Genomic DNA, 56,578 nt, shown 5'->3' on the forward strand with positions numbered 1-56,578 from the left:
GATACTAATAGATCGAGGACTTAACCACATTTGATTGCTTTGTAATTCTTCTTCTGCATTATCTAGTTTTGAGGGAACAAAAACCTCATCTAAATAGTCTGGTGGCGATAGCGAGAAGGTCACACCCGTTCCCATACCGAACACGGAAGTTAAGCTTCTCAGCGCCGATGGTAGTTGGGGGCTCTCCCCCTGTGAGAGTAGGACGCTGCCGGGCGAAACGAAGAACAGTCTGCATGACTGTTCTTTTTTTATGCTTTTTTAGTGAAATGGAGAGATTTTTAATAAGAAATGTGCTCTTAAGCGGAAATGAGTGCCGGGTAGGCGAATGAGAAGGGTTTTTGAAGGGGAGAATAGACGATTCAATCGCGAATTTAATTAATTCTCCCAATAATCTACCAAATTTATTATTTATTTACCAAATAGGCTGAGTAATTTACCGAATTCCAATCGTAATTTACCATTTGTCCAAAAAACATCAATTCACCTTCACCATTTATTTCACCAACCGCACTTAACCCGCCCAACTCAGCCAAAGCCCCAGCAAAGCCCCAATAAAGCCGCCCGCCGGCTAACCCTCCGGCTTACTTAATAACCGAAACCATCCTGCAGTCCCTGACTTCTAATCCCCCGGAAAAAACTCTGCGTCCTTCTTCCAGCTTCCCTCCATTTCCCTGCCCACGCTATCCGCAGCAGCGTTTTATCATGAGCCAAATAGGTTAACATAACAAAAAGATCCTTTTATTTTTTTCTAAGTGGTTCGCAAATGCAGATTTCTCTTGTACAATAGGGATTTACGTTGAATTAAGGCAGAGGCTTGGAGGAGGTTTATTTTTTGCTTGAAAATAGTTTAGTGATGGTTGCCATCATACTTGTCATTAATATTGTATACGTCTCCTTTTTTACGATCAGGATGATCCTTACGCTGAAAGGGCAGCGTTATTTGGCGGCTTTTATTAGTATGATCGAAGTGGTCATTTATGTAATCGGACTGGGGCTTGTACTCGATAATCTGGATCAGATTCAGAATTTGATTGCATATGCTGTGGGCTACGGAATCGGCGTTGTTGTCGGTATGAAAATCGAGGAGAAGCTTGCTCTTGGATATATAACGGTTAATGTAATAACAAAAGAATATGATAAAGATGTTCCCAGGGTATTGAGGGAAAAAGGGTATGGCGTAACGAACTGGGCTGCCAATGGGCTGGAGGGCGACCGGATGGCTATGCAGATCCTGACGCCGAGGAAATATGAGCTTAAGCTTTACCAGACGATCAAGGAGCTTGATCCTAAAGCATTCATTATTGCCTATGAGCCTAAGACGATCCATGGCGGCTTCTGGGTGAAATCTGTCAGGAAAGGAAAATTGTATTCATGAGCAAGGAAAAGAAAAAGAAGCAGTTTGAAGTCCTTGAAAATGAGACGATTGGCCAATGCCTGGACCGTATAGCAAAGGAAGGCTATGTTCCGGTAAGAAGGACGGAGAAGCCGATATTTAAAGAAGTCAAGACCGGGGGCTCGGTCACTTATGAGCCGGCAGGACGGCAAATAGTCTTTGAAGCAAAAAAGGAAGAGTGAAACACGAACATTATTCTATTCTCAATCCTTATTGTTCGAATAGTGGTTGACACCCCCATAGGATAGTTGGTAAGATGTTGTTAGATAAGATTACAATTAAAATTATATTTATATAAAGATTTACCCTTATATAATAATGGGGATATGGCCCATAAGTTTCTACCTGGCTGCCGTAAATGGCCGGACTATAAGGGAAAGATGATATGACCGGTTCAAGGGTCTGCTTTCTTGTGTGTATGAGGAGCTTTCCTTTATTATCCGAGCCCGGACAGATTACTTTCTCTATTAGTGAAAAGTAACTGTCCGGGCTTTTTATTTTGAGGAAGATTAAATTTTCTGTTGGGGGAGAGGCATATGCAAGTGGCTGTTATTATGGGAAGCAAATCTGACTGGGATACAATGAAGCACACATGCGGCATGTTGGATAAGCTTGAGATTTCTTATGAAAAGCAGGTCGTTTCTGCCCATCGAACCCCGGATTTGATGTTCCGGTTTGCAGAAGAAGCAAGGGACCGCGGGATAAAAGTGATCATTGCGGGAGCTGGAGGGGCAGCTCACTTGCCAGGGATGGTGGCAGCGAAAACGACATTGCCGGTCATTGGCGTGCCAGTCCAATCCAAGGCGCTTAATGGACTCGATTCGCTGCTGTCCATTGTTCAAATGCCAGGAGGTGTTCCTGTAGCTACAGTGGCTATCGGAAAGGCAGGTGCAGTCAATGCGGCCCTCCTTGCTGCACAGATGCTGGGAGCTTTTGACCAAAACATTGCAGGCAGGATAGAGGACTTGAGGCTGCACACAAAACAGGAAGTAATGGAGAGCAGTGATGAACTTGTCTAAACAAACCATTTTGCCTGGACAGACGATAGGAATCATCGGAGGCGGACAGCTGGGGAGAATGATGGCATTGGCGGCAAAGGCTCAGGGATTCAGGATTGCCGTTCTTGATCCGGCACCGGATTCTCCCTGCGGCCAGGTGGCGGACCGGCAGATAGTCGGCGGCTACGATAACCTGCTGTGTATAAAGGAGCTTGCTGAGGCGAGCGATGTGATCACTTATGAATTTGAAAATATCAATGCTGAGGCGCTTGACTGGCTGACCAGCCATGCCTATGTTCCACAGGGGTCTGAACTGCTCCGCATAACGCAGGACCGCCTGACGGAGAAAGAAGCGATCGAACGGGCAGGGGCAAAGGTTGCGCCTTACGCCCGCATCGAAAAGACGGCCGATATTTATGATAATATAGAGAAGCTTGATTTTCCTGCGGTACTAAAGACGGCACGCGGCGGCTATGATGGCAAAGGGCAATATGTGATCCGGTCAAAAGACGATATTCCTGAGGCTGCAGAGCTGCTTGAAAAAGGAATCTGTGTCCTGGAAAAGTGGATCTCTTTTCAAAAGGAAATCTCTGTGATCATTGCTAGAAACCCTGATGGGGAGACAGCTGTTTTTCCAGTAGGAGAGAATATTCATAAGGATAATATCCTGCATGAAACCATTGTACCGGCCGATATCAGCGAGAGTGCTGCACGCAAGGCTGAGGACTTGGCCAAAAAAATCGGCAAAGCGCTTGGGCTGGTTGGTACGCTTGCAGTGGAGATGTTTCTCTCTGACGGAGATGAGATTTACATAAATGAATTGGCCCCAAGGCCGCATAACTCAGGCCATTATACAATCGAGGCCTGTGAAACGTCGCAGTTTGAGCAGCATATCAGGGCAGTGTGCAATTGGCCGCTTGGAAGCACAAGGCTATTAAATCCGGCAGTTATGGTCAACATATTAGGAGAGCACCAGTCAGATGTGATCAGGGCGATACCGGGCCTGAAGGATTGGAAGATCCATCTGTATGGGAAGGATGAACCTAAGCATAAGCGGAAAATGGGGCATGCAACCCTTTTACGGGCGACAGCGGCAGAATCGCTTGCCGAGATAGACCGCAGCGGAATATGGAGCAAAGCAAAAGAAGGTATGGAGGTTTTACGATGATTGGACGTTATACAAGACCTGAAATGGGAGCGATATGGACAGAGGAAAATCGCTTTAAGGCCTGGCTGGAAGTAGAGATCCTTGCTTGTGAAGCATGGGCGGAGCTCGGGGATATCCCAAAAGAAGATGTGCAGAAAATCCGTGAGAATGCTTCATTCGATATCGAACGCATCAATGAAATTGAGCAGGAGACGCGCCATGACGTAGTGGCATTCACCCGTGCGGTTTCAGAAACGCTCGGTGAAGAGCGGAAATGGGTGCATTATGGCCTTACTTCCACTGATGTAGTGGACACAGCTCTTTCCTACCTGATCAAGCAGGCTAACAGCATCCTTCTTCAGGACCTGGAGAACTTCGTTGAAATTTTAAAGAATAAAGCAAAAGAACATAAATACACAGTCATGATGGGACGCACGCACGGTGTTCATGCAGAGCCGACAACTTTCGGGCTGAAGCTGGCTTTATGGTATGAGGAAATGAAGCGGAACCTGGAGCGCTTCAAGCAGGCCGCTTCCGGCGTTGAATTCGGGAAGATGTCCGGTGCTGTAGGAACTTACGCCAATATTAACCCCTTTGTGGAAAGCTATGTATGCGAAAAACTTGGCCTCCAGCCGGCTCCGATTTCGACACAGACACTTCAGCGTGACCGCCATGCCCACTATATGGCCGCCATCTCGCTGATTGCGACTTCCATCGAGAAGTTTGCTGTTGAAATCCGCGGACTGCAAAAGAGTGAAACACGTGAAGTGGAGGAGTTCTTTGCGAAAGGGCAGAAAGGGTCTTCTGCCATGCCGCATAAGCGCAATCCAATCGGATCTGAGAATATGACAGGCCTTGCACGCGTAATCCGCGGCCATATGCTGACTGCCTATGAAAATGTGCCGTTATGGCATGAGCGTGATATTTCACACTCTTCGGCAGAGCGGATTATTCTTCCGGATGCAACGATTGCCCTGAATTATATGCTGAACCGATTTGGGAATATTGTTAAGAATCTCACTGTGTTCCCGGAGAACATGAAGAGAAATATGGACCGAACCCTTGGCCTCATCTATTCTCAGCGCGTGCTGCTTGCTCTAATTGATAAAGGCATGGCCCGCGAAGAGGCATATGACGTTGTCCAGCCGAGGGCGATGGAGGCATGGGAGAAGCAGTTAGCGTTCAAATCGCTGGTGGAAGCTGATGAAACGATTTCTTCCAGGCTGTCTGCTGAGGAAATTGAAGACTGCTTTGATTACAACTATCACATCAAGCATGTGGACACTATTTTTGACCGTCTAGGCTTATAAAATCCGGGGGCTTCGGTCCCCTTTTATCAGGAAGATTCCCAATATTCTTACCAAGGAGGCTCTGCCATGGAAAAGAGAGCGCAACTATATGAAGGCAAGGCGAAAAAGGTATATCTGACCGATGATGAAAATATTGTCTGGCTTGAATATAAAGATTCTGCAACTGCATTCAACGGGGAGAAAAAAGCAGAGATTGCCGGTAAAGGCCGTTTGAATAACGAGATTACAAGTCTGCTGTTTTCAGAGCTTCATAAAAAGGGCATCAGTTCTCATTTTATTGAGAAGGTTTCAGCAACTGAGCAGCTTGTACAAAAAGTCGAGATTATTCCTATTGAAGTGGTTGTAAGGAATGTGGCTGCTGGAAGCATGGCAAAAAGGCTCGGAATGGAAGAAGGGGCTCTTCTGAAAAAAACGCTTGTGGAGTTTTATTTGAAGGATGACAGTCTGGGCGATCCGATCATGACTGATGATCATGTGTTTGAGCTTGAGCTTGCTTCTCCTGAAGAAGCTGCCCTGCTGAAGAGAAAAGCGCTTGAGGTTAATGCATTTTTATCAAGCTTCTTTAAGGAAATGGGCATTCGTCTCATTGACTTTAAGCTTGAGTTCGGAAAAAATGCTGCCGGCGATATTCTGCTGGCAGATGAAATCTCTCCTGATACTTGCCGCCTTTGGGATATGGAGACAAATGCGAAGCTTGATAAGGATGTATTCCGCCGTGATCTGGGAAGCTTAACAGATGCCTATGAAAATATTTTAACGAGATTGGGAGGACGCCAGCATGTATAAAGTAAAGGTGTATATCACATTAAGAGAAAGTGTATTGGATCCACAGGGGACGGTTGTAAAAGGGTCGCTCCATTCTTTGGACTTCAATGAAGTTCAGGACGTCCGGATTGGGAAATATATGGAGCTGACGATCGATAAGACTGATCGTGACATCGATGCGGCTGTAAAAGAAATGTGTGAGCGCCTGCTGGCCAATATAGTGATTGAGGATTACCGCTACGAGATCGAGGAGTGTGTTGCACTGTGAGGTTTGCAGTCATCGTTTTTCCAGGCTCCAATTGTGATATTGATATGTTCCATGCGATCCAGGATGAGCTCGGGGAGCAGGCAGAATACGTATGGCATGATACAGAAAGCCTTGATGACTATGATGCGATCCTTCTGCCTGGAGGTTTCTCTTATGGAGATTATCTCCGTTCCGGCGCGATCGCCCGCTTCAGCAAGGTGATGAAGGCCGTGATCAAAGCAGCAGAGGAAGGAAAACCGGTCCTTGGTGTCTGCAATGGATTCCAGATACTCCTTGAAACCGGCCTGCTGCCAGGAGCGATGCGCAGGAATGAAAGCCTGAATTTTATGTGCCGGCCCGTTCAACTGCAGGTAGCGAATAATCAAACGATCTTCTCTTCCGCCTATCAACAGGGCGAAGAAATCACTATCCCAATCGCACATGGAGAAGGCAATTATTACTGCGATGAAGCCACACTAAAATCACTTAAAGATAATAATAGGATCGTATTCACATACAGCGGCGAGAATCCGAATGGAAGCCTTGGGGACATCGCCGGAATCATCAATGAAAAAGGTAATGTCCTTGGCATGATGCCGCACCCTGAAAGGGCCGTCGACCAGCTATTGGGCGGTGCCGATGGACTGAAGCTTTTCCAATCAATCGTCAAACAATGGAGGGAATCTTATGCCGTTAATGCTTGAGCCAAGCCCGCAGCAGATTGTAACAGAGAAAGTCTACAAAGAGATGGGATTGACGGATCAGGAATTTGCAATGGTTGAGGACATCCTTGGCAGATTGCCGAATTACACAGAGCTCGGATTGTTTTCCGTCATGTGGTCAGAGCATTGCAGTTACAAAAATTCCAAGCCGGTCCTGAAAAAATTCCCGGTCAAAGGCGAGCGCGTCCTGCAGGGCCCTGGGGAAGGAGCTGGCATCGTTGACATCGGAGACGGCCAGGCAGTTGTATTTAAAATTGAAAGCCATAACCACCCATCTGCAATCGAGCCTTACCAGGGAGCGGCAACGGGTGTGGGCGGCATTATCCGGGATGTATTTTCAATGGGAGCAAGACCGATCGCTCTCCTTAACTCTCTTCGCTTTGGAGAGCTGGATTCTCCTCGCGTTCGGTACCTTTTTAAAGAAGTAGTGGCAGGCATTGCCGGCTACGGAAACTGCATCGGCATTCCGACTGTCGGGGGCGAAGTGCAGTTTGATGCTTCCTATGAAGGCAACCCTCTTGTCAATGCCATGTGCGTCGGGCTGATCGATCATAAAGATATAAAAAAAGGCCAGGCGCATGGAGTCGGAAATACGGTTATGTATGTTGGTGCAAAGACAGGCCGCGATGGTATCCACGGCGCGACCTTTGCTTCAGAGGAACTGACAGAGCAGTCTGAAGAAAAGCGCCCTGCCGTCCAGGTCGGCGATCCGTTCATGGAGAAGCTGCTGCTTGAGGCATGCCTTGAGCTGGTTAAGAACGACGCGCTTGTAGGCATCCAGGACATGGGGGCAGCCGGGCTGACAAGCTCTTCTGCCGAAATGGCCAGCAAAGCAGGCTCCGGCATCGAGATGAATCTTGATCTTGTCCCGCAGAGGGAAACGGGCATGACTGCCTATGAAATGATGCTGTCTGAATCACAGGAGCGTATGCTGATTGTCGTCCAAAAAGGGCGTGAGCAGGAAATCGTTGATCTTTTTTCAAAATATGAACTTGAAGCCGTGGCGATCGGCCGGGTGACAGATGATAAAATGCTGCGCCTCCTACATAAAGGGGAAGTGGTGGCAGACGTTCCGGCTGATGCACTTGCCGAGGAAGCGCCTGTATACCACAAGCCTTCACGCGAGCCTGAGTATTTCCGTGAATTCCAGGCTATGGAGACGGAAATTCCGGCAGCAGGGAATGCAGGGGAAACTCTGATGCGCCTGCTGCAGCAGCCTACCATTGCAAGCAAGGAATGGGTCTATGACCAATATGACTATATGGTTCGCACGAGCACAGTTGTTTCTCCAGGTTCTGATGCGGCGGTCGTAAGAATCCGCGGAACGCGCAAGGCGCTTGCCATGACAACCGACTGCAATTCGCGTTATCTGTATTTGGATCCTGAAACAGGCGGAAAGATTGCCGTGGCTGAAGCAGCAAGGAATATTATTGCATCCGGTGCCGAACCGCTTGCCATTACAGACTGCCTGAACTTCGGCAATCCGGAAAAGCCTGAGATCTTCTGGCAGCTGGAAAAAGCAGCAGACGGCATGAGCAGTGCCTGCCTTGCCCTGAATACGCCGGTTATCGGCGGAAACGTGTCACTATATAACGAAACCAACGGTACAGCCGTCTATCCAACACCAGTAGTCGGGATGGTCGGACTTGTAGAAGATGTTGACCATATTACAACCCAGAGCTTCAAGCAGGCTGGCGATCTAATTTATCTTCTCGGAGAAACAAAGGCCGAGTTTGGCGGCAGCGAGCTGCAAAAGCTTGTTCACGGCGAGATATTCGGAAAAGCACCGGAGCTTGACCTGGAAAAAGAAGCACGGAATCAGGAGCAGGTGCTAAAAGCCATCCGTGCGGGGCTTGTCTCTTCCGCTCATGACCTGGCAGAAGGCGGACTTGCAGTTGCAGCTGCTGAGAGCGTGATAGGCTCTGAGGGACTTGGCGCTTCCATCCGCATTTCAGGAGACGAGACCAGCGCACTATTCAGTGAATCACAGTCCCGCTTCCTCCTCACTGTTAAAAAGGAAGATCAGCAGGCATTTGAAAGCATGACTGATGCGATTCTGGTCGGCGAGGTGACAGACGAGCCTGTACTTGAAGTCCACTCTGACAGCGGTCTGGTTATGAAAGAACAAACTGAAGTTCTGAAATCAGCCTGGAAAGGAGCAATCCCATGCTTGCTGAAATAAGAGGCCTGAACGAAGAATGCGGCATCTTTGGTGTCTGGGGGCATGAAAATGCCGCCCAGATCACCTATTACGGCCTTCACAGCCTGCAGCACCGCGGCCAGGAAGGTACAGGGATGGTCGTGACAGACGGGAAAAAGCTGAAGGGTCTGAAAGGTGAAGGACTTGTTGCGGAAATATTCACCGAGGATGCCATGGAGGCAATGGACGGAAAGTCGGCCATCGGTCATGTCCGCTATGCAACAGCAGGCGGCGGCGGATATGAAAATGTCCAGCCTCTTCTGTTTAACTCACAAAACGGCGGCCTGGCACTTGCTCATAATGGCAATCTGGTAAATGCCACTGCATTGAAAAATCAGCTTGAAGGACAGGGAAGCATCTTCCAGACCAGCTCAGATACAGAGGTGCTGGCCCATCTGATCAAGCGCGGCGGTTTTTCAGCCTTAAAGGACCGGGTTAAAACGGCCCTTTCCATGGTAAAGGGCGCATATGCATTTCTGATCATGACAGAAACCGAATTGATGGTGGCGCTTGACCCGAATGGCATGCGGCCGCTATCGCTCGCCAAGCTTGGCGATGCCTATGTGGTAGCTTCCGAGACCTGTGCATTTGATGTGGTCGGGGCAGAATTCATCAGGGATGTTCTTCCTGGCGAGCTCTTGATCATTGATGATGAAGGCTTCCGTTCCGAGATGTTTGCGGTTGCCTCAACGACAGCCATGTGCACGATGGAATATGTTTATTTTTCAAGGCCTGACAGCAATATCAACGGCATCAATGTCCATACGGCCCGTAAAAACCTTGGGAAGAAGCTGGCTGAAGAGTTTCCTTTTGAAGCAGATGTGGTGACAGGCGTGCCTGATTCAAGCATTTCAGCTGCCATCGGCTATGCAGAAGCATCCGGGATTCCTTATGAAATGGGGCTGATCAAGAATAGATATGTCGGCAGGACATTCATCCAGCCGTCCCAATCATTGAGGGAGCAGGGCGTCAAGATGAAGCTCTCCCCTGTGCGCGGCGTTGTCGAGGGCAAAAGGGTCATCATGGTCGATGATTCCATTGTCCGCGGCACAACAAGCAGAAGGATCGTCACCATGCTCCGCGAAGCAGGCGCGACTGAGGTTCATGTCGTGATCAGTTCACCGCCGATCAAGAACCCTTGCTTCTACGGGATCGATACATCGACACGGGAGGAATTGATTGCCTCCGAGCATTCTGTTGAAGAGATTCGGGAAATCATCGGGGCAGACACCCTTTCCTTTTTAAGCGCGGAAGGGATGATCGAAGCAATCGGCAGGACAGATTCGGGAGCATTGAAAGGCCAGTGCCTGGCATGCTTTACCGGGAACTATCCGACTGAAATCTATCCTTCTACCATTCATCCTTACGAAAAAGTCTAAGAAGCGGCATTCAGCAATGCTGCTTTTCTTTTCAAATAATCATGATAGAGGGGGAACTGTAATGGCTAATGCCTATAAGCAGGCTGGCGTCGATATAGAAGCAGGATATGAGGCGGTATCCAGGATGAAAAAGCATGTGCAGAGGACGCAGAGGGCTGGCGTAATGGGAGGCCTGGGCGGATTCGGCGGCATGTTTGATCTGTCAGTCCTGAACCTGAAGGAGCCGGTGCTGGTTTCAGGGACAGACGGGGTCGGCACAAAGCTTATGCTCGCGTTCATGATGGACCGGCATGATACAATCGGAGTGGATGCTGTTGCCATGTGCGTGAATGATATTGTCGTACAGGGCGCTGAACCGCTGTATTTCCTTGATTATATCGCATGCGGAAAAGCGGATCCGGCAAGGATTGAAGCAATCGTCAAAGGCATTGCAGACGGCTGCGAGCAGGCCGGCTGTGCGCTTGTTGGCGGAGAAACAGCCGAAATGCCCGGCATGTACAAAGAGGAAGAATATGATCTGGCCGGTTTTGCAGCAGGGGCATGTGAGAAGTCAGCGCTGATTGACGGGAGCACGATCAAGGAAGGCGATGTACTTGTCGGCCTTGCATCGAACGGGATCCACAGCAATGGGTATTCTCTTGTCAGAAAGATCCTGCTGGAGGATGCCGGCCTGATGCTGGACAGTTATCAGGAGGAACTTGGCTGCACATTGGGCGAGGAGCTTCTGAAGCCGACGCGGATTTATGTGAAGCCGGTGCTTGATGCGATGAAAAAATTCGACATCAAGGGATTGGCCCATATCACAGGCGGCGGATTCATTGAAAATCTTCCAAGAATGCTTCCAGAGGGGCTTGGAGCTGAAATTGATGAAAGCGGAAGGGAAATCCCGCCGGTATTCGCTCTTATGGAAAAGCTGGGCAATCTGGATCGCATGGAAATGTATAATATTTTTAATATGGGCACGGGAATGGCCGCGGCTGTCAGCCCGGAGCAGGCTGACATGCTCATCAGCCACCTGAATGCTTCAGGAGAAAAAGCCTACAGACTCGGGACGGTTAATAGGAAAGAAGGAATTCAAATTACCGTGTAAAACGGATTTCGGAGGTTCCCATGAAAAAGATAGCAGTATTTGCTTCCGGAAGCGGAACCAACTTTCAGGCTATAATAGATGCTGTAAAAAGCGGCGGACTGGATGCGGATATCCGGCTTTTGGTTTCTGACAGGCCGGGAGCTTATTGCCTGGAGAGGGCAGAAGCAAGTGGAGTGCCGAGCTTTTCCTTCCGTGCAAAAGAGTTTGAAAGCAAGCAGGCATATGAAGAGGAAATTCTCGTCAGGCTCAGGGAGTGCGGAGCTGAATTCATCATTCTGGCAGGATATATGAGGCTGATCGGTGAGGTTCTCCTTGCCGAATATGAGGGAAGGATTGTCAATATCCATCCTTCGCTTCTGCCCTCCTTTCCGGGAAAAGATGCCATCGGACAGGCACTCGCAGCCAGGGTGCCGATGAGCGGTGTAACGGTTCATTATGTGGATGCCGGAATGGACACAGGGCCGATCATTGCCCAGCAGTCTGTGAAGCTTGATGAAGCCGAGACGAGGGAGAGCCTGCAGGAAAAAATTCACCGGATCGAACACAGATTGTATCCTGCTACTTTGAAAAAGATATTTGCAGAAGATGCAGCAAGGATCAGCAGCAGTAAATAAGGACAGTCAACAGGAGGAATTCAAATTGAAAAAGCGAGCGTTAATCAGTGTGTCAGACAAAAACGGAATTGTCGATTTTGCCAAGGAGCTCGCCAGTCTTGGCTATGAGATCATATCAACGGGCGGCACAAAGAAAGCACTCCAGGAAAGCGGCGTTGATGTAATCGGGGTAAGCGACGTCACCGGATTCCCGGAAATTCTTGAAGGCCGCGTTAAGACTTTGAATCCGATGATTCATGGGGGCCTTTTGGCAAAATTCGATCAGCCCGGGCATCATGCCCAGATGGAGGAGCATGGAATTGATCCGATCAGCATCGTCTGTGTTAATCTGTATCCTTTCCAGCAGACTATCGCCAAGAGCGATGCATCAGTCGAGGATGCGATTGAAAACATTGATATCGGCGGACCTGCCATGCTGCGCGCATCTGCAAAAAATCACCAATATGTCACAGTGGTCATCGATCCCTCAGACTATGGAACCGTCCTTTCGGAACTCAATGAAAACGGTGAAACCCAGCCCGCAACACGCCGCAGGCTTGCAGCGAAGGTCTTCCGCCATACAGCTTCCTATGACAGTCTGATTGCTGAATATATGACTAAGCTTGCAGGTGAAGAGAATCCGGAAAAAATGACTGTTACATACGAATTGAAACAAACGCTGCGCTATGGCGAGAATCCTCATCAGAAGGCTGCTTTTTACCGGAAGCCCCTCGGCTCTGAATTTTCAATTGCCAATGCAGAGCAGCTTCATGGGAAAGAGCTTTCCTACAACAATATCAATGATGCAGAAGCTGCACTGCAGATCGTCAGGGAATTCAAGGATCCGGCTGCTGTTGCTGTGAAGCATATGAATCCTTGCGGCGTCGGAACGGGCAAAGATACTTATGATGCATTTACAAAAGCATTTGAAGCAGATCCTGTTTCCATCTTTGGGGGTATCATTGCGCTGAACCGGGAAGTGGATGCTGAAACTGCAAAGAAGCTCCATGAAATTTTCCTTGAAATTGTCATTGCTCCGTCTTATTCGGAAGAGGCGCTAGAAATATTGACAGGCAAAAAGAATATCCGCCTCCTGACCATTCCCTTTGACGTGGAAAAGAAGGAAGAGGCAAGACTGACCAGCATAGAAGGGGGACTTCTCGTTCAGGAATATGACCGCTATTCCCTGGAGGATGCCACCGTTACTGTTGCAACCAGGAGAGAGCCGACAGAGGAAGAATGGGCGGCGTTAAAGCTTGGCTGGAAGGTTGTTAAGCATGTGAAGTCCAATGCGATTGTCGTGAATAACAAAGAGATGACTTTAGGCGTCGGAGCTGGACAGATGAATCGTGTCGGAGCGGCCAAAATCGCTCTGGAGCAGGCAGGTCACCGTGCAGAAGGAGCAGTGCTCGCTTCTGATGCGTTTTTCCCTATGGATGATACTGTTGAAGCGGCAGCCAAGGCAGGCATCACTGCCATCATCCAGCCTGGCGGCTCTATCAAGGATCAGGATTCTGTGAAAAAGGCAGACGAATATGGGATTGCGATGGTATTAACAGGAGTAAGGCATTTCAAACATTAATCAGGGAGCTGATGGATGGTGAACGTATTAGTCATCGGGCGCGGCGGCAGGGAGCACAGCATCTGCCGGAAAATGAGCGAAAGCCCGTCTGTGGATCAAGTGTATGCAGCACCAGGGAATCACGGAATGGCAGATTGTGCCATTCAGGTTCCGATAGATGAAATGAATTTTCCGGAGATAGCAGCCTTTGCAAAGGAAAATGAAATCGGACTGACAGTCATCGGCCCGGAGGCACCGCTTCAGGCAGGGCTGGCAGACTTCCTTGGCAGTCTGGGAATGAAGGTATTCGGCCCGAAAAAAGAGGCAGCTGTCATTGAAGGAAGCAAGTCCTTCGCCAAAGAGCTGATGGAGAAATACGATATCCCTACTGCAGAATATCGGGCATTCACTGATTATGAAAAAGCAAGGAGCTATCTTAATGAAAAAGGGGCTCCCATCGTGATTAAAGCAGATGGGCTTGCGGCAGGCAAAGGAGTCACGGTCGCCATGACCCTCGATGAAGCCCAGCAGGCGCTGGAAGAAATGATGGTAGGTGCCCGGTTCGGGGAAGCCTCTGCGAAGGTAGTCATTGAAGAATTCCTTGAAGGGGAGGAATTCTCCCTGATGGCTTTTGTCAACGGAAGCACGGTGGTGCCGCTTGAAATTGCCCAGGACCATAAGCGGGCATATGATGGTGACCTTGGGCCGAACACAGGCGGGATGGGTGCCTATTCACCAGTCCCTCACATTGGCGATGCTGTGGTGGAGGAGGCCGTACGGACAATCCTTGAGCCGGCGGCAAAGGCGATGGAGCTCGAAGGCCGAAGCTTCTGCGGCGTGCTGTATGCAGGCCTGATCAATACAGGGCAGGGCCCGAAGGTCATCGAATTCAACGCGCGCTTCGGTGATCCGGAAACCCAGGCAGTGCTTCCCAGGATGAAGTCGGACCTGGCTGAAGCCATGCTGGCTGTGATTGATGGCGGGAAGCCGGAAATAGATTGGGATTCCCAATTTGTGCTTGGTGTCGTCGCTGCTTCCAAAGGCTATCCGGAGTCTTACGGAAAGGGAGACGTGCTGAAAGGGCTCAGTGAGCTGGATTCTTCCTTGTTTGTCTTCCATGCCGGCACAAAACAGAATGAAGACGGTGAGTTTGTGACTGATGGAGGACGGGTGCTTCTCGCCGGCGCCAGGGCCGAAAGCCTTTCAGAGGCGCAGGAAAAAGTCTATGCCGGGCTTGAAAAGCTTCAGTGCGACGGTGTTTTCTACCGCAGGGATATAGGCGGCAGGGCTATCGCGCGCCTTTCTTCCCGGACTTCCTTATAAAAGCGTAAAGAATTGCGACGATGCTGCCGATCAGGATGATCAGCACAAACGACATATCGGTAACATACTCAAGAAACATTCATATCATCTCCTTAAGATTCAAAAGCGGCAGGCACCTTTATACAGGTGTCCGCCGCTTTCTTTTTTCTCATTTAAGCGTGTTATTCTGCATCAGGGTCTTTTCAAGCATGGCCAGATCCTGATCGTTCAGGTCCTGTTTGCTCCCGCCAGCCTGGTGTTCATGATGCTTCTGTTCAGAATGATCTTTCCGGCTGCCGCTTTCATTCATCATATCCTGTCCGCGGTCAAGCATGGCTGTCACCGGACAATAGCGGACAATCCCTTCTGCTACCTTCATGGCCCCAAGCATAGCCATTACCAAATAAGAATCACGCCAAGGCATTTTTACCAGCTTCGCGGTGCTCCAGGAAAGGACGGTAAGACCGATGGTGATGCGGATAAGAGCATTCAAGATGCCGATGTTCTGCTTGATCTTCATGACTTTTGCACTCCTTCACAAAATTTTCAATTTCTTTACAATTCTTTAATGCGTTAAACAGTGAAATATGTTAGTATAGATAGAACAGCTCTGAAAGGGCTTTCTTTTTTAGAATCTGATCTTTTAAGATCTTTTTAAAATATAACTAAGCCGTCTCAGCGGCATCGTAAACGGAGGGGACATTGTTGCTCGAACAGCGGTATCGGTGGAAAAACAAACAAATTAGGGAACAGGTCTCCGTTCTGGATGGAAAGCTTGCCCCGACTATGCTTTTGAAAAATGCCACATACTTAAACCAAGTACTGAATAAATGGATTACCGCCAATATCTGGATCTATGACGACCGGATTGTCTATGTCGGAGAGAAGCTTCCCGCACGGACAGACGGCTGTGAAATCAGGGACTGTCATGGCGAATGGCTTGTTCCAGGCTATATTGAGCCCCATGCCCATCCATTTCAACTTTATAATCCCCATTCTCTGGCGGCCTATGCATCACAACTCGGCACAACGACACTCATCAATGATAATATGTCGCTTGTTTTGCAGATGGATAAAAAGAAAGCGTTTTCTTTTTTGAGGGAGATGCGCAATATTCCTTCTACGATGTATTGGTGGTGCCGGTTTGATGCTCAGACAGAGATTCAAAATGAAGAACAGGCCTTCTCCCATGGAAACATCAAATCCTGGCTTGAACATGACGCCGTCCTGCAGGGCGGGGAACTCACAGGGTGGCCGCGGCTTTTGGACGGCGATGATATGATGCTTCACTGGATACAGGAAGCTAAACGGATGCGCAAGCAGATTGAAGGGCATTTCCCGGGTGCATCGGAAAAAACACTGGCGAAGATGATGCTCTTTGGCGCAGACTGCGACCATGAAGCGATGACAGGAAAAGAGGCTTATGACCGGCTCATGCATGGATATACGGTATCCCTTCGCCATTCCTCCATCAGGCCGGACCTGCCTAAGCTGCTGGAAGAAATTCATGAGCTGGGAATCGATATGTATGACCGGTTTATTTTTACGACGGATGGTTCGTCCGCTTCCTTTTACGAGCAAGGCATGATTGATCATATGATCAGGATTGCCATCGAAAAAGGGGTGCCTGTAATAGACGCTTATAATATGGGGACGATCAATCCCGCCCGCCATTATAACATCGACTATCTTCATGGCAATATCACGACAGGCAGAATTGCCAACATCAACTTCCTTGAAGATGAAAGAAACCCCACACCGGTTTCTGTCCTGGCGAAAGGCAAATGGGTCAAAAAGGACGGCAAAGAAGTGGAAGGTGCTTACGGCTGGAATACCTGGGAGGAACATGGCTTTGAAAAGCTGGACATTGACTGGAGCCTGACGGGTGATGATATGCAATTCTCCATGCCGTTTGGGATCAAAATGGAAAACGCAGTGATTACAAAACCGTATTCCATCTCCATTGATGTTTCCTATGAAGAGCTGTCAGAAGATCATGATGAATGCTTCTTCATGCTTGTTGACAGGAAGGGCAAATGGCGGATCAACACCATGCTGAAGGGCTTTGCCAGCAGGATTGGGGGCATGGCGAGCTCGTTCTCCAATACCGGGGATATCATCCTGATCGGGAAGAACAAACAGGATATGCTGACAGCCTTTGAACGGATCAAAATGCTCGGCGGAGGGATTGCGATTGCCGGAAATGGAACGATTGAATGCGAGGTCGAGCTTCCGCTGAATGGAGGGATGTCCGCAAAGGCCGTTCCAGACTTGATAGAGGATGAAAAGAAGCTGCTGAGGCTGCTCGAAGAAAAAGGGTACAGATTCGAGGACCCGATCTATTCGCTCCTCTTTTTCTCATCGACCCATCTTCCGTACATCCGGATCACTCAGCATGGAATGTATGATGTCATGAATAAAACGGTACTCTTTCCAACGATAATGCGTTAAAATATAAAAGAATAGACTATAAAGATAGATAGGGATCAACAGGGGTGAAAAAGATAAAGAAGTGGATGATGCTTTCAGCAGCAGTGCTGATGCTTATTTCAGGGTGCAGCAAGTCAAATGATGAGGCAGAGCCTGGAAAAGGGAATAATCAGGCTCCGGTTGAACAACCTTCCAAGGAAGACGAAGGACAGGAAACAGTGGCAGAATCGCCGTATGCCTTTCCGCTGACAGGGATTGGCACAGAGAAGGAAGCCGCTGGCCGTGCCGTCGCAGTGATGATCAATAACCATCCGGCTGCAAGACCGCAATCCGGACTTCCGGAAGCTGATATTGTTTATGAGCTTTTAGCGGAAGGGGATGTGACCAGGTTCCTGGCCATCTACCAAAGTGAACAGCCGGAGAAGATCGGTCCGGTCAGGAGTGCCCGTGATTATTACATCGAGCTTGCCAAAGCATATGATGGGCTTTATGTCTGCCACGGAAACAGCCCGGACGCGAAGGAGCTTATGGACAACGGCTATATCGACCATCTGAATGGTCTTTATTATGACGGGACCCTTTTTCAAAGGGCCGGTTTCCGCAAGGCGCCGCATAACTCGTATACCTCTTATGAAAATATTCTGAAGGGGGCAGCGGAAAAGGACTATGAAATGGAAGAAGCCCCCGGTCCCCTCAGCTTCATGACAGCTGAAGAAGCAGGGCAGCTCACAGGCGAAGAAGCAGAGAGTGCAACAGTTTCGTACCTTTCAAACGAAACATTCTCGAGCACCTATGAATACGACAGGAATCTAGATAAATACAAAAGATATTCCAATGGCGAACTGACCGCTGATTATGACAGCGGCGCCCCCGTCCTGATTGACAATATATTCATCATAGAAGCCTCCCACAAAATTGTTGACAGTGCAGGCAGGCGTGAGATTAACTTAACATCTGGGGGAAGAGGCTATCTTCTTCAGAAAGGCCTCCTCAGGGAAGTTGAGTGGAAAAATGAAAAAGGAAGGCTGCTGCCTTATATTGATGGAAAGGAAGCACCGCTGGTCCGCGGAAAGACATGGATCAATGTTGTTCCATCAGACCCTGGCCTCGGCCAGGCAGTCAGCTTGAATGAATCTAATTAAATCTTAAAAAATATGGTTTAAATAAAGGAGACCCCATATGCAAATTGAAAAACTTAGAGGCAAAGAACTGGATCAATTGTTCAAATCGGTCCTGTCCCTAAAAGACCTGGAAGAATGCTATCGATTCTTCGACGATCTTTGCACGGTAAATGAAATCCAATCTCTTGCCCAGCGCCTTGAGGTTGCCCGGATGCTGCGCGAAGGAAAGACCTATCATAAGATCGAAACAGAAACAGGAGCAAGCACGGCAACGATTTCCCGTGTAAAACGCTGCCTGAATTATGGCAATGACGCCTATGAAATGGCCCTTGAGCGCATCAAGGACGAAGAAGCACAGGCCGCTGCAGAATAATTGATGAAAAGCCGCAGGATGAAGATCCCGCGGCTTTTTCTTTAGGAAAAGCCAGCATTCCGGTCTGCGCTTTTTGTTTTCGCTGCCGCCCCGCATCCTGCAGGCATGACTTGCCTTCTTCCATCAATATGCAGGAAAAGTCCTCCCTGCTTTCCTTTTTGATTCCAGTGTCTAATGCTATAATGTTGTAATGGAATGATAGAATGGAGGCAAGTATGCATGTATGATGTTCGCGAGTGGCGCCACGCCTTTAAACTCGATCCCAATAAAGAAATTTCTGACCGGGACCTGGAGCGGATCTGCGAATCAGGGACGGATGCTGTAATAGTCGGAGGAACAGACGGCATTACACTTGAAAAGGTGCTGGACCTCATGGCAAGAATACGCCGCTATACGGTGCCCTGCGTGCTCGAAGTTTCGACGATTGAGTCTGTTACTCCGGGCTTTGATTTGTATTTTATCCCGTCTGTCCTGAACAGCGGGGACAGCAAATGGATCACCGGGCTTCATCATCAGGCGGTCAAGGAATACGGCGAGATCATGAGCTGGGAGGAAATCCTTGTCCAGGGCTATTGCATCCTGAACAGCGAATGCAAGGCGGCAAAGCTGACAGGGGCGAAGACGGATCTGGATGCAGAGGATGTTGTTGCATACGCCATGATGGCAGAGAAGATGTTCCATCTCCCAATCTTCTATCTCGAATACAGCGGGACATATGGCGATCCCGGGCTTGCGGCTGAAGTCAAGCGCACACTGGAGGAAACAACCTTTTTCTACGGCGGAGGAATCTCGTCTGAAGCACAGGCAAGGGAAATGGCTGAAGCAGCGGACGTCATTGTTGTCGGCAATATAATATATGAAAATCTAGATGAAGCTCTAAAGACAGTTTTGCCTAAATAAAGTTGCTTGCAGAGGGACTTAAGGATACACTAACTATAAAGAACATATGTTTGTTTGGCGGTGAATAAAAAGATGCAATATTTAACGGATAAACTATTAAACGGATTGAATGCCCAGCAGCAGAATGCTGTAAAGGCAACGGACGGGCCGCTGCTTATCATGGCCGGTGCGGGAAGCGGAAAGACGAGGGTGCTGACCCACAGGATTGGATACCTGATGGTTGAAAAAGGGGTAAACCCGTATAACATCCTTGCCATCACCTTCACTAACAAGGCGGCAAGGGAAATGCGCGAGAGGATCCAGAACATGATGGGGGGAGCAGCCGATGATATTTGGATTTCAACGTTCCACTCAATGTGTGTGCGGATTCTCAGGAGAGATATAGACAGAATCGGCTTTAACCGTAATTTCACAATCCTTGATACAACAGACCAGCAGTCTGTCATCAAGGCGATCCTCAAGGAAAAGAATCTGGATCCCAAAAAATACGACCCGCGTGCGATTCTGGGCAGCATCAGCTCGGCGAAGAACGAACTGATCGACCCGGAGGAATATGCAAAGGCGGCCGGCGGCTACTTCGAGCAGATCGCAAGCGACGTATACACAGAATATCAAAGACGCCTCCGCAAAAATCAGGCGCTAGACTTTGATGACCTGATCATGACAACGATCCAGCTATTCCAGCGGGTGCCTGAGGTGCTGGAATATTATCAGCGCAAATTCCAATATATCCATGTTGATGAGTATCAGGATACAAACAGAGCACAATATATGCTTGTAAAGCTGATGGCAGACAGATTCAAGAATCTTTGCGTGGTCGGGGACTCCGACCAGTCAATCTATCGCTGGCGCGGAGCTGACATTGCCAATATCCTGTCATTTGAAAAAGATTACCAAAATGCCCGCACAATCCTCCTGGAGCAGAATTACCGTTCAACAAAGCGGATCCTGCTGGCTGCCAATGAGGTGATTGCCAAGAATCTCAACAGGAAGGCCAAGAATCTCTGGACAGAAAATGCAGAAGGCAATAAACTGTTCCATTACCGCGCCGACAGCGAGCAGGGTGAAGGGCAGTTTGTCGCAGGGAAAATCAAAGAAATGGTCGACAGCGGCAAACGGAAGTATTCCGAGATCGCCATCCTTTACCGGACCAATGCCCAGTCACGTGTAATGGAGGAAGTGCTGCTTAAATCAAACATCGAGTACTCCATTGTCGGCGGCATCAAGTTCTATGACAGAAAAGAAATCAAGGATATCCTTGCCTATCTGAGGCTGATTGCCAATCCTGATGATGACATCAGCCTGCAGCGCGTGATCAACGTGCCAAAACGCGGCATAGGCTCAGGGTCCGTGGACAAAATCGCCAATTTTGCGCAGATGCATGATATGACGATGTACCAGGCACTCGATGCCCTTGACCTGATTGGCCTGAGCCCGAAAATCACGAAGGCGGCAACCGAGTTCCGCGATCTGATCAGAAGCTACGAACAGATGCAGGAATATTTGTCTGTAACTGAGCTTGTAGAGGAAGTGCTGGAGAAGTCCGGCTACAGGGACATGCTGAAGGCAGAGAAGTCAATTGAAGCCCAAAGCCGTCTGGAGAACATCGACGAGTTCCTGTCTGTAACGAAAAACTTCGAGGACGGCAGCGAAGATAAAACACTCGTCGCTTTCCTGACAGACCTGGCCCTTGTTGCAGACATTGACAAGCTGGAAGACGATGGCACAAAGACCGATAGTGTCGTCCTTATGACGCTTCACTCCGCAAAGGGGCTGGAATTCCCCGTTGTATTCCTGATCGGGCTTGAGGAAGGCGTCTTCCCTCACAGCCGCTCCCTCATGGAAGAGGCGGAAATGGAAGAAGAACGCCGCCTCGCCTATGTGGGAATCACCCGTGCAGAGGAAGAATTATATATAACCAATGCCCAGATGAGGACATTATTCGGACGGACGAATATGAATCCTCCATCACGCTTCATCCAGGAAATCCCGGCAGACCTTATCGAAGGGATCGAGCCGAAGAAGGCATCACCTTCTCCATTTGGCAGCCCGGCAGCAGGAGGACGGCAACCATCATCCTCAGCACCGCGGCAGGCTATGCGCAAGGCCATGGTCAAGCCGGCTGTTGCCTCGACCGGCGGGGATGCCCTTGGCTGGCAGGTCGGAGACAAAGCCGTCCATGGAAAATGGGGCACCGGAACAGTTGTCAGCGTAAAAGGCCAGGGAGAAGGAACAGAGCTCGATATCGCCTTCCCGAGCCCGACCGGCATCAAACGCCTGCTGGCAAAATTCGCTCCGATTACAAAAGGATGATACAGTACAGAAATATAGGATAAAAAGCATAATTGCTGCGGAGCTGCCAGGCCTAATTGGAGGCGGGCAGCGGCCGAGTTTTTCTAAAGGTAAATAAGTTTATTTTTTATCTTCGATTACTGTCTAGCTCCAGTGCCTACCCCCTCGAGGTCACAAGCCAATCCTCCCAAAAAGGCAAAGAACGCCTTTTAGGGAGGATCGTCTTGAGGCCCCCAGGATGGGGGTCATGCAGACGTTGCCACAGGACGTGGCGTTCTTAGTCTGCGTTCCTTTAGGGAGCAAGGCGCTTGCGCTTTTCTAATGAAAGGGCTGGAAAATATGGACCTTCAAAATGCCGAAGCAAGAGTAAAAGAACTGCATAATCTGCTGAATCAATATGGCTATGAATATTATGTCCTTGATAAGCCGTCAGTGCCGGATTCTGAGTATGACCGGCTTCTGAAAGAGCTGATGGAGCTTGAAAATGAACATCCTCAGCTGAAAACCGCTGATTCCCCTACCCAGCGGGTCGGCGGCGAAATACTCGATATGTTCGAAAAGGTCGAGCACCAAACACCTATGCTGAGCCTTGGCAATGCCTTCAACGAAGAAGATCTGCGCAGCTTTGACCGCCGGGTGCGGCAGACTGCAGGAGAAAATCTTTCTTATGTGTGCGAGCTGAAAATTGATGGCCTGGCCGTCGCCCTGAAATATGAGGATGGGCTGTTCATCCAGGGTGCGACAAGGGGGGACGGGACGATCGGAGAGGATATCACCGTAAACCTGCGGACAATCCGCTCCATTCCCCTCCGCCTTTCAGAGCCTGTATCCATCGAGGTGCGCGGGGAAGCATTCATGCCTGGCCGTTCCTTTGAAGCATTGAATAAAGGGAAAGAAGAGCGGGGCGAGGAGCCGTTTGCAAATCCGCGCAATGCGGCTGCAGGCTCCCTTCGCCAGCTCGATCCCCGCATCGCCGCTTCCCGAAATCTTGATATCTTTTTATACGGGATATCAAACACTGGCGATACAGGTGTAGAATCCCACAGTGCCGGACTGGATTATCTGGAAACACTCGGATTCAAGACGAACAAAGAGCGCAGAAAATGCGCCAGCATAGAAGAAGTTATTGAATATGTCAGCAGCTGGACCGAGAAGCGGCCTAACCTTGATTACGATATAGACGGAATCGTCATCAAGGTTGACTCGCTTGCACTTCAGGAAGAGCTGGGTGCAACAGCGAAAAGCCCGCGCTGGGCGATTGCTTATAAATTCCCTGCTGAAGAAGTGGTCACCACTTTAAGGGATATTGAGCTGAGCGTCGGACGTACCGGCGTTGTCACTCCTACAGCCCTGCTTGAACCGGTCCGTGTCGCCGGGACAACTGTCCAGCGTGCATCACTTCATAACGAAGACCTGATCCGTGAAAAAGACATCAAGATCGGTGACAAGGTCGTCGTCAAGAAAGCTGGAGATATCATCCCGGAGGTTGTCAATGTGCTGGCTGAGCAGAGGACAGGAGAAGAGCGAGAATTTATAATGCCGACACATTGTCCGGAGTGCGGAAGCGAGCTGGTCCGCCTTGAGGGTGAAGTGGCCCTGCGCTGCATCAATCCGAAATGCCCGGCTCAGATCCGTGAGGGGCTGATCCATTTTGTCTCCCGGAATGCGATGAATATTGACGGACTTGGCGAAAAAGTGGTCAGCCAGCTGTTTGCAAAAGAGCTGATCAAGGATGTCGCTGACCTTTATAAGCTCACTCATGAAGCTTTGATCGGAATGGAGCGCATGGGCGAAAAATCAGTCAATAATCTGGTGCAGGCCATTGAGGCATCAAAGCAGAACTCCCTTGAAAAGCTGCTGTTTGGATTAGGAATCAGGCATGTAGGCGCCAAGGCAGCCAAAACGCTTGCCCAGCATTTCAGCAGCATGGATAACCTGATGGCCGCCTCTGAAGATGATCTGACGGCGATCAATGAAATCGGCGGTAAAATGGCTGGCGCAATTGTCGCATTCTTTGAGCAGGAAGAAGCGAAGGAGCTTATCCGCGAATTAAAAGAATCAGGCGTCAACATGGAATATAAAGGACCGAAGCCGGTTGCGGCAGAGGACTCCGACTCGTTTTTTGCAGGAAAGACGATCGTGTTGACAGGCAAGCTTTCCATATTGAGCCGAAATGAAGCAAAAGAAAAGATCGAAGCACTGGGCGGAAATGTTTCCGGAAGCGTCAGCAAGAAAACGGACCTCCTGATTGCAGGCGAGGATGCCGGCTCCAAGCTGGCGAAAGCCCAGGACCTGGGAATTGATATTTGGAATGAGGAGCAGCTGGTTGAAGAATTAAATAATTAAGAGGTGTAAAAGCAGTGAGAAGAACATCAATAATCGCCTTGTCCCTTGTCCTTTTGCTGACAGGCTGCGCCCCTAACTTCCAGAAGCAGGAGGAAGTGGTGCAGGAGCAGGATGACTCAAAGGAAAATGCGATTATTCCAAACTATAAGATCTCGGATCAGTACTATCGTACGATCCTGCCTTTTAAGCCCGGGGAAGCACGCGGATTGGTCGTCAATAATATCAATACGAGATATGACCTGAATGAATTTGAGACAGGCCTCATGAGAGTGGCCCAAAACTCATTCGATCCTGATAAGTTCTTTTTCCAGGAAGGCCAGTATCTGAAAAGAGATATGGTCAGCAAATGGCTGAGCCGCAAATATACGGCCGCGCAGCTGAAGGAAAAGAATCTCGAGGAAGAAGACAATCTTGGCCTGAATCCGGTGGATGATGAGAAAGGCGACATCAAATCGAGGGAAGAAAGAAACCCGATTTACCTTGCCCATATCCTTGAGCATAACTACCTCCTGAAAAATGAAGATGGCAAAGCCTATCTCGGAGGAGTCGTCATCGGTCTCGCCATGAACTCTGTACACTATTACAGAACAGTGGAGTATGGAGACGTTTTTGAGAAAAAAATCGATCATGCCACCCTTGAAAAAGAAGGAAAGCAGATTGCCGATCAGGTATTAAGCAGACTCCGCAGCATGGACGAGCTTAAAAATGTACCGATCACCATCGCCCTTTTCGAGCAGGAAAGCAATAAATCAGTCGTGCCTGGCACTTTCTTTGCCTATGCCCAGGCGGACAAAGGAAGCAGCAAGCTAGGCGGCTGGGAAAACGTAGATGAAGAATATGTGCTATTCCCATCCCCTGGAGCCACCGAAGATCACAGGGAAGACGTCACCTCATTCCTTAACTTCAAGCAGGACGTCGAAAAATACTTCCCGAACTTCAACGGGGTCATCGGGAAAGCCTTCTATGCTCAGGATCAGCTCCAGGAGCTGAACATTGAAATCCCGATTCAATTCTACGGGAAAGCAGAAGGCATAGGCTTTACCCAATATGTGACCGGACTCGTCATGAAGCATTTCCCTGACTATATATCCGTCCAGGTCAGCGTCACCTCCGTCAACGGCCCGGAAGCACTCATCGTCCGGAAAGCCGGAGACCAGGAACCATTTGTGCATATTTATCAGCAGTAGAAGAGACAAGCAGCCGGTTGGGGGGCTGCTTGTTTTTTTTGTGGGGCGGGAGCGGTAAAAACTCCTGTTCGATAATATATTTGTTAAATCGATAATAAATCCTCAATTTCGATAATATAAATGGAGTTTCGATAATATATCCACAAATTTGATAGGATACCACTCTTATTAGAATTAGCTTCCATTTTTACAGTCTAAAATAAAGGAATTTTTTGCTTGCGTGGAGTATTCTTACGATACTAAGACAGAAGGGAGCTATTATGATTATAAAAAATAAAGAAATGCCAATTTCTTTGGAGAAACTGCAGGCACTTTATAAGAGAACTCCATTTACCCATCATAAATACAAGCTAATAAAAGAAAACCTTGCAAAGCAGTCTGCTGGCTATAAAGGTGAGCTTTCTCTGGCTTATCCGCTTAGCTTACTTTCTGATAAGAAATATTATATATTTCATGACATCCGATTATTGGCAGGTATTCATAATTTTCAGCTGGATGCCCTGCTGCTATCGCGTAAATTCATAGTTTTATTGGAAGTGAAGAATATAACAGGAACCCTATATTTTGATCAATATTTTCACCAGTTGATACGCACTCAGGAAGATAAAGAAGAAGCATTTCCGGATCCGCTTACCCAAATAAGCAGACACACATTTTTAATGAAAAAATGGTTGAAGTCTCAAGGGTTTCCGGATATACCAATAGAATCATTCGTTGTTATCAGCAGCCCCTATACCCTCATTAAAACTTCTCCCGAAAACCAGTTAATCTCCCGCAAAATACTTCGAAGCGATTATATACCGATTAAGTTTATCCAACTGGATTTACATTATAAAACAGATACTTTAAGCCAAAAGGAGCTTGAAAAATTATCCGGAATAATATTAAAGAATGATAATCCCGGAACTATCGACATCCTGAAACAATATGGAGTGGCAAGAGGAGAATTGATCAAAGGGGTAGAATGTCCATTATGCAAAAGGATGCCTATGGACAGGACACATGGCAATTGGCAGTGTCCAGCATGTGGGATAAAAAACCCCGACCTTCATCTATCAGCATTAAAGGATTATAGTCTCCTTATTTCATCGTCTATCACAAGCCGTGAAGCCAGGGATTTCCTGCTTTTCAGTTCAAAACCGCTTGCTACAAGACTATTGCGCCCTTTTTCCAGTTCTGGCAGCAACAAAGGAAAGATATATCATCTTGACATTAAAACACACTGAAAGAAAGAACTTTTGGAAAAATAAACATTTCTCAGAATGTTGGAGATAAATAGAAAGTCATGTTAAAATGGAACCTGGATGTAAACGTTTTAGTACATAGGAGGCGTTATAAATGGTACAACCTTACAAGCATGAACCTTTTACTAATTTTTCTGTTGAAGAAGAGCGCGAGGGCTACCTGCAGGGATTAAAGACTGTTGAGGGCTATCTTGGCCAGGATTATGATCTGCTGATTGGCGGAGAGCGCGTGTCGACTGAAGATAAAATAGTTTCCTATAATCCTTCTAATAAAGAAGAAGTGATCGGCCGTGTATCAAAGGCGACGCAGGAGCATGCCGAGCAGGCAATGCAGGCCGCTGTTGAAGCTTTTAAGACTTGGAGAAAAGTGAAGCCTGAGACGCGTGCTGATGTGCTTTTTAAGGCAGCAGCGATTATCCGCCGCCGCAAGCATGAGTTCTCTGCTTTGCTGACAAAGGAAGCGGGCAAGCCTTGGAATGAGGCTGATGCAGATACAGCGGAAGCAATTGACTTCCTTGAGTACTATGCACGTCAAGCTCTGAAAGTGAAAGACGGCATGCCAGTGAACAGCCGTCCGAATGAATATAACCGCTATGATTATATTCCATTGGGCGTGGGCATCGTTATTTCACCTTGGAACTTCCCGCTTGCAATCATGGCTGGTACGACTGTGGCTGCGATTGTTGCCGGAAACACTGTACTGCTGAAGCCGGCTTCAACTACTCCTGTGGTTGCAGCGAAATTCGTTGAAGTCATGGAACAGGCAGGCCTTCCGAAGGGCGTCCTGAACTTTGTACCTGGAAGCGGTGCAGAAGTGGGCGACTATCTGGTTGACCATAAGGACACTCGCTTTATTTCATTCACAGGATCACGTGATGTTGGTCTGCGCATCAATGAACGTGCTTCTAAGTTGAATGATGGCCAGATCTGGCTGAAGCGCGTGATTGCGGAAATGGGCGGAAAAGATACAATTGTTGTTGACAAAGAGGCAGATCTTGAGCTTGCTGCACAGTCAATCGTTGCTTCCGCATTCGGTTTCTCCGGTCAGAAATGCTCAGCCTGCTCACGCGCAGTGGTGGTAGAGGATGTGTACGATCAAGTGCTTAACCGCGTGGTTGAGCTGACAAATGATCTGACACAGGGCAACCCGGAAGACAAGAGCAATTTCATGGGTCCTGTTATCGACCAGAATGCATTTGACAAGATTATGAGCTATGTTGAAATCGGCAAAGAAGAAGGCAAGCTGATGACAGGCGGAGAAGGGGACAGCTCTAAAGGCTACTTCATCAAACCGACTGTGTTCGCTGACCTTGCTCCTGATGCACGTTTGATGCAGGAAGAAATCTTTGGTCCGGTTGTAGGCTTTACAAAGGCTAAAGACTTTGACCATGCATTGGAAATTGCCAATAATACAGAGTACGGCTTAACAGGTGCGGTCATCACTACGAACCGTGAAAACATCCAGAAAGCGCGCGAAGATTTCCATGTCGGGAATCTGTATTTCAACCGCGGCTGTACAGGAGCAATCGTTGGATACCAGCCATTCGGCGGTTTCAACATGTCTGGTACAGATTCAAAAGCTGGAGGACCTGATTATATCCTTCTGCATATGCAGGCGAAGACAACTTCTGAAATGTACTAATCCGGACTGCCGGACATGCCCGCATCCCAAAATGGGATGCGGGCTTTTTGTGCTTGTTAAGGAATTTATAAATTGTAATTCTTGTTGAAGATTAGTATTTCTTGATCAACGTCCAGCTCCAGCGACTCCCCCCTCGAGGTCACAAGACGAACCTCCCAAGAAGGCAAAGAACGCCTTTCCGGGAGGTTCGACTTGAGGCCCCAGGATGCGGGTCATGCAGACGTTGCAGCAGGACGTGGCGTTCTTAGTCTGCGTTCCTTAGGGTGATCAAGGCGCATGCGCTCTTCTAGTAGGATAGTCATGTTTTTATCTTAATATTTATACTATTAAATTAATTGTGTATAATTTTATTAGTTTTACCCTCTTAAAGCCGCTTGGTAGGAGGGTGGAACAGGAATTAATCAATCGTTTGATGAAGAGGCTTTTACTAAAAAAATGGAGGTGAGGGGAGATGGGCTTGAGCGGGATAACGATTTTCTGGCTGTTTGTGCCGATGCCGGCATTGATTTTGCTTTCTATCGTTACGTATTTTACGGAGAGGAGAATGGAAAGATGATGTCTACGGCTACATTGGTTACTTTTATTGTCTATTTGGCCGGGATGCTGGCAATTGGCCTGTTTTTTTACCGGATGACCAGCAATCTGTCTGATTATGTTTTAGGCGGGAGGAGCCTGGGGCCGGGTGTAGCAGCGCTAAGCGCCGGGGCCTCTGACATGAGCGGCTGGCTTCTCCTGGGATTGCCGGGCGCGGCCTATGTTTCAGGATTTTCTGCTGTCTGGATCTGCATCGGCCTATCTGCAGGCGCTTATTTGAACTGGCAGTTTGTTGCAAGAAGGCTGAGGGCCTATACAGAGGTTTCACGAAATTCCATTACGATTCCTGATTATCTTGAGAATCGCTTCAGGGACCATTCAAAAGTGCTGAGGGTGATTTCTGCATTTGTTATTTTATTATTTTTTACCTTTTATGCTTCATCAGGAATGGTGGCAGGAGGCAAGCTGTTTGAAAATTCCTTTGGTCTGCAGTATGAAGCAGCCTTGTGGATCGGAGCCATTGTCATCATTTCCTATACTTTCCTTGGCGGCTTTCTCGCAGTAAGCTGGACTGACTTTGTGCAGGGAATCCTGATGTTCATTGCCCTTCTCATTGTCCCGATAGCGGCCATCAGCGAAGTAGGCGGATGGAGTGAGGCTGTTGATAAGGTGGGAAGCATTAAGCCGGACGGCCTTGATGTTTTTGCCGGCACTACTGCAATCGGGATCATATCTTCAATGGCCTGGGGCCTCGGTTACTTTGGACAGCCTCATATCATCACCCGTTTTATGGCATTGAGATCAACCAAGGATGTGCCGATGGCAAGGCTGATCGGGATGGTATGGATGATTGCAGGGCTGTTTGGTGCTATATTTACTGGTTTTGCAGGCATTGCTTATTTTGCGGATACGCCGTTAAAGGATTCGGAAACCGTCTTTATGGATTTTAGCTCTCTGCTTTTCAATCCTTGGATCTCTGGCATTCTTCTTGCTGCGATCCTTTCAGCGATTATGAGTACAATTGATTCCCAGCTGCTTGTGTCCTCAAGTGCTGTGGCCGAAGATTTCTATAAGGCAGTCTTCAGGAAGGGAGCCGGAGAAAAGGAGCTTGTATGGGTCGGCAGGATCTCGGTCATTGTGATTGCCCTGATTGCCATCATTCTTGCCATGAACCCGGAAAGCTCTGTCCTTGATCTTGTTAGCTATGCGTGGGGCGGATTTGGCGCGGCATTCGGTCCAGTGATTATCCTGTCGCTTTTCTGGAAGCGAATGACAAGGAATGGGGCACTCGCAGGGCTTATTTCCGGAGCTGCCACTGTTGTCATTTGGGAAAAATTGAAGGGCGGCATCTTTGATTTATATGAAATTGTTCCTGGCTTTCTGGTATGTACTGCAGCCATTATTATTTTCAGTCTGGCATCTTCTTCACCGGATAAGGAAATTGAAGAGGAGTTTGAAAAGGCAAAGGCATCCTCTTTTGATTGAAAAAATTCATCTATTGAATGGCAGGCTTATGGCCTGCTTTTTTATATTCCAGAGAAAATGATGACTTAATTTTATAAATTTAGATGAATAGATACTCGTGTATAACCGTTTTCTTAATTATATATGCAAATTTAGTGAATAAATATAAATGGCATTACGAAAAACTGAATTTTCTCCCTGTTCTGATTATATATCTGTGTTACGCTTATAAACGGCTGTTAAACGGCGGGATTGAGGATTGTTTTCTTTCTGTATTTTTTCAAATGATGATCCCTGCATAAGGTTGCAGAAATACTGCATAGAAAATGATGCTCGTATTTAAATATCTTAGTTATGGAAAGGAGAATGCTTTAAAACAATGGAAACGGCTACGTTAATTACTTTTATTGTGTATTTAATTGGAATGCTTGCAATTGGACTTATTTCTTATAAACTGACAAGCAATCTGTCTGACTATGTTCTCGGAGGTAGAAGCCTTGGGCCTGGAGTGACAGCCCTTAGTGCTGGTGCTTCTGATATGAGCTCCTGGCTGCTGCTTGGACTTCCGGGCCTTGCATATGCAACAGGACTTGATTCTATTTGGATGTGTGTAGGCTTAATTATTGGTGCTTATCTCAACTGGAAATTTGTTGCTTCCAGGCTGCGTGCCTATACGGAGGTTGCGAATGACTCCATCACAGTCCCCGACTTTTTCGAAAACCGCTTTAAGGATGGATCACGGCTTCTCCGTGTTATATCCGCTCTCGTCATATTAATCTTTTTCACCTTTTATGCTTCATCGGGTCTGGTAGGAGGAGCCCTGCTTTTCCAAGAGACCTTTGGGATGACGTATAATACAGCTCTGCTGATTGGGGCGATTGTCATCATTTCCTATACTTTCCTTGGCGGCTTCCTGGCTGTCAGCTAGACTGACTTTTTCCAGGGCCTTCTGATGTTCCTGGCACTTGTGATTGTACCGATTGTGGCTTTCGCAAAGCTTGGCGGGTGGGGAGAAACGATTGATACAGTCCGGTCCATCGATCCGTCTTATCTGGATCCAATTGATACGATGTCAGGCCTGGGAATCGTTTCTCTGATGGCTTGGGGGCTTGGCTATTTCGGTCAGCCGCATATCATTACCCGATTTATGGCCATCAGATCTACAAAGGAAATTCCTAAAGCACGTTTTTATGGGATGTCCTGGATGACCATTTCCATTATCGGCGCCATTTTGGTCGGTCTTGTAGGAATTCCGTCATTTGCGGAAAACCCCCTGATCCAGGGAGACGTGGATAATAGCGAAAAGGTATTCATTTTCTTCGCCGATATCCTGTTTAATCCATGGGTATCAGGCATCCTGCTGGCTGCAATCCTGTCAGCCATCATGAGTACGATTGATTCCCAGCTGCTTGTATCATCGAGTGCTTTGGCGGAGGACTTTTATAAAGGCATCATCCGCAAAAATGCGAGTGATAAAGAGCTTGTCTGGGTCGGGCGCATCGGTGTCATCGTCATTGCATTGATTGCGATTCTTCTGGCTTATACCGGCAATCCGAAAAACGGAGGGGCTTCGATCCTCGATCTGGTCAGCTATGCATGGGGCGGATTCGGCGCTGCATTCGGTCCGGTTGTTCTTTTGTCCCTGTATTGGAAACGGATGACACGCAACGGCGCGCTTGCAGGTATGCTTACCGGTGCCATCACGGTGGTCGTCTGGAAACAGCTGACTGATAAAGAAATCATCCCGTTTGAGCTGTATGAAATTGTCCCTGGCTTCTTCCTCGCTCTTCTGGCCATTATAATCTTCAGCCTTATCGGCAATCAGCCGGACAAGGTGATCAGGGAAGAATTTGAAGAAGCAGTAGAGAGCGATCGGGAATAAACGGGAAAAAAGCTGATGAGATCTCTCATCAGCTTTTTTTTTTTGCGGAAAGTTTCAGAAAATTTAACAAAAACTCTTTTCAATCTCCCGACAGCTGTTATATAATACAAAATGTAAATAATTATCTGTATTATAACATAAAGGAGGAGTTGGAGTGGTTACTAACACAGCTGCAGCAATTCAGGAGAAGTGGGAAATGGAGGATCGGTGGAAGGGAATTGAGCGTCCTTATTCTGCGGAGGATGTATTAAGGCTGCGAGGGACGGTTCAAATTGAACACACATTGGCCAGAAGGGGCGCCGATAAGCTGTGGAATCTGGTTCATGAGGAAGATTTTGTGAATGCACTGGGAGCACTGACAGGCAATCAGGCGGTCCAGCAGGTAAAAGCGGGTCTGAAGGCGATTTATTTGAGCGGATGGCAGGTGGCGGCAGATGCCAATCTTTCAGGCCATATGTACCCTGATCAAAGCCTTTATCCTGCCAACAGTGTTCCGCAGGTGGTCAAACGGATCAATCAGGCGCTGCAGCGGGCTGATCAGATTACACACAGCGAAGGTGACCATTCTATTGACTGGTTTGCCCCGATTGTTGCCGATGCAGAAGCCGGCTTCGGGGGGCAGCTGAATGTATTTGAGCTGATGAAAGGGATGATTGAGGCAGGAGCGGCTGGTGTCCATTTTGAAGACCAGCTTTCCTCAGAAAAGAAATGCGGCCATCTTGGCGGAAAGGTGCTCCAGCCGACACAGACAGCTGTAAAAAATCTGATCGCTGCCAGGCTGGCGGCAGATGTAATGGATGTCCCGACTGTGCTGGTGGCACGGACAGATGCCAATGCGGCTGATTTGATCACAAGTGATGTTGATCCATATGATCACCCGTTCATCATGGGTGAGAGGACACCGGAAGGCTTTTTCCGGACCAGGGCAGGGCTTGATCAGGCCATCGCCCGCGGGCTTGCCTATGCCCCTTACGCGGATTTGATTTGGTGTGAGACATCCGAACCGGATCTGGAGGAGGCGAGAAGGTTTGCAGAAGCCATCCATGAAAGGTTCCCGGGAAAATTGCTTGCCTACAACTGCTCACCTTCATTCAACTGGAAGAAAAAGCTGGATGATGAAACAATAGCGAAATTCCAAAAAGAGCTCGGCAGCATGGGCTATAAATTCCAATTTGTCACACTGGCAGGATTCCATGCTTTGAACCACAGCATGTTTGAACTGGCACGGGGCTATAAAGACAGGGGGATGGCTGCCTATTCCGAGCTGCAGCAAAGAGAATTCGCCAGCGAGGAATTCGGCTATACGGCCACCCGCCATCAGCGCGAGGTGGGCACAGGCTATTTTGACCAGGTTTCCATGGTTGTTTCCGGAGGCACATCCTCAACAACTGCGCTAAAGGGTTCGACTGAGGAAGATCAGTTTACGGTGTCCCAATAGCATTTTGATTTCCCTCCTTGGGCAAAGGAGGGTTTTTTTTATCCGGGAAAAGGAATAGTAAAAAGAGGAGCATCACAATCTTAGACAAATTTACATACATAATAGTAGGCTCATACTAGAGGAGGTGTGGAGATGCCCCAAAATGTGGATGATTATGTGAAGCAGGGAATGTATGGGCAGAAGCAGACAAAACCGGATGAACGAAGAAAATTCCTCGGAACGATCAGGGAGCGGGTTGTGATTGCACTCACCCAGCCCCAAGTCAGAAGGGAAGGGACGCACCGTGAGGTTGAAGCTGCGCTGAAGGAGAACCCGTCTGCCCATCTATACTTAAACGGGAACATGAATTACTCTTATCTGTCCAAGTATATTAAGCTCGCGTCAAAATTCGGAGTCGAATATACCATTGTTACAAACAAAGAGCACAATACGGAAATCGGTCTTGTCCTTGCTTATGATCATGCGATAGATAAGGAAGAGATTTATATCAGCAGTGACAAGGCTGGAAAGGAAGCTCCTGAGAAAAAGGCAAAAAAGGGAGTGGCTGGTTTTTTGAAGAAATTTTTCAAAGGTAATTAAAGAATGCTGAGGCCGATGGTCCTCAGCATTTTATGTTAAAATTAAGAAGTATTTTCCAAAACTATTTCTTCAGTCAATTGACATCCCCCATATAAACAGGCAGCCCTGTTTCACCATCTGCATGCCTGATGATCAGTTCCCTGATGGGGGCAGGAAATAAGGGACAGTCTGCCAATTCTTTTAGGGGAAGCCATTCAATTCCAACCTGATTTTTATCCGGGATGCTTCCTGATGTCGGAGAGCCTCCGTCCTGGATGCAGCAGGCAAAAAAGAATTCTACTTGATGCTGTCCTGCGTGAGGTTCATAGCCATGATTGCTGCCGATATAATCACGAACAAACAGCAGGCTGCCGATCTCGACAGGTACGCCGATTTCTTCCAGGCATTCGCGCTGCAGATTGGCATGCAGATTTTCACCGTTTTCCTGGCCGCCCCCCGGAAGGACATAGAAATCCTCCCCGCTGTCATGCATCTTGATGGCAAGCAGGCAGCCATTCTGTATAATGATTGCTTTTGAAGCTGTTCTGATCATTTTATATCCTCCTTGGGAATACATCCTTGAGTCTTTCATGGAATGGGGACATTCAGACTCTATTTTTTTGTTAAGAGTAAATAAAAGTTCAGGAGCCTCTGTTTATTGGAGTGGAAGGCACGTAGACTCCTGTGGGAAAGCAGCGGCAATGCTGAGACCCCGCAGCGCGCAGCGTGAGGAGGCTCAGCGTCGCCCCGCGGAAAGCGAAGTGCCTGGAACGGAAATGAACAGACCCCATATGAATGCTATCCCTTTTGTTTTATTTTTAAGCGAGGTGTCATGGATGAATATTGCCGAATTGCGCCCCAAAAAACGTTCAGACTTAAGAATTAGAGCCGGCACGTGGTTTTACACCTGGAAAAGATATGGCCGCTGGCTGGCAGAAGCCCGTACATACAGCAGCAAAAAAGAAGCAGCCGCTCTGCCATATCCGGTGTTCAGGCACCAGACCCCCCTTCTCAGAAAGCTGAAGGACGTAGACATGGCCTATCAATATAATAAAATCAAAAACCTGAAAATTGCGGTTGAGCGTCTGAACTCGATCGTCATTTATCCCGGGGAAACATTCAGCTACTGGAAGCTTATAGGCAGGCCGACTGCCAGAAAAGGATACCAGCCCGGCATGATTCTTCATTGCGGCAGCTTTAAGATGGGAACGGGGGGAGGTCTCTGCCAGCTTTCCAATCTGATTTATTGGATGACACTGCATACTCCGCTGACAGTGACAGAAAGGCACCGCCACAGCTATGATGTATTCCCGGACTCAAACCGCACCCAGCCGTTTGGGAGCGGCGCCACATGTGCCTATAATTATCTGGACCTGCAAATTACCAATCATACTGAAGAGCCTTATCAGCTGATCCTGTATCTGACGGATGAGTATTTATGCGGCGAGTGGCGGACAGTTTCAGAGCCTTTATACACGTATATGGTGTATGAACGGAGCCATGCCATCACGCCTGCATACTGGGGCGCATATGTCCGCCATAATGAAATCTTCCGCAGGTCCTATAACCGGCAGGGAAAGCTTTATGAAGACGAATATGTAACAGAGAACCATGCCATTATGATGTACGAGCCTCTTCTGGAAGGAACAGCCCGCCCGGATTAACAGAGCGGGCTTCCTTATTGTGCAGGAAATTTAAAAATTGTAAGTCTTGTGGAATATTATCAATCCTTGATCCACGTCCAGCAGCTGCGCCAAGTTCACAAGCTAAACCTCCCAAAAAGGCAAAGAACGCCTTTCCGGGAGGTTCGTCTTAAGGCCCCAGGAAGCTGGCCATGCAGACGTTGCCACAGGACGCGGCGTTCCTAGTCTGCGTTCCTTAAGGGTGATCAAGGTGCTTGCGCTTTTGTTCTTCAGAGAGGCTGAAGCTGCGAAGAAGGCTCAAGTCCGGGGCCTTCAATAATAACGGCGGTCATGCCAAGAGCAGAGCCGGATTCATGTTCTTCCCCATCTTCCCAGAAAACAGCCGTTCCAGGACCTACAGCTATTCGCTCTCCATCAGCAATCCTTACCCAGCCCTCCCCCGAAACAATCAGGAAAAGCTGCGGGCAGGCCGCAGGATGCATGCCAAGGACGCTGTCCTCCTTCAGATGCATGCAGCCTACCGTAACCGTGATTTCTCTGGATAAAAGAGTATAATAGCTGTTCAGGCTGCCAAATTTTGAAACCTCTTTGCCGGCTGAATCAAATCGAAATAGCTTCATCTAAAACCTCTCCTTAAATGGATTCACCTTCTATTATAACTGAAAAAAATGAATAGAAGGAATTGTAAAAAAACAGGTGTGCCTTATTGGATTCAGCCCGTATAATAGTTTTATCAGGCAGCAAATGCCAGCATACAAGGAGGAGTTCAATATGACAATCAAGGTGCTTGTTTCCTAGTCTGGGACGGGGAGCTTGTCACGAGATCTCCGTTTCAGACTTTCTTAGTTTTTATTAAGAAGGAGAAGCGGAGGAAGGGCAATGGAGGCAAAAAAAGTATATTATAGGCTGACGGGAATTCGGGCATTTTTATTTCAAGTCATTTTTACCGTAAATGCGATTTATTTTGTTGTGGAGGCTGGGCTTAATCCGCTCCAGCTTGTCCTGATCGGGACGATTATGGAATTGTCCATTGTGCTGTTTGAAGTGCCGACAGGAGTCATAGCCGATCATGTCAGCAGAAAGAAATCCGTTATCATAGGAACGATCCTGCTCGGACTGGCCCATCTTCTGGAGGGGGCAGTGCCTGCATTTTGGGGAATCGCATCAGCTTATGCTGTCTGGGGCCTGGGCTACACATTTCTCAGCGGTGCGGAAGAAGCATGGATTGCCGACGAAGTGGAAGGAAAAGGTCTTGATAAGGTTTTTCTAAAAGGATCGCAGATTGCCTCTATTGGCAAAATTGCCGGTATCATAGCAAGCATGATTATATCCATGCTCTTTTCAGTTCAGGCAGCGATTCTGATTGCGGGCGGTTCTTTCATTATATTGGCTGTCTGGCTCTGGTTTCGGATGCCTGAAGAACGATTTGAAAAGCTGGAGCGTGAAGAATCATCCCAGCTCCGGCAGCTTGCCGGAGCCATACACAAAGGATACAGGACAGTGAAGGGCCATCCGGTTCTTGCCGGCATGGCTGGCATTGCCCTTATGTGGGGGCTCGCAAGCGAAGGTTTCGACAGGCTGTGGGCTGCCCATTTTCTGGAGGATATTCAGCTTGCCGGGAGCTCTGCAGTTCTCTGGTTCGGATTGATCAATGGGATTGCATTGCTTCTGAATATCGGGGTGGTCGAGTGGATCAGCAGGAGGCTGAATGGGGAAGGGGAGCAGACATATGTCCGCCTGCTGCTCCTCGTGAACGGAGCTCTCGCGGCCAGCACACTGATTTTTGCGCTTAGCGGGGAGCTTTGGCTTGCCCTTGCCTCTTATTGGGCCAGTTTTACACTGAGAGGCCTTAACAGCCCGCTTTACAGCATCTGGCTTAATCAAATGCTTGAGCCAAAGGGAAGGGCCACCATGCTTTCACTGTTCGGACAGCTTGATGCAATCGGACAGATTGCAGGGGGGCCGCTTGTTGGCTGGATCGCGTTTTCGATTTCCATCCAGGCCGGATTATTTGCAACAGGTCTGCTTACTGTACCGGTCCTGATTTTTCTTTGCATCGCCGGCCGCTATGCGAGCAGCCGCGGAGTGTCCAAGTCATCCGGACAGGAAGGTACAGGATGAAACCGGATGAATGCAATATTTAGAACAAGGGTAAAGGCGTCTGGGATATCCAGGCGCCTTAGCTTTTCACTGCGGCCGCCATATATTCCACTACTTTCGGCAATTGCTTTAAAGCGCTGGAGTCTGATATGATTCTATCTATACTTATAGCATTTTTAAAATATTTGGAGGTGACAGAGATGTCTAGAATATCAGAAGATCAGGTCAGGCATGTAGCCCACCTGGCACGTTTGGAGATTTCGGATGAGGAAGCAGCGCGGATGCAAAAAGAGCTGGAAAAAATGCTTTCTTTTGCAGAGCAGCTTAGTGAACTTGATACAGAGAAGGTTGAGCCAACTTCCCATGTACTGGATATCAAGAATGTATTCCGGGAAGATATCGCGAAAAAAGGGCTGCCGCAGGAGGAAGTGCTGAAAAACGCGCCGGACCACCAGGATGGGCAAATTAAGGTGCCATCCATACTGGAATAGGGGGAAGACAAATGAGTTTGTTTGATCATAAAGTTTCAGAGCTCCATGAACTTTTACATAAAAAAGAAATTTCCGTATCTGATCTGGTTGAGCAGTCTTTTAAGCGGATTGGGGAAGTAGATAGCCAGGTGGGGGCATTCCTGACCTTGAATGAGGAAGAAGCACGGCGGCAGGCAAAGCGCTTAGACGAAAAGCTGGGCACGGAAGAATCGAAGGGCCTCCTTTTTGGCATGCCGATCGGCATTAAAGATAATATTGTCACGAAGGGACTGAGAACCACCAGTGCCAGCAAGATCCTCGAAGATTTCGACCCGATCTATAATGCGACTGTTATGGATCATTTACATAATGCCGAAACCATCACGATTGGAAAACTGAATATGGATGAATTCGCGATGGGTTCCTCAAACGAGAATTCAGGATTCGGAAATGTCCGCAATCCATGGAATCTTGAGAAAGTGCCAGGCGGCTCTTCAGGCGGCTCGGCTGCAGCGGTCGCAGCAGGGGAAGTGCCTTTTGCCCTTGGGTCAGATACAGGGGGATCCATCAGACAGCCTGCTTCCTATTGCGGAGTGGTTGGATTAAAGCCTACCTATGGGCGTGTTTCCCGGTTCGGTCTTGTTGCGTTTGCCTCATCCCTTGATCAGATCGGCCCAATAACCAGGAATGTTGAAGATAATGCTTACCTTCTTCAGGCGATTTCCGGTCTGGACCCGAATGACTCTACCTCAGCAGATGTTCCTGTCGATCATTACGCCGGCGCCCTGACCGGAGATGTGAAGGGTCTGCGAATCGCTGTGCCAAAAGAGTACCTTGCTGAAGGTGTGGATGAAGAAGTCCGCCAGTCTGTCCTCGATGCGCTTAAGGTGCTGGAGAATCTGGGAGCTGTATGGGAAGAAGTATCCCTCCCGCATTCCAAGTATGCTCTGGCTGCCTATTATCTGCTTTCATCATCAGAAGCGTCCGCCAACCTTGCCCGCTTTGACGGTGTCAGGTACGGCTACCGCTCTCCGGATGCTGAAACTTTGATGGAGCTTTACAAAAAGTCGCGCGCCCAGGGCTTCGGCGATGAGGTGAAAAGAAGGATCATGCTCGGAACCTTCGCCTTAAGCTCAGGCTATTATGACGCTTATTATAAAAAAGCACAAAAGGTCCGCACTTTGATTAAAAAGGATTTTGAAGAGGTATTTCAATCTTATGATGTCATCATCGGGCCTACAGCGCCGACTCCGGCATTCAATATAGGGGAGAATATAGACGATCCGCTGACTATGTATGCCAATGATATATTAACTATCCCTGTTAACCTGGCCGGTGCGCCTGCCATTTCGGTTCCGTGCGGATATTCGAATGGCATGCCGCTCGGACTGCAGATCATCGGCAAGTATTTTGACGAGAGCACGATCTACAGAACAGCCCATGCCTTTGAGCAGGCAACTGACTTCCATAAGCAAAAGCCGGGACTGTAAGGGGGAAACAGACATGAAATATGAAACGGTTATTGGACTTGAGGTCCATGTTGAATTAAAAACAGATTCGAAAATCTTCTCCGCGAGCCCGAACCATTTCGGGGCGGAACCCAATACAAACACAAGCGTTGTGGAACTCGGCTATCCCGGCGTGCTGCCGGTGCTTAACCGGAAAGTGGTCGATTACGGGATGAAAGCGAGCATGGCGCTGAACTGCCAAATAGCTGATGTAACGAAATTTGACCGCAAAAACTATTTTTATCCGGATAATCCAAAGGCCTATCAGATCTCACAGTTTGATAAGCCGATTGGTGAGCATGGCTGGATTGAAATAGAAGTGGACGGATATAAGAAAAAAATCGGAATCACCCGGATCCATCTGGAAGAGGATGCCGGCAAGCTGAATCATGAAAAAGGCTATTCCCTCTGCGATTACAACCGCCAGGGAACCCCGCTGATCGAAATCGTGTCAGAGCCTGATATCAGAACAGCCAATGAAGCCTATGCTTATCTCGAAAAACTGAAAAGCATCATTCAATATACGGGTGTTTCTGATTGTAAAATGGAAGAAGGATCGCTCAGATGTGATGCGAATATTTCCATCAGGCCAGTTGGCCAGGAGGAATTCGGCACCAAGACCGAGCTGAAAAATCTGAACTCTTTCAACTTTGTCAGAAAAGGGATTGAGTATGAAGCAAAGCGCCAGGAGGAGGTGCTTCTTGCCGGAGGTACGATCCAGCAGGAAACCCGCCGCTATGACGAGTCTACTAATACGACCCTGCTTATGCGTGTAAAAGAGGGTTCTGATGATTACCGCTATTTCCCTGAACCTGATCTGACGGATATTTACATTGACCAGGAGTGGAAGGACCGGATCCGTGCCGGGATTCCGGAGCTGCCGGACGCGAGGCAAAAGCGTTATGTAGAAGAGCTTGGCCTCCCTGCTTATGATGCTGCAGTCCTGACGGTAACAAAGGAGACAGCTGACTTCTTCGAGGCAGCGGTCGAAGCAGGAGCGGACGCCAAGCAGGCATCAAATTGGCTGATGGGTGAAGTGTCTGCCTACTTGAATGCGGAGCAGAAAGAGCTGGCTGATGTAAAGCTGACACCGGAGAACCTGGCCGGGATGATCAAGCTGATTGAAAACGGGACAATCTCTAGCAAAATCGCTAAAAAGGTCTTCAAGGAGCTCATCGAAAATGGCGGGACCGCGGAAGCCATCGTCAAGGAGAAGGGCCTCGTCCAGATTTCTGACGAAGGAGCGCTCCTTCAATATGTGACAGATGCACTTGATGCAAATCCGCAATCGATCGATGACTTTAAGGCAGGCAAACAAAAAGCAACCGGGTTCCTGGTCGGGCAGATCATGAAAGCCTCCAAGGGACAGGCTAATCCCCAAATGATCAACAAGCTGCTGATGCAGGAAATAACAAAACGATAGAGAATAAGCCGCTGGGGAAATCCAGCGGTTTCTATTTATTATGGGGAAATTTGCTGGTCTGTTTAGACAAACTTCCTCTTTATTTCCCAGGAAAGGATGAAATGCGGCAAAGTCCGGCAAAAAAAGGATTGTACTGTATTCGCAGAGAATAAATAAGAGATGCAATAGCCAATTAATCAATATTGATAGGAAAGGAAGTGCTTGTATGGAATTGAAAGACTGGTTTGCGAAGGGACTGACCTTCTCTGAATATGTGGAAGGTATGAGTGTTAATAAGCAGGAGATGGAAAGCATAGAAAATAAGTTTTCTCTTACAAAAGAGGAAAAGGCCAAGCTGGGGAATGTGAAGGGAAAAGGATTAAAAGTGATTGTCCTGACAGAGGACTGGTGCGGGGATGCGATGCTTAATATTCCGATCCTTATGCATATAGCAAGAGAGACGGATATGGAGACAAGGTTCATTCTGCGGGATGAAAATCTTGAGCTGATGGATCAGTATTTAACCAATGGAACGGCACGTTCAATTCCTATTTTTATCTTCATCGATGGAGACGGACAGGAAAAGGCTGTATGGGGCCCGCGGGCAGAGACCGTTCAGGCCTTTGTCGACAATGAACGGGCGCAGCTTCCATCAGCCGACAGTGAAGACTTCAAAGAAAAACAAGGCATCATGTTTAAAAAGATGAAAGCGGCATACCAGGAAGATGAACAGGTCTGGCATGATGTGGCAGCAAGCATTATAGCTAAACTTCAATAAAGGCAGCAAAGAATAGCCGCCCATATTAAAAGTATAGCAGGCAGCCCGGCTGGCTTCTCAATTACAAATAAAGCTTCCGCATCTCAGCGGCAGCTTTATTTGTATTCTGTTCAAGAGAACAAAAACGAAATTCCAAGGGAAGCAGCGAGCATAAGCAGGGAGGATGCGAGCAGGGGATGACTCTGATGTGGAACATTTCTCTGGCTTCCCTGTGCCCTGTATCCCGGTGGTTCATGAATGAACTGGCGATGACTCTGTTGGTCCAAGCATCGCCTGTGCTGGAAAAAAACAAGACGAAAGCAAACCACAGAGCGGAAAATAAGAATGAGAAATCAATCAGACCATAGCCGGAAAAGAAGAAATGCCAGATGGAGAAAAGCAGCAGGGCCTGGATGGTCAAGGAAGCAGCAAGGATGATGGCAAAACGTTTCATGAATTCATCTCCTTTCCATTATTAGAGGAAGCGGCGTATGGAAGGATGTGTGTTTCAAAGTTGGCCGGCTTGCCCCCATGCTTCTTTTTTTACGATTAAAGAAAGAAAAAGTCCCAAAAAAAGTAAAAATTAAGAGATGGTATGAAAGAAAGAGAGAGGGATATAACTTTGTTTCAGTATAGAGCGGGCTATTTGCTTGATTACACCGGGCTCCCGCAGCCCGTTATCGTCCATGCTGAGAATTTCCTGAGCTGTCATCCATTTATATTCTGTCATCCCATTTTCTAATTTAATAGTGCCGCCGGCAAATTCAGCAAGAAATTGAAAAAGGAGAATAGGGTGGCCTGTCCTGCTGGTAAACTGGAAGATTCCTGCCGATTCCGCAATTTTAATATCCAGCCCTGTTTCTTCTTTTGTTTCCCGCCGGGCGGCCGAAATTATATCTTCCCCGGGCTCCACATGGCCGGAGGGGAAATTCCAGGTGGGACCAGCCTCATTTTTTTGTTCCTTAATCATGAGCAGGCGGCCATCCATCAGGACGGCAGTGCTTGCAATCAAGATAGAATTCATTGAGTACCTCCTGTATACTTTTTGGTTCATTATAACATGAGAAATGCCCCCTTCATTCAGGGGGCATGGTGTTAAATGATAGCTTCCTCTTCTTTTTCAAAGTGTTTATCCATCCAGTCTTTCCCTTCGAGCTGTTTGGTGACAAGCATGCTGGAAACAGTATCTCCGGTGACATTGACTGCAGTGGCTGGCGGATCGACCACTACGCCGATTGCTGAAATGATCGGAAGCGCCTCAATTGGCAGGCCGTAAAGTGTGATGATCATCATCTCGCCAATAAAGCCTCCTCCTGGCACACCGCTCATGACTGTCCCTGCAAGCAGCGAGATGCCGATTGCCGTTAAGAAGGTGTCCAGGCCAGTGAAATCCATATTGAAAATGCCGAATACAAAAGATATCTTCAATATGGCCGCCAGGCAGGAGCCATCCATATGAATGGTTGCGCCGAGCGGAAGAACTGTTTCCCTGATATCTTTAGGCACGCCGATTCGTTTGGCGGCCTGCAGGTTAACAGGCAATGAGCCAACGCTGCTTCCAGTGGCAAGAGCGGTGGCAGCAGGGGAAAAGATATTTTTCCAAAAGCGGGCCACTCCTCTCCGTCCCCCGGCAATAAAGGCATAAAGCGTAAAGCCAATCAGGAAATAAAGAATGGCAGCAGGGTAATAGACGATTACGGCACGGGCATAATCTCCGAGAAGTTCAGGACCGAATACGCCTATCAGTGACGCGAAGTAAGCGCCAAGACCAATGGGTGCATAATACATGACAAGATTGATCAGCCTCATAAAGACTTCTGAACCGCTGACCAGAAACTTTGTGAAAGGGCGTCCTTTTTCACCAGAAAGGCCTGAAGCCACCCCAACCAGGACTGAAAAGACTATTAAAGCGAGCATATTCTTGCGGGAGAAGATTTCAATAAAGTCAGGCACAGTAAAGGTTTTGACCAACTGATCGGGCAGGCTCAGCTCTTCTGTATTTTCCGGCTGTGTCAGAGGGATGTCAGTCCCCTGGGCCGGCGGGAAGGCTGTTACCGCAACCAGCATTACAATAGAGGCAATAATGCCTGTAGCAATGAATACAACCATCATGCTGCCCATGATTTTTCCGAGCCGCTTCATGCTGTTCATATTGGCGATAGCCGATGAGATTGTGAAAAAGACGAGCGGTACTACTAACATAAATAAGAGATTTAAGAATAAGTCCCCAAGCGGCTTGATTACTTCCGCTTTTTCTCCGAAAACGAACCCGATAATGCTTCCAATGATAATTGAAGCAAACAGGATAATGGGAAAGCGGTATGCTTTTAATTTTTCCTTCATTTAGGTAACTCCTTTTGCAAAAAAAATTGAGATGATGCCCATAGGATATGGGTGAACCTCTACCATTCTACCCGAAATGGAATGGATATGACAGATTGGGAAATGAACAGGTATTTTTTTCATTCAAAGGATCTGCCATTCAGAAGGCGGACCGGGCTTGTTTATACAACAAAAAAAAGAGAGCCATCACAGCTCTCAAGCCTGCTTCGGCCCTTTTTTCGCAGGTATCCTGTCATTCTTTAAGTTTTTGTCATTGATCTTTGGCTCTTTATTTTGGCGGAAGTTTGAGATATTTGAACGGTGCAGGATGATCAGAAAGATTGTAAAAAAGAAAAATATAAGTTCATGGGTCCAACCGGGCTGAAATAAAGAAAAAATGAAAAGGGCAATTCCGACAGAGATTGAACCGAAAAATACATATTTTGTTGCATAAATGACTCCGACAAACGCTGCATAGGCCGCCAGAAACATCCAGGCATTGGCAACCAGCAGCACCCCTGCGGTTGTTGCAATGGCTTTGCCCCCGCGGAAGCCAGCGAAAATAGGGAAGCAGTGGCCCGCAACCGCAATCAGTCCGGTGTAGAGCGGATCCAGGTCAGTATGAAGAAGGAGAGGCAGACCTGCGGCAAGTGCCCCCTTGCCTGCATCAATGAGAAGGACGGCAATCCCGGCCCGCTTTCCAAGGACCCGGACGGTGTTGGTTGCCCCGGGATTATTGCTGCCATGCTCGCGTATGTCGATTTGGAACAGCCACCTGCCAATCAGAAGAGCGGTTGGAATCGAGCCGATCAAATAGGCGGCTGCAAGAATAGCAAAATTCATAAATCCTCCTTTCTGCCAGCCCTACAGCAAAAATAAAGTGAGAGAAATTGTAATTGCTTTCATTCTACCATATAATGAGCATACCCCGATTTAAATTCCTAATATTTTGAAAAAGGATGTGGCGGAATGGGTATTGTTGATTTTGGAAACAGGGCAAGTGAATATGCACGTTCCCGGAACGATGTTCCAAATAGTCTGTTTGATAGCCTTCATCTAAGAAATATTAATTTTACCGGCAAAAAAGTGGTTGATCTGGGCTGCGGGACAGGAGCGCTGACTAGGAGGCTGATTTTCCGCAAAGCAGACGCTGTCGGAATCGATCCCTCAGAAAAGCTTCTACAGGAAGCCGCCGGAATCAGCCGGGACAAGTATCTTGAAATCCCTTATAAAAAAGGAACTGCAGAAAATACAGGCCTTGACGGGGCTGAGTATGATATGGCGACGGTGCTCCGTGCCTGGCACTGGTTTGACAGGGAAGAAGCCCTCAGGGAAATCACCAGGATTCTTAAGCCGAAGGGTCACCTGATTGTGGCAGATACAGGATTCAAGACAGACCAAAGGCTTGTGGAAATCACTTTTGATTTTTTGAAGAAAGAAGGAGTAGAGCTTAAACCTGCCGGAAGCAAGGCAGAGTCAAGCCAAAGAATCAATGGATTTGCTGTAGAGTGGTTCCGTGAGTGGGAAGAGGCAGGGTTCGGGCTGAAGGATTTGTATGCGCTTCCATATGATGTCCATTTCACCAATGAAGAATGGCTGAACAGAGTTGCTTCTTTATCCTATTTGGCGGACCTCTCAAAAGAGGAAGGAGATGGATTGCTTCAGCGCCTGAAAGAAGAGCTGGAGGCACACTATGGGGCCAGTGCCTCACACGAGATTGCGCATTTCTGCACTATAGCTATTCTTCAGGAGGGAATCCGGTAAAGTGACTGATGGAGGACATTCAGTACAGAGCGCTTTTTCAAACCGAAATGTGCATATGCCATTCTTTTCGCTTATAATAGATTCATATAGTGTTTGAGAGGAGAATGACCATGGCAGGGAACAGCAAAAAGTCTGAATGGATTTCATGGGCCAAATCGATTGCCCTCGCGCTCGTCATTGCGTTTATTTGCCGCCAGTTTATATTTGCGCCGGTGACTGTCCAGGGCGATTCCATGATGCCGACCTTCCAGAATCAGAATAAAGTGATCGTGACCAAGCTCAGCAAGATTGAGCGTTTGGATGTCGTTGTATTTCATTCGCCTGATTCCGAGGATGATTATATAAAAAGGGTGATCGGTCTGCCAGGGGATGAAATTTCTGTGAAGGACGACCAGCTTTTTGTGAATGGGAAAAAAGTGGACGAACCATATCTGGCTGAAAACCGCAAGGAAGCGGCAGCGTTCGGCATTGAGCATCTGACAGAAAATTTTGGACCGCTTGTCGTGCCGGAGCATCAATATTTTGTGATGGGCGATAACCGTTTGAACAGCAATGACAGCAGAAGCTTTGGATTCATTTCTGATGAGTCTGTCGTTGGGGAAGCCAAGTTCCGCTACTTCCCGCTCAATCGGATAGGAAATCCTGAGAAACCATAAAAGAAGGAGCCCGGCTGCTAATTAGCCGGGCTCTTTTCCTGTCACTCGCTTTTTTGATCCTTTAAAGCTCCTTGAACGTGATAAGGATTGAGATCAATGTCCGTATCATGCCCCAATGCCAGCTTTGCAAGCTGCTGTCCAAGAAACGGCCCCATCGTCAGGCCGGAGGCGCCGAGCCCGTTGGCAGTGAGCAGGCCTTCCCACCCAGGGACAGCTCCGATGACCGGAAGGAAGCCGGGAGTAAAGGGGCGGAAACCGACCCTGGCTTCTATCAGACTGGCATCCGCCAGGCCGGGAGCTGTAGAGAGGGCTTTTGCAAGGACCTCCTGCATGCCTCCGGCTGTGATTCTCGCATCAAAACCGGATACATCATTTTCATGAGTTGCCCCTGCAACAATCCGTCCGCCGGTAAAGGCAAGCAGATACTGGTCACCGGGGGGCATAAGGACAGGCCAGCTGTCAGTTGCTTCATCCGGAAGCTTTAGGTGGGCAATCTGGGCCTTCTGATAGCTGACATCCATTTCAATGCCGAGCGGCTTGAATATTTCCGCTGCCCATGCGCCGGCACAGACGATTACAGCATCTGCCTCCCATTGTTCTTCACCGGCAAGGATGCCTGTCACCCGGTTTCCTTCATAGATCAGTGAAGCATCCTTTTCGAGAAAGACTGCCCCTTCCTTTTCTGCCGCACGGATAAGAGAATCCCTCAGTGCCCGTCCGTCTACCCGGGCGGCTCCGCTGACATGTACTGCTGCAAACTCTTTATCAGCCGGAGGGAAAGCCTCAGTTGTCTGTTCCCGGGTAAGAAGTGTGACTTCGCCGATTTCCGGTGCTTCTTCCCTCCGCTTCAATGTCCGCTCTTCCGCTTTTTCAAGCTTATCGGTTTCCTTGTGCAGGATAAGGGCACCTACCCTGCTGTAGCCTGTATCCGACTCGCCGCGTTCCTCAAGCTCCTTCACGAGCTCCGGATAATAGCGTGCCCCCGCTTTAGCAAGCCGGTACCAATCTTTATTGCGCCTCTGCGATACCCATGGGCAGACAATGCCGGCAGCAGCGGCAGTAGCCTGTCCTTTTTCATTCCGGTCCGCCAAAATCACCCGGTTCCCCGATTTTGCCAGGTGGTAGGCAGCTGAGGCTCCCAATATCCCTGCACCTATCACAATATATTTTTTCATAGCTTGCATCCTTTATAATGGAATTTATTTATAGTATACCGTCCTGTCGGCTTAATTGTAAAAAGTGCATAGAGCATCTTTGTGGAATCTGGCATAATATGTATTTTTTGTGTGGTATAATAAAAGCATCCTTACAAGAAAGCAGTGACAATAGATGAAAAAACTCCTCATGATTGCCTTGCCGCAAGCCTTCTTGCAGGCTGCCAGAATATGCAGAGCGGAAAACTGGATACAGATAATCTGAAAAAAGTGGAGATGGCCGACGTGGATAAAGAACAGGCCAAAAAAATTCCGGTTACATATGAAGCGCAGACTGTTGAAGAGGGACTCGATGCGCTCCCGTTTGAAATGAAGCTGCCGAAAAAGCTGCCGTTTGATGGGGAGGGATTTCAGCCGCCGGCTATTATGGATATGAATCATACCGGAAAACAAATCAAGGCGGAATTCAAGGCCTTTCCAAAAAGCAAAAAAGAGGATTACTTGCTGATGGTTTCTGCTGATTACCCGGTCGAATCCTCCGAGCAGCCCAATTCCGAACCAGTGGAGCTTGAAGGAGGGGCAGAGGGCATGTATCAGGGAAACACCTTGTCCTTTCTGCGGGATAAGGTTCAGTACACCATTATGTACAATAACAAAGCCATTCCGGAAGATCAGCATAAAAAAGAGCTGACTGAAATGGCCAATGAGATGCTGAAGTAGTTCGCTTAGCAGGCTCCTGATATGGTATGCTAATGTTCATGTGCAAGCCTTGCTGCGGACCGTGTGTTGGCAGGAAGAACGCTTCACAGTTACATGGGAGCTGATTATTGATGACCAAAGCAAAAAAAGGAAAAAGCGGCACTGGCAGCGGAACTGGAAAGAAAGGGTGGAACCGCTGGCAGGCGGGTGCCAAAAAAGCAAAAAGCGCCAAGCCATATAAAAGCAAAGGCACAAAAAATCAAGGGAAATCCGGGGATTCCGGCGGGAATGACTAAGGATGGGGATAAGAGCCAGGAAGTTCCTCTGGCTCTATTTTATTTGTTCATAAAGACCACTGCAGTTATTTGTAATCCTGCTGATCCTCTCTTCCGTCATTTCCTTCATCAACGCCCGTTGCCCGGTTGAATGCCTGGGAGATGATATTGAGCCCCTGATCCATCGCGTCCATCGACTTCATTTTTTCCCCGACCTTTTTGTCCTTCTTTTGTTCTTCCATAAAAAGCACCTCCTGTGTTTATAGGATTCGATGCTATCCATGGATTATGCGCCTATTCCAGGAAGAAGCTGTTCACAGGCACCTCCGACAGGGCAATATGGGTGACTGTTCCTGCATAAGGTGTAATTTCATTGATGAATCCTTCAATATCCTCAAGCTTTTTCAGTCTCAGCTTGACGAGATAGCAGGCCTGGCCGGCTATACGGGAGCAGAATTCCGCATTGGGGACCTCAGCCATTTTTTCCCTGAACTTCTGATAATCTCCTTGCCGCAAGGTGACTTCTACAAAACATTCAATCCCATATCCGAGTTTTTTATAGTCAATGGAAATGGTGTATCCTTTGATGATTTCCTCACTTTCCAGGCGTCTGACGCGTTCTGTGACTGAAGGGGCTGAAAGGTTTACTTTCTTTGCCAGCTCCCTCATTGATTGCCGGCCGTTTCTCTCCAGCTCCTGCAAAATACGCTTGTCTGTCTCATCGATTATCATTTGTAAGCCTCCTTGGTAGAAACATATTTCATTTGAAATGAGTATCGGTATAAACTGGTTTCAGATTTAATTCATTATTATTTTAATTCCTTCTATTATAAAAGCAGAAGGAGGAGTTGCAAATGCCAAGAATCAAATTGAATGAAAAACAGGGGGAGACCAATTTTCAAAAAGCGCTGGCTTATGTGCCAGAAGTGGCCGCCCTGTATGATGCCCTGTATGAGCAGCTGTGGAATGAGGAAGGAATCAGCCTGGACGTAAAAGAGAAGGTGCGTTTATATCTGGCTAATAAAAATGGATGTGCGACATGCATGAGCCTCTCGTATACCGGCGGAATGGAACAGAATGAAGCCATCGCTTATGCTGTGGAGCACAATAATTTCTCGGATTTCTCTCATTGGGACCGGAAGCTGTTTGATTTTCTGGAAACCTACAGATCCAATCCGCGGCTCTTAAAAGACTCGGATTTGGAGTGGCTGAAAAATTCCTATGACGAAAAGGAAATCATGAAGCTGCTGGCACTCATCAATCTTTTTGACGGCTATCATAAAATGATTGTCAGCCTTGATTTATACGATTTTTGTTCTTTAGGGAAGGAGGGTGCCTGATGGCTGTTCTGCTGTTGGTTGATATCCAGAAGGCCTTCGAGGATCTTTCCTGGGGTGAGCGGAATAATCCTGGTGCGGAAAAAGAAGCTGCAAGGCTTTTGAAGCATTGGAGAAACTGCAATCTGCCGGTGATTCACGTCCAGCATACCTCCCAAAGCAGGGAGTCTTTATTTTTCAAAGGAAGCATCGGCCATCAATTCAAGGAAGAGGTGAAGCCTGCAGCTGGGGAAAGCATTATCCAGAAAAGCGTCAACAGTGCGTTTATCGGCACGCCCCTTAAAGATTTGCTTAAAAATCTAAGAAGCAAAGAGCTTGTCATTGCCGGGCTGACCACACCCCATTGCGTTTCAACCACTGTCCGGATGGCAGCTAATCTCGGCTTTTCGGTCTGGCTGCCGGAGGATGCCTGTGCATCCTTTGAACGGAAAGGCCATGACGGCACCGTCTTCTCTCCCGGTCATATTCATCAAACAGAGCTTGCCATCCTCCATGGGGAGTTTGCGGAAGTGTGTACTACTGAAAAAGTATTAAAGGAATTCCCGGCCTGAAGAGCCGGGATTTTTTGAGTCCAGTGGGATCCGGAATGGGGGATGATAGAATGAAAAGGACTTTTAATTTTTTTTTTAAAACCTGTAGGGGTCTTTTATCCCGGTTTCGTCTATTACGTTGGAAGCTGCCAGAAAGGGGGAGAGAGAGATTAGCGACCAAGTTCTTATCCAGCAAGCGAAGAGCGGCAAGGAGCATGCCTTCCGGCTCCTGGTTGAAAAATACAGCAATGATTTGTTCCGGACAATCTTTGCAGTATTAAGGGACCGGAAGGAAGCGGAAGATGCCGCTCAGGAAGTGTTTATAAAAATCTATTCCTCTCTCCCCCAATATGAGGACCAGGGCTTTAAAACCTGGATCACCAGAATTGCAGTCAATCATGCTATTGATGTAAAAAGAAAGAGGGACCGGCGCAGGGAGGATTCCCTTGAGTATGCCGGATATGAGCTTCACGGCACCCAAAAAGAGGCTGTAGAGGCCGAAGTTATGAAGAAGGAAAGGCGGAAGCGGGTGAGGGAAAAGCTTCACCAGCTGCCTGATAATTATCGAGATGTAATCTATGACTTTTATATAGCTGAAAAAAGCTATCAGCAAATAGCGGAAGAACAGAATGTCCAGGTGAAGACTGTGGAGACAAAGCTCTACAGAGCGCGCTTATGGATGAGGAAGCACTGGAAGGAGGATGATTTCTCATGAAGCACTTTACGTATGAAGAGTGGAAGCGGTATGCGAATAATGAACTGGCAGAGGCGGAAAGGGAAGTTTATGAAGATCATCTGTACAGCTGTGATGAGTGCCTCGACGTCTATCTGGAGGCAGTTGCGGTAACAGAGCTGCCGCAAATGGAAAGCGGCTCAGGCTTCACTGATCTGGTGATGGCGCAAATCTCAGCAGAAGCATTAGAGCCTGCCCAGCCTCCGGTTTATGAAGAAAAGAAGCGCAGGCCATTCTACCAGTCGCCGCTGTTCCACTACTCCCTTGCAGCGGCAATGACCATCCTGCTCATGACGACCGGTGTTTTCCAGTCGATCACCCAGTATGCTGGAGCTGTTCAGGATCCGGATTTCCAGGAAAAGAAAACATCTGTGACAGAAGGGCTAGTGGATAAAACCTTTGCCTGGATGGATACGATCGAGAAGAAGAATAAGGAGGCAAATAAATAATGAAGAAAAATCCGATTATCGCTTTTCTTTTAGCTTTTTTCCCTGGGGGAGGCCTGCTTTATCTGGGAAAGACCCTTAGAGGTTTATTTTATACAGCAGCTGTGTTCGGGCTGATGATCTTAACGGTGGCTTTGATCAGCATGTATGTTTACGGGGACGGGGCAATCATATTTGCACTGTTCGGCCTGCTGATCTATTTCGTCAACTTTATTGATACGGCCATCACTGCATCAAAGCTCTACCAGCAGGGCGGCACAGCCTTTACGGATGGCAGCGGGGCTGCCGGATCAGCTAAGCCGGCAGCAAGCCAGGAGTCGGAGCGCTTTTTTACCATCATCCTGTCCTTTGTGCCTGGTCTTGGACACTTTCAGCTGGGCCTGATGAACCGGGGTTTAACGCTCCTGACCGCTTTTCTTGGTCTTGGTGTGATGGTGCTGTTTGTGTCGGTGCTGACCCATCGAAGTGAGTTCCTTGTATTCTGGGCGATCCTGCCGGTTATTTGGGTATACGGCTTCTTTGATAGCATCCAGCAGCTGAACCGTAAGCATCGGGGAGAAGAGCTGGTGGACCGTACAATCATGGAGGATTTCGAGTCGAAGCGGGATGAAGGCAAGAAAAGCAAATCTATTGCCACATTCCTGTCCATTTTTCCGGGAGCAGGCCATCTGTATCTCGGACTGCAACGGCGGGGCATTCAGCTGATGGCTGCCTTCCTGTTCTCCATTTATATCCTGGATGTGCTTAGGCTGGGGATCTTCCTGTTCCTGATTCCGATCATTTGGTTCTACAGTTTCTTCGACGGACTCCAGAAATCATCCCGATATGGAAATGAGCCTTTGGAGGATACGCCGATCATTTCGTATTTCATCAATCATCAGAAATGGGTGGGGATCGGCCTGGTCCTTGTAGGGCTGTACTATCTGACAACAAGCATCGTTCTTCCCGCCATTTCTCCAATGCTGTATAACATGATTGATATAGACATCCGCTATTGGTTTGACCGCTACTTCCAGACAGGCATTGTATGCATCCTGCTGATCGGCGGCGGGCTGCGCCTCCTTCTTGGCAGCAAATCTGTAAAAGAAAAGGCGGTTGATTAATTTGGGCATGGATGAGAAAAATGAAGGGCGGAATGAAGGAATGAGGACATGGCGTGTTGGTACATTTTCCATGGGGGCGGCACTGCTTTTCCTTGGGGTTTTCCTGCTGCTTTCGCGTATGCTTGATATGGATTTCGGCTATGCCATGATGTCATGGTGGCCGATCATCCTCGTAATCCTGGGAGCGGAAATCCTACTTTTCCTGCTTTTTTCCAAACAGGAAAAGCCTTATTTGAAATATGATTTTCTCAGCATTCTCTTTGTCGGCATTCTCGGCACGGCCGGCATCGGATTTGCGGCAGTCAGCTCAACGGGCATTCTGGATAAATTGGATGATGTTGTGAGCAGGGAAGAACGGACTATGGATCTGCCTGAGTTCACCGAAAAGCTGGATGGAAGCATTAAGAGGGTTATTGTCCAGACCGGAAATTCCCCGATTACTATTGAAGGTGCTTCCGGGAAAGACGTTTCCATGTTTGGCACCTACAGGGCGATGACTGGCAAAAACGAAAAACTGGTTTCAAAGCCCTCAGATTATGTCAGTTCCCACCGGAACGGCGACTCGCTCTATATCACGGTCAAAGAGCTCCCGAATGAAACAGCGGGGCCGTTTGAACGATACGCCTCCACGGATGCCACGCTCCTTATTCCTAAAGGTGTAAAGCTTGAAGTGACAGGAAGCGGCAACACGGTGACCATGAAGCCGAGGGAGCTGATGAGCGACTGGAGTGTTGAACAGGTATCCCATGTCTCCCTTTATATCCAGGAAGAAAGCAGCCTGAAGGTAAATGCCTTTGATATAAAGGATCTTCAGGGCAGCGAGGGAGACTGGAAGGTGACAAAAGAAGAAAAGCCCTCTGCTGAAGAGGGATATGCAGATTCCGGCAGCGGCGGAAAGGATGCGACCTACCAGTCTGGCAGCGGAGAGCACCGGATCAGCATTTCCGGCAGCTATAGTGTGAGTTTGAATACAGCTGCAGAATAAGATGCAAGGCCGATTGGGCCCTGCATCTTTTTGTTATCCTTATACTTCTTGTGCGGAACTGCTTTTGATTGTTTCTTCTTTTTTAGCCTTTGCCCTCATGTACATGCCGATATTCAGGATAACAAGGATGCTCGAAACCATTAAAGAGCGGTCTGTCAGCCCGTCGCGGAAAATATAGCTGGACGCAGCCGCCAGAATAATGAGTGCTGCGAGTAATAAATGGTGCATGATCTTATTTCCTCCCATAATGTCTTTTTCCCAAGTATACAGGCCGGAAATTTCAGCGCTGTGAACAGAACCTTACGGGAACCTTAACAAGGCAGGAATTAACAGCAGGGTGAAAATTGGGTATACTGAAAAGACTCATACTCTTACATAACGTTGGTGAAATATGAAGACATTTATTGAAAAAGTCCTGGAGCGGTTATCTTCCGCGCAGCTGATTGTTCTGTTCTACTTATTTGCTGTTATTCTTTCGGCTGTACTGCTGGAGCTGCCGATCACCCTGAAGGAAGGCGTTGAACTGTCCTTTATAGATGCTTTTTTTACTTCAGTCAGCGCCATCAGCGTCACGGGCCTCTCCACTGTGAATGTCAGCGAGATCCTCAGTGTGCCAGGCACTTTTATCTTTGCTTTTATCCTGCAGTTCGGCGGAATCGGGATTATGACGCTTGGCACTTTTTTCTGGCTGCTTGTTGGAAAGAAAATCGGGTTAAGAAAAAGGAAGCTGATCATGACCGATCAGAATCAGTACAATCTTGCTGGACTGGTCATGCTTATCAGGCGTATTCTTGTTATCTTTATAACCATTGAATTAATTGGCGCCATCATTCTTGGCTTTCATTTCCTGAGGTATTTTCCTACCTGGCAGGAGGCGTTCCTTCAGGGATTCTTTGCCTCTGTCAGTGCAACGACCAATGCGGGTTTCGATATTACAGGGCAGTCCCTGATCCCGTTTGCTGATGATTATTTTGTGCAGCTCATTAACATCATCCTGCTGATCGTCGGGGCCATCGGCTTTCCTGTATTGATTGAGATACGAGAATTTATACGGCATCGCGGTACGATTCCGTATAAGTTCACCCTTTTTACCAAAGTTACGACCGTGACCTTCTTTCTGCTGGTTGTACTGGGTACTGCGTTTATCTGCCTTTTTGAATATAATCATTTCTTTGCTGATAAATCGTGGCATGAATCCTTCTTCTACGCGCTGTTCCAATCTGTATCAACCCGGAATGGGGGGCTCGCAACCATGAATATCAGCGATTTTTCAGAGCCAACCTTGTTCTTTATCTCTATCCTGATGTTTATCGGCGCCTCTCCCAGCAGTGTCGGCGGAGGAATCAGGACAACCACCTTCGCCATCATGGTGCTGAGCATCTACACATATGCCAAGGGCAATACGCATATCAAAGTGTTTAAAAAGGAAATCATGCAGGAGGATGTAATCAAATCTTACATTGTGTTCGCAACCGCTATCCTGATTTGCAGCCTGGCAGTCATCCTGCTCACCTTCACTGATCCGAAGTTCACCTTTCTGCAGATTGCCTTTGAGGTGGCTTCTGCATTCGGGACAACCGGCCTTTCCATGGGAATTACAGCGGATCTGACGGACGCAGGGAAAATCATCATCATCCTGCTGATGTTCATCGGGCGGATCGGCATTCTGTCCTTCCTGTTCCTGATCAGGGGAACCCCGAACAAGGAAAGATATCATTATCCGAAGGAAAAAATCATCATTGGATAACATACAGCAGCCTGCTTCGAAAGCGGGCTGCCTTTTTTTGTTCATGAATGGGATATCTTTTCAATATATAAATATATACACAATGGGGGGGATTGGAATGATTATAAAAGCGATAGATCTTGGGCTGATGTCAGAGCATTTAATGGTGCATAAAGGTGTCCTTGGAAAGCTGGAGCTGTATTTTTGCCTGGCGGAGGATGAGAGGCTCAAACAAATACTGTATGAACAGGCTGTGGTGATGAAAAACCATGTACATGTGATGATCAAGCTGATGAACCCAGAGACAAATGAAGGAGTGACTGCAGCCGCCCTTCAGGAACTGAAACCATTAGAAATGGTATGTACTGATACAGAGGGCAGGTTGAGCGATCAGGAAATCGCCCTGGAAGCGAGAAACACGGCAAAGTCGATGGCCGGCACCAATTTCAGCTCGGCACTTGATATGAAAACCCCGAATGTCCGCCGCATTCACATACAGATGGCACTTCAGCAGACAGGGATACAGGAAAGATACAGTGAACTGATTAAGGAAAAGGGCTGGGAATACGCCCCCGATTCAAACAGAGGGGAGCAGGAAGAGGCTGCCCGCCGATTCAAAGAGCTGTTTAGAGAATAAGGCCTGCTGCTCTTCTAAAATCCACCATCTTACCGCATAATGGCTGTTTGGGAGGTAGGCGATCTTCAGCTTCCTTCCCTCCAGCCGTTCTTCATAATAGCTTCGGCTGATATCCATGGAATACACGTCCACCATCAAATCATCAAAAATAAGCTCCATTACAAACTCGGTGCCTGTTTCGGGATCATCGTACTCTGCCTCATCTGGAACACC

At 48.0% G+C, this 56,578-nt stretch carries 57 protein-coding genes, 1 rRNA gene, 1 pseudogene and 1 riboswitch (1 of these 60 cut by a window edge); of the genes and pseudogenes, 46 read left to right on the forward strand and 13 right to left on the reverse strand.

Annotated elements, in window-relative coordinates; translation table 11 throughout:
* The first annotated feature begins 97 nt into the window (after positions 1 to 97).
* The 15 genes from rrf (at position 98) to purD (ending at position 14,728) form a co-directional block, all read left to right on the forward strand.
* Positions 98 to 214: ribosomal RNA gene (rrf, locus tag RBB45_RS08515) — 5S ribosomal RNA — on the forward strand.
* Positions 215 to 853: 639 nt separating this feature from the next.
* Positions 854 to 1,375 (forward strand): DUF2179 domain-containing protein, encoded by a 522-nt coding sequence (locus RBB45_RS08520; protein ID WP_165352696.1) that lies wholly within the window; start codon positions 854 to 856, stop codon positions 1,373 to 1,375.
* A complete protein-coding gene (locus RBB45_RS08525; protein WP_009792572.1) occupies positions 1,372 to 1,575 on the forward strand; it encodes an NETI motif-containing protein in 204 nt (67 codons plus the stop codon). Before RBB45_RS08520 ends, RBB45_RS08525 begins: the two co-directional genes overlap by 4 nt.
* A gap of 106 nt (positions 1,576 to 1,681) precedes the next feature.
* A riboswitch (purine riboswitch) is annotated at positions 1,682 to 1,783 on the forward strand.
* Positions 1,784 to 1,929: 146 nt separating this feature from the next.
* The gene (gene purE, locus RBB45_RS08530; RefSeq protein ID WP_009792571.1) at positions 1,930 to 2,412 is read left to right on the forward strand and encodes a 5-(carboxyamino)imidazole ribonucleotide mutase; all 483 of its coding nucleotides are present in this window, start codon (positions 1,930 to 1,932) and stop codon (positions 2,410 to 2,412) included.
* Positions 2,399 to 3,559, forward strand: a complete 1,161-nt coding sequence (purK, locus tag RBB45_RS08535; protein WP_306009436.1) for a 5-(carboxyamino)imidazole ribonucleotide synthase — start codon at positions 2,399 to 2,401, stop codon at positions 3,557 to 3,559. The genes purE and purK overlap by 14 nt, the downstream gene beginning before the upstream one ends.
* Positions 3,556 to 4,848, forward strand: coding sequence for an adenylosuccinate lyase (gene purB / locus RBB45_RS08540; RefSeq protein WP_306009437.1), 1,293 nt, complete (start codon positions 3,556 to 3,558; stop codon positions 4,846 to 4,848). Before purK ends, purB begins: the two co-directional genes overlap by 4 nt.
* A 66-nt stretch (positions 4,849 to 4,914) precedes the next feature.
* The gene (gene purC / locus RBB45_RS08545; RefSeq protein WP_094769534.1) at positions 4,915 to 5,634 is read left to right on the forward strand and encodes a phosphoribosylaminoimidazolesuccinocarboxamide synthase; all 720 of its coding nucleotides are present in this window, start codon (positions 4,915 to 4,917) and stop codon (positions 5,632 to 5,634) included.
* Complete coding sequence (gene purS, locus RBB45_RS08550) at positions 5,627 to 5,881, forward strand: phosphoribosylformylglycinamidine synthase subunit PurS (protein WP_009792567.1); 255 nt, start codon at positions 5,627 to 5,629, stop codon at positions 5,879 to 5,881. The genes purC and purS overlap by 8 nt, the downstream gene beginning before the upstream one ends.
* The gene (gene purQ, locus RBB45_RS08555; RefSeq protein ID WP_306009438.1) at positions 5,878 to 6,564 is read left to right on the forward strand and encodes a phosphoribosylformylglycinamidine synthase subunit PurQ; all 687 of its coding nucleotides are present in this window, start codon (positions 5,878 to 5,880) and stop codon (positions 6,562 to 6,564) included. Before purS ends, purQ begins: the two co-directional genes overlap by 4 nt.
* A complete protein-coding gene (purL, locus tag RBB45_RS08560) occupies positions 6,548 to 8,764 on the forward strand; it encodes a phosphoribosylformylglycinamidine synthase subunit PurL (RefSeq protein WP_253616046.1) in 2,217 nt (738 codons plus the stop codon). The genes purQ and purL overlap by 17 nt, the downstream gene beginning before the upstream one ends.
* A complete protein-coding gene (gene purF / locus RBB45_RS08565; RefSeq protein ID WP_009792564.1) occupies positions 8,749 to 10,161 on the forward strand; it encodes an amidophosphoribosyltransferase in 1,413 nt (470 codons plus the stop codon). The genes purL and purF overlap by 16 nt, the downstream gene beginning before the upstream one ends.
* 61 nt (positions 10,162 to 10,222) lie before the next feature.
* Complete coding sequence (gene purM, locus RBB45_RS08570) at positions 10,223 to 11,251, forward strand: phosphoribosylformylglycinamidine cyclo-ligase (RefSeq protein ID WP_022543256.1); 1,029 nt, start codon at positions 10,223 to 10,225, stop codon at positions 11,249 to 11,251.
* A gap of 20 nt (positions 11,252 to 11,271) precedes the next feature.
* Positions 11,272 to 11,865, forward strand: coding sequence for a phosphoribosylglycinamide formyltransferase (purN, locus tag RBB45_RS08575; RefSeq protein ID WP_009792560.1), 594 nt, complete (start codon positions 11,272 to 11,274; stop codon positions 11,863 to 11,865).
* A 25-nt stretch (positions 11,866 to 11,890) separates the two neighbouring features.
* On the forward strand, positions 11,891 to 13,426 hold the full coding sequence (gene purH, locus RBB45_RS08580) for a bifunctional phosphoribosylaminoimidazolecarboxamide formyltransferase/IMP cyclohydrolase (protein ID WP_009792559.1): 1,536 nt from the start codon (positions 11,891 to 11,893) through the stop codon (positions 13,424 to 13,426).
* A gap of 18 nt (positions 13,427 to 13,444) precedes the next feature.
* Positions 13,445 to 14,728, forward strand: coding sequence for a phosphoribosylamine--glycine ligase (gene purD / locus RBB45_RS08585; RefSeq protein WP_306009563.1), 1,284 nt, complete (start codon positions 13,445 to 13,447; stop codon positions 14,726 to 14,728).
* Here purD and RBB45_RS26275 read toward each other — a convergent pair.
* Positions 14,694 to 14,807 carry an EYxxD motif small membrane protein gene (locus tag RBB45_RS26275; protein ID WP_323131897.1) on the reverse strand — a complete coding sequence of 38 codons (114 nt, stop codon included), beginning with the start codon at positions 14,805 to 14,807 and terminating at the stop codon, positions 14,694 to 14,696. The genes purD and RBB45_RS26275 overlap by 35 nt on opposite strands.
* Positions 14,808 to 14,876: 69 nt before the next feature.
* On the reverse strand, positions 14,877 to 15,227 hold the full coding sequence (locus RBB45_RS08590) for a YgaP family membrane protein (protein ID WP_009792556.1): 351 nt from the start codon (positions 15,225 to 15,227) through the stop codon (positions 14,877 to 14,879).
* 185 nt (positions 15,228 to 15,412) lie between these two features.
* Between RBB45_RS08590 and RBB45_RS08595 the strand changes: the two genes are divergently transcribed.
* From RBB45_RS08595 to RBB45_RS08655, 13 genes and pseudogenes are all read left to right on the forward strand, one after another.
* On the forward strand, positions 15,413 to 17,158 hold the full coding sequence (locus RBB45_RS08595; RefSeq protein WP_180827426.1) for an adenine deaminase C-terminal domain-containing protein: 1,746 nt from the start codon (positions 15,413 to 15,415) through the stop codon (positions 17,156 to 17,158).
* A gap of 53 nt (positions 17,159 to 17,211) precedes the next feature.
* Positions 17,212 to 18,279 carry a DUF3048 domain-containing protein gene (locus RBB45_RS08600; RefSeq protein ID WP_457851559.1) on the forward strand — a complete coding sequence of 356 codons (1,068 nt, stop codon included), beginning with the start codon at positions 17,212 to 17,214 and terminating at the stop codon, positions 18,277 to 18,279.
* Between the two features lie 37 nt (positions 18,280 to 18,316).
* The gene (locus tag RBB45_RS08605) at positions 18,317 to 18,631 is read left to right on the forward strand and encodes a YerC/YecD family TrpR-related protein (protein ID WP_009792553.1); all 315 of its coding nucleotides are present in this window, start codon (positions 18,317 to 18,319) and stop codon (positions 18,629 to 18,631) included.
* Between the two features lie 219 nt (positions 18,632 to 18,850).
* Complete coding sequence (gene pcrB / locus RBB45_RS08610) at positions 18,851 to 19,531, forward strand: heptaprenylglyceryl phosphate synthase (protein ID WP_009792551.1); 681 nt, start codon at positions 18,851 to 18,853, stop codon at positions 19,529 to 19,531.
* Positions 19,532 to 19,603: 72 nt separating this feature from the next.
* On the forward strand, positions 19,604 to 21,844 hold the full coding sequence (pcrA, locus tag RBB45_RS08615) for a DNA helicase PcrA (protein WP_094769542.1): 2,241 nt from the start codon (positions 19,604 to 19,606) through the stop codon (positions 21,842 to 21,844).
* A 318-nt stretch (positions 21,845 to 22,162) separates the two neighbouring features.
* Positions 22,163 to 24,169 (forward strand): NAD-dependent DNA ligase LigA, encoded by a 2,007-nt coding sequence (gene ligA / locus RBB45_RS08620; RefSeq protein WP_009792549.1) that lies wholly within the window; start codon positions 22,163 to 22,165, stop codon positions 24,167 to 24,169.
* Positions 24,170 to 24,183: 14 nt separating this feature from the next.
* Positions 24,184 to 25,356, forward strand: a complete 1,173-nt coding sequence (locus RBB45_RS08625; RefSeq protein WP_022543261.1) for a CamS family sex pheromone protein — start codon at positions 24,184 to 24,186, stop codon at positions 25,354 to 25,356.
* Positions 25,357 to 25,616: 260 nt separating this feature from the next.
* Complete coding sequence (locus RBB45_RS08630; RefSeq protein ID WP_306009439.1) at positions 25,617 to 26,582, forward strand: nuclease-related domain-containing protein; 966 nt, start codon at positions 25,617 to 25,619, stop codon at positions 26,580 to 26,582.
* Positions 26,583 to 26,694: 112 nt separating this feature from the next.
* Positions 26,695 to 28,242 carry an L-glutamate gamma-semialdehyde dehydrogenase gene (gene pruA / locus RBB45_RS08635; RefSeq protein ID WP_009792546.1) on the forward strand — a complete coding sequence of 516 codons (1,548 nt, stop codon included), beginning with the start codon at positions 26,695 to 26,697 and terminating at the stop codon, positions 28,240 to 28,242.
* Between the two features lie 555 nt (positions 28,243 to 28,797).
* On the forward strand, positions 28,798 to 30,261 hold the full coding sequence (putP, locus tag RBB45_RS08640) for a sodium/proline symporter PutP (RefSeq protein WP_306009564.1): 1,464 nt from the start codon (positions 28,798 to 28,800) through the stop codon (positions 30,259 to 30,261).
* A 358-nt stretch (positions 30,262 to 30,619) separates the two neighbouring features.
* Positions 30,620 to 32,122 (forward strand): annotated as a pseudogene (gene putP / locus RBB45_RS08645) (sodium/proline symporter PutP).
* 154 nt (positions 32,123 to 32,276) lie between these two features.
* Positions 32,277 to 33,560, forward strand: a complete 1,284-nt coding sequence (gene aceA, locus RBB45_RS08650) for an isocitrate lyase (RefSeq protein ID WP_306009440.1) — start codon at positions 32,277 to 32,279, stop codon at positions 33,558 to 33,560.
* A 132-nt stretch (positions 33,561 to 33,692) separates the two neighbouring features.
* Positions 33,693 to 34,139, forward strand: a complete 447-nt coding sequence (locus tag RBB45_RS08655) for a YueI family protein (protein WP_094769548.1) — start codon at positions 33,693 to 33,695, stop codon at positions 34,137 to 34,139.
* Between the two features lie 73 nt (positions 34,140 to 34,212).
* Here the strand turns inward: RBB45_RS08655 and RBB45_RS08660 are convergent, their stop codons facing one another.
* Entirely contained in the window at positions 34,213 to 34,671 is a 459-nt protein-coding gene (locus RBB45_RS08660; protein ID WP_306009441.1) for an NUDIX domain-containing protein, read from the reverse strand.
* Positions 34,672 to 34,954: 283 nt separating this feature from the next.
* Between RBB45_RS08660 and RBB45_RS08665 the strand changes: the two genes are divergently transcribed.
* On the forward strand, positions 34,955 to 35,782 hold the full coding sequence (locus RBB45_RS08665) for a VanW family protein (protein ID WP_306009442.1): 828 nt from the start codon (positions 34,955 to 34,957) through the stop codon (positions 35,780 to 35,782).
* A 248-nt stretch (positions 35,783 to 36,030) separates the two neighbouring features.
* Here RBB45_RS08665 and RBB45_RS08670 read toward each other — a convergent pair whose 3' ends face one another.
* Positions 36,031 to 36,381: a cupin domain-containing protein gene (locus tag RBB45_RS08670; protein WP_094769550.1), complete on the reverse strand. Its 351-nt coding sequence runs from the start codon at positions 36,379 to 36,381 to the stop codon at positions 36,031 to 36,033.
* 259 nt (positions 36,382 to 36,640) lie between these two features.
* Here RBB45_RS08670 and RBB45_RS08675 point away from each other — a divergent pair, with 259 nt between their 5' ends.
* From RBB45_RS08675 to RBB45_RS08695, 5 genes are all read left to right on the forward strand, one after another.
* Positions 36,641 to 37,882 (forward strand): MFS transporter, encoded by a 1,242-nt coding sequence (locus tag RBB45_RS08675; protein ID WP_306009443.1) that lies wholly within the window; start codon positions 36,641 to 36,643, stop codon positions 37,880 to 37,882.
* A 179-nt stretch (positions 37,883 to 38,061) separates the two neighbouring features.
* Positions 38,062 to 38,352 carry an Asp-tRNA(Asn)/Glu-tRNA(Gln) amidotransferase subunit GatC gene (gene gatC / locus RBB45_RS08680; RefSeq protein WP_094769552.1) on the forward strand — a complete coding sequence of 97 codons (291 nt, stop codon included), beginning with the start codon at positions 38,062 to 38,064 and terminating at the stop codon, positions 38,350 to 38,352.
* 11 nt (positions 38,353 to 38,363) lie between these two features.
* Positions 38,364 to 39,821 (forward strand): Asp-tRNA(Asn)/Glu-tRNA(Gln) amidotransferase subunit GatA, encoded by a 1,458-nt coding sequence (gene gatA / locus RBB45_RS08685; RefSeq protein WP_009792535.1) that lies wholly within the window; start codon positions 38,364 to 38,366, stop codon positions 39,819 to 39,821.
* Positions 39,822 to 39,834: 13 nt separating this feature from the next.
* Entirely contained in the window at positions 39,835 to 41,262 is a 1,428-nt protein-coding gene (gene gatB, locus RBB45_RS08690) for an Asp-tRNA(Asn)/Glu-tRNA(Gln) amidotransferase subunit GatB (protein ID WP_306009444.1), read from the forward strand.
* A 205-nt stretch (positions 41,263 to 41,467) separates the two neighbouring features.
* The gene (locus tag RBB45_RS08695; RefSeq protein WP_306009445.1) at positions 41,468 to 42,019 is read left to right on the forward strand and encodes a thioredoxin family protein; all 552 of its coding nucleotides are present in this window, start codon (positions 41,468 to 41,470) and stop codon (positions 42,017 to 42,019) included.
* Positions 42,020 to 42,080: 61 nt separating this feature from the next.
* Here RBB45_RS08695 and RBB45_RS08700 read toward each other — a convergent pair whose 3' ends face one another.
* The 4 genes from RBB45_RS08700 to plsY form a co-directional block, all read right to left on the reverse strand.
* Positions 42,081 to 42,452: a hypothetical protein gene (locus RBB45_RS08700; protein WP_306009446.1), complete on the reverse strand. Its 372-nt coding sequence runs from the start codon at positions 42,450 to 42,452 to the stop codon at positions 42,081 to 42,083.
* Positions 42,453 to 42,581: 129 nt separating this feature from the next.
* On the reverse strand, positions 42,582 to 43,022 hold the full coding sequence (locus RBB45_RS08705) for an NUDIX hydrolase (protein ID WP_009792531.1): 441 nt from the start codon (positions 43,020 to 43,022) through the stop codon (positions 42,582 to 42,584).
* A 71-nt stretch (positions 43,023 to 43,093) separates the two neighbouring features.
* Positions 43,094 to 44,341 carry a dicarboxylate/amino acid:cation symporter gene (locus RBB45_RS08710; protein ID WP_009792530.1) on the reverse strand — a complete coding sequence of 416 codons (1,248 nt, stop codon included), beginning with the start codon at positions 44,339 to 44,341 and terminating at the stop codon, positions 43,094 to 43,096.
* Between the two features lie 195 nt (positions 44,342 to 44,536).
* Positions 44,537 to 45,163: a glycerol-3-phosphate 1-O-acyltransferase PlsY gene (gene plsY, locus RBB45_RS08715; protein WP_022543262.1), complete on the reverse strand. Its 627-nt coding sequence runs from the start codon at positions 45,161 to 45,163 to the stop codon at positions 44,537 to 44,539.
* Between the two features lie 126 nt (positions 45,164 to 45,289).
* Between plsY and RBB45_RS08720 the strand changes: the two genes are divergently transcribed.
* Together RBB45_RS08720 and lepB are read left to right on the forward strand one after the other, a co-directional pair.
* A complete protein-coding gene (locus RBB45_RS08720; protein WP_306009447.1) occupies positions 45,290 to 46,084 on the forward strand; it encodes a class I SAM-dependent methyltransferase in 795 nt (264 codons plus the stop codon).
* Between the two features lie 104 nt (positions 46,085 to 46,188).
* Complete coding sequence (lepB, locus tag RBB45_RS08725) at positions 46,189 to 46,740, forward strand: signal peptidase I (protein ID WP_306009448.1); 552 nt, start codon at positions 46,189 to 46,191, stop codon at positions 46,738 to 46,740.
* Between the two features lie 41 nt (positions 46,741 to 46,781).
* Here the strand turns inward: lepB and RBB45_RS08730 are convergent, their stop codons facing one another.
* The gene (locus RBB45_RS08730) at positions 46,782 to 47,915 is read right to left on the reverse strand and encodes an NAD(P)/FAD-dependent oxidoreductase (RefSeq protein ID WP_306009449.1); all 1,134 of its coding nucleotides are present in this window, start codon (positions 47,913 to 47,915) and stop codon (positions 46,782 to 46,784) included.
* Between the two features lie 210 nt (positions 47,916 to 48,125).
* Between RBB45_RS08730 and RBB45_RS08735 the strand changes: the two genes are divergently transcribed.
* Positions 48,126 to 48,614 carry a hypothetical protein gene (locus tag RBB45_RS08735; RefSeq protein ID WP_306009450.1) on the forward strand — a complete coding sequence of 163 codons (489 nt, stop codon included), beginning with the start codon at positions 48,126 to 48,128 and terminating at the stop codon, positions 48,612 to 48,614.
* 110 nt (positions 48,615 to 48,724) lie between these two features.
* Entirely contained in the window at positions 48,725 to 48,889 is a 165-nt protein-coding gene (locus tag RBB45_RS08740) for a DUF3934 family protein (RefSeq protein WP_009792524.1), read from the forward strand.
* Between the two features lie 65 nt (positions 48,890 to 48,954).
* Here RBB45_RS08740 and RBB45_RS08745 read toward each other — a convergent pair whose 3' ends face one another.
* Together RBB45_RS08745 and RBB45_RS08750 are read right to left on the reverse strand one after the other, a co-directional pair.
* A complete protein-coding gene (locus RBB45_RS08745) occupies positions 48,955 to 49,110 on the reverse strand; it encodes a hypothetical protein (RefSeq protein ID WP_009792523.1) in 156 nt (51 codons plus the stop codon).
* Positions 49,111 to 49,162: 52 nt separating this feature from the next.
* On the reverse strand, positions 49,163 to 49,600 hold the full coding sequence (locus tag RBB45_RS08750) for an Lrp/AsnC family transcriptional regulator (protein ID WP_129613844.1): 438 nt from the start codon (positions 49,598 to 49,600) through the stop codon (positions 49,163 to 49,165).
* Positions 49,601 to 49,722: 122 nt separating this feature from the next.
* Between RBB45_RS08750 and RBB45_RS08755 the strand changes: the two genes are divergently transcribed.
* The 6 genes from RBB45_RS08755 (at position 49,723) to RBB45_RS08780 (ending at position 54,002) form a co-directional block, all read left to right on the forward strand.
* Positions 49,723 to 50,208, forward strand: coding sequence for a carboxymuconolactone decarboxylase family protein (locus RBB45_RS08755; protein ID WP_009792521.1), 486 nt, complete (start codon positions 49,723 to 49,725; stop codon positions 50,206 to 50,208).
* A complete protein-coding gene (locus RBB45_RS08760) occupies positions 50,208 to 50,756 on the forward strand; it encodes a cysteine hydrolase family protein (RefSeq protein ID WP_306009451.1) in 549 nt (182 codons plus the stop codon). The genes RBB45_RS08755 and RBB45_RS08760 overlap by 1 nt, the downstream gene beginning before the upstream one ends.
* 118 nt (positions 50,757 to 50,874) lie before the next feature.
* Positions 50,875 to 51,450, forward strand: a complete 576-nt coding sequence (locus RBB45_RS08765) for an RNA polymerase sigma factor (protein ID WP_129613847.1) — start codon at positions 50,875 to 50,877, stop codon at positions 51,448 to 51,450.
* Positions 51,447 to 51,917, forward strand: coding sequence for a hypothetical protein (locus tag RBB45_RS08770; protein WP_009792518.1), 471 nt, complete (start codon positions 51,447 to 51,449; stop codon positions 51,915 to 51,917). Before RBB45_RS08765 ends, RBB45_RS08770 begins: the two co-directional genes overlap by 4 nt.
* On the forward strand, positions 51,917 to 53,017 hold the full coding sequence (locus tag RBB45_RS08775) for a hypothetical protein (protein WP_009792517.1): 1,101 nt from the start codon (positions 51,917 to 51,919) through the stop codon (positions 53,015 to 53,017). The genes RBB45_RS08770 and RBB45_RS08775 overlap by 1 nt, the downstream gene beginning before the upstream one ends.
* Positions 53,018 to 53,057: 40 nt before the next feature.
* Complete coding sequence (locus tag RBB45_RS08780; protein WP_101552163.1) at positions 53,058 to 54,002, forward strand: LiaI-LiaF-like domain-containing protein; 945 nt, start codon at positions 53,058 to 53,060, stop codon at positions 54,000 to 54,002.
* A 39-nt stretch (positions 54,003 to 54,041) separates the two neighbouring features.
* Here the strand turns inward: RBB45_RS08780 and RBB45_RS08785 are convergent, their stop codons facing one another.
* Positions 54,042 to 54,230: a hypothetical protein gene (locus RBB45_RS08785; RefSeq protein WP_156916983.1), complete on the reverse strand. Its 189-nt coding sequence runs from the start codon at positions 54,228 to 54,230 to the stop codon at positions 54,042 to 54,044.
* A 163-nt stretch (positions 54,231 to 54,393) separates the two neighbouring features.
* On the opposite strand from RBB45_RS08785, the gene RBB45_RS08790 reads away from it, so the two are divergent.
* Entirely contained in the window at positions 54,394 to 55,749 is a 1,356-nt protein-coding gene (locus RBB45_RS08790) for a TrkH family potassium uptake protein (RefSeq protein ID WP_094769563.1), read from the forward strand.
* Positions 55,750 to 55,846: 97 nt separating this feature from the next.
* Entirely contained in the window at positions 55,847 to 56,365 is a 519-nt protein-coding gene (locus RBB45_RS08795; protein WP_165352690.1) for a spore coat protein, read from the forward strand.
* On the opposite strand, the gene RBB45_RS08800 is transcribed toward RBB45_RS08795, so the two are convergent.
* Positions 56,306 to 56,578: the 3' end of a hypothetical protein gene (locus RBB45_RS08800; protein ID WP_306009452.1), read on the reverse strand. Its footprint extends 378 nt past the window's final position; the window shows 273 of its 651 coding nt (coding positions 379–651); its start codon lies off the right edge, out of view; it ends in the stop codon at positions 56,306 to 56,308. The genes RBB45_RS08795 and RBB45_RS08800 overlap by 60 nt on opposite strands.

The organism is Bacillus sp. MMSF_3328 (assembly GCF_030733525.1).
Taxonomy (GTDB): Bacteria; Bacillota; Bacilli; order Bacillales; family Cytobacillaceae; genus Bacillus_AB; species Bacillus_AB infantis.

Coding starts and splice junctions, on each gene's coding strand:
- RBB45_RS08520 (WP_165352696.1), top strand. CDS start 854: ATGGTTGCCATCATACTTGTCATTAATATTGTATACGTCTCCTTTTTT.
- RBB45_RS08525 (WP_009792572.1), top strand. CDS start 1,372: ATGAGCAAGGAAAAGAAAAAGAAGCAGTTTGAAGTCCTTGAAAATGAG.
- purE (WP_009792571.1), top strand. CDS start 1,930: ATGCAAGTGGCTGTTATTATGGGAAGCAAATCTGACTGGGATACAATG.
- purK (WP_306009436.1), top strand. CDS start 2,399: ATGAACTTGTCTAAACAAACCATTTTGCCTGGACAGACGATAGGAATC.
- purB (WP_306009437.1), top strand. CDS start 3,556: ATGATTGGACGTTATACAAGACCTGAAATGGGAGCGATATGGACAGAG.
- purC (WP_094769534.1), top strand. CDS start 4,915: ATGGAAAAGAGAGCGCAACTATATGAAGGCAAGGCGAAAAAGGTATAT.
- purS (WP_009792567.1), top strand. CDS start 5,627: ATGTATAAAGTAAAGGTGTATATCACATTAAGAGAAAGTGTATTGGAT.
- purL (WP_253616046.1), top strand. CDS start 6,548: ATGCCGTTAATGCTTGAGCCAAGCCCGCAGCAGATTGTAACAGAGAAA.
- purF (WP_009792564.1), top strand. CDS start 8,749: ATGCTTGCTGAAATAAGAGGCCTGAACGAAGAATGCGGCATCTTTGGT.
- purM (WP_022543256.1), top strand. CDS start 10,223: ATGGCTAATGCCTATAAGCAGGCTGGCGTCGATATAGAAGCAGGATAT.
- purN (WP_009792560.1), top strand. CDS start 11,272: ATGAAAAAGATAGCAGTATTTGCTTCCGGAAGCGGAACCAACTTTCAG.
- RBB45_RS26275 (WP_323131897.1), bottom strand. CDS start 14,807: ATGTTTCTTGAGTATGTTACCGATATGTCGTTTGTGCTGATCATCCTG.
- RBB45_RS08590 (WP_009792556.1), bottom strand. CDS start 15,227: ATGAAGATCAAGCAGAACATCGGCATCTTGAATGCTCTTATCCGCATC.
- RBB45_RS08605 (WP_009792553.1), top strand. CDS start 18,317: ATGCAAATTGAAAAACTTAGAGGCAAAGAACTGGATCAATTGTTCAAA.
- pcrB (WP_009792551.1), top strand. CDS start 18,851: ATGTATGATGTTCGCGAGTGGCGCCACGCCTTTAAACTCGATCCCAAT.
- pcrA (WP_094769542.1), top strand. CDS start 19,604: ATGCAATATTTAACGGATAAACTATTAAACGGATTGAATGCCCAGCAG.
- ligA (WP_009792549.1), top strand. CDS start 22,163: ATGGACCTTCAAAATGCCGAAGCAAGAGTAAAAGAACTGCATAATCTG.
- RBB45_RS08630 (WP_306009439.1), top strand. CDS start 25,617: ATGATTATAAAAAATAAAGAAATGCCAATTTCTTTGGAGAAACTGCAG.
- pruA (WP_009792546.1), top strand. CDS start 26,695: ATGGTACAACCTTACAAGCATGAACCTTTTACTAATTTTTCTGTTGAA.
- putP (WP_306009564.1), top strand. CDS start 28,798: ATGTCTACGGCTACATTGGTTACTTTTATTGTCTATTTGGCCGGGATG.
- RBB45_RS08655 (WP_094769548.1), top strand. CDS start 33,693: ATGCCCCAAAATGTGGATGATTATGTGAAGCAGGGAATGTATGGGCAG.
- RBB45_RS08660 (WP_306009441.1), bottom strand. CDS start 34,671: ATGATCAGAACAGCTTCAAAAGCAATCATTATACAGAATGGCTGCCTG.
- RBB45_RS08665 (WP_306009442.1), top strand. CDS start 34,955: ATGAATATTGCCGAATTGCGCCCCAAAAAACGTTCAGACTTAAGAATT.
- RBB45_RS08670 (WP_094769550.1), bottom strand. CDS start 36,381: ATGAAGCTATTTCGATTTGATTCAGCCGGCAAAGAGGTTTCAAAATTT.
- RBB45_RS08675 (WP_306009443.1), top strand. CDS start 36,641: ATGGAGGCAAAAAAAGTATATTATAGGCTGACGGGAATTCGGGCATTT.
- gatC (WP_094769552.1), top strand. CDS start 38,062: ATGTCTAGAATATCAGAAGATCAGGTCAGGCATGTAGCCCACCTGGCA.
- gatA (WP_009792535.1), top strand. CDS start 38,364: ATGAGTTTGTTTGATCATAAAGTTTCAGAGCTCCATGAACTTTTACAT.
- gatB (WP_306009444.1), top strand. CDS start 39,835: ATGAAATATGAAACGGTTATTGGACTTGAGGTCCATGTTGAATTAAAA.
- RBB45_RS08695 (WP_306009445.1), top strand. CDS start 41,468: ATGGAATTGAAAGACTGGTTTGCGAAGGGACTGACCTTCTCTGAATAT.
- RBB45_RS08700 (WP_306009446.1), bottom strand. CDS start 42,452: ATGAAACGTTTTGCCATCATCCTTGCTGCTTCCTTGACCATCCAGGCC.
- RBB45_RS08705 (WP_009792531.1), bottom strand. CDS start 43,022: ATGAATTCTATCTTGATTGCAAGCACTGCCGTCCTGATGGATGGCCGC.
- RBB45_RS08710 (WP_009792530.1), bottom strand. CDS start 44,341: ATGAAGGAAAAATTAAAAGCATACCGCTTTCCCATTATCCTGTTTGCT.
- plsY (WP_022543262.1), bottom strand. CDS start 45,163: ATGAATTTTGCTATTCTTGCAGCCGCCTATTTGATCGGCTCGATTCCA.
- RBB45_RS08720 (WP_306009447.1), top strand. CDS start 45,290: ATGGGTATTGTTGATTTTGGAAACAGGGCAAGTGAATATGCACGTTCC.
- lepB (WP_306009448.1), top strand. CDS start 46,189: ATGACCATGGCAGGGAACAGCAAAAAGTCTGAATGGATTTCATGGGCC.
- RBB45_RS08730 (WP_306009449.1), bottom strand. CDS start 47,915: ATGAAAAAATATATTGTGATAGGTGCAGGGATATTGGGAGCCTCAGCT.
- RBB45_RS08735 (WP_306009450.1), top strand. CDS start 48,126: ATGCAGAGCGGAAAACTGGATACAGATAATCTGAAAAAAGTGGAGATG.
- RBB45_RS08740 (WP_009792524.1), top strand. CDS start 48,725: ATGACCAAAGCAAAAAAAGGAAAAAGCGGCACTGGCAGCGGAACTGGA.
- RBB45_RS08745 (WP_009792523.1), bottom strand. CDS start 49,110: ATGGAAGAACAAAAGAAGGACAAAAAGGTCGGGGAAAAAATGAAGTCG.
- RBB45_RS08750 (WP_129613844.1), bottom strand. CDS start 49,600: ATGATAATCGATGAGACAGACAAGCGTATTTTGCAGGAGCTGGAGAGA.
- RBB45_RS08755 (WP_009792521.1), top strand. CDS start 49,723: ATGCCAAGAATCAAATTGAATGAAAAACAGGGGGAGACCAATTTTCAA.
- RBB45_RS08760 (WP_306009451.1), top strand. CDS start 50,208: ATGGCTGTTCTGCTGTTGGTTGATATCCAGAAGGCCTTCGAGGATCTT.
- RBB45_RS08770 (WP_009792518.1), top strand. CDS start 51,447: ATGAAGCACTTTACGTATGAAGAGTGGAAGCGGTATGCGAATAATGAA.
- RBB45_RS08775 (WP_009792517.1), top strand. CDS start 51,917: ATGAAGAAAAATCCGATTATCGCTTTTCTTTTAGCTTTTTTCCCTGGG.
- RBB45_RS08780 (WP_101552163.1), top strand. CDS start 53,058: ATGAGGACATGGCGTGTTGGTACATTTTCCATGGGGGCGGCACTGCTT.
- RBB45_RS08785 (WP_156916983.1), bottom strand. CDS start 54,230: ATGCACCATTTATTACTCGCAGCACTCATTATTCTGGCGGCTGCGTCC.
- RBB45_RS08790 (WP_094769563.1), top strand. CDS start 54,394: ATGAAGACATTTATTGAAAAAGTCCTGGAGCGGTTATCTTCCGCGCAG.
- RBB45_RS08795 (WP_165352690.1), top strand. CDS start 55,847: ATGATTATAAAAGCGATAGATCTTGGGCTGATGTCAGAGCATTTAATG.